Below are 50,640 nucleotides of genomic sequence, written 5' to 3'. Positions count from 1 at the left end.
CGAAAACAGTTAAATAAATTGACTGATGATGATCAGTTAAGCTAATTTAAAAACGGCTCTACAAAATGATAAATCAGGTGATCAAAGCTGATGAGAATCGGTGATCAAAGTCATGAGAATACGCAGCTGTCGCATTGTTGGTTATTTTAGGAGTGAGAAAGGGGGAGCTAATAGCACTGAGGTGGGATGAGTTTAATGGAGACAATACCATATGGCGGCTTACAGAGGAACGAGCTAAAAACGGTGTAGCTATTGATATTCCGATACCCCAGCAAGCCCAAATATGGCTCAACGAATTGAAACTCAGAGCTAGTAACTCACCATATGTATTTCCATCTCGCCGAAAGAGTAAGCGCCGAGGATATATATCCGATGACACTCTAAACCATGCTTTAACCAACTTATTCGGTAAAAAAACAGGTAGATTAAAAAGTAGCACAGGTGATGTTTTAGGTGCCGCAGGCGTAGGATATTTTGTTATTCACGACTTACGGCGAACAACAAGGACATTGATGTCAAAAAACAAAGTCCGCTCTGAGGTTGCTGAAAAATGTATTAATCATGTCAAAAAAGGTGTTGAAGGAATTTATAATAGGGATGCTTTTTTTGAAGAACGAGTTAAAGCTCATCAGCTATTAGCTGACCAAATTGCTCTATTAGTTTAGGATTTTATTACAAATTAGGAGTCAATCCAGCCTTCACAAGTCTTGCAAATGAAAATTGAATTATCAACTACTAAGGCTTTTACACCTTTTCGATACAAAGCCATTTTTAAACTACTAGGAAAAAATGAGCTATCCAAACTTGATAGCTCCTCATTAGAGACTTGAATCATGGAAATATTTTGATAGTGCCTAGATTCTATTTCTTTATCAACCACATTGTCCTCTATTGAGTCTTTAGTCAATTCAAACCATCTGAAGCTAGGTGTTTTAAAGTAATCATTACTGTCTTTGGGAACAAGGCTATGAACAGTGACCGACTTATTACTTTTCATCTTAGTTGCAAAAATAGAATCCAACTGAGTAATTTGCTCAGTTAGGTTTCTCATACAATCGAGTGGCTGAATACTATGCTGAGGGGCCGCAAGCATAATCTCTGATGTAGTACCATTTCCTACTGTTAATACCCCATCATAACCAAGAGATTTCAAAGCTTCGGAAAGTGTAGTGTTCCACTTTGAGCCAAACAAGTTTGGACACTGTAATATGTGGCTTTCCCAGTCGTGATTTACATATAAAACATTTACTTCAGCGAAAAGATTAAACTTAGTTTCAACCCCATACTCTGAATCACACCATCGAGAGTAGTGCTCTGCATTTCGAGACCTTGATAGCCATATTGGCTTATCAAGAACATCAATAAAAGAAATGAACCTTCCTCTATGAACAAGAATTTCGCCTGCTCTAAGCTCTAAACCTTCAATTCTATCAATAGCTTGTTTTTTAAGTAAAGCTGATGTTTTTTCAACATCAGCTTTACTGACAACAACGCCATTAATTTCATATAAATCTGTATCTGGTTGAAGCGTATTTTGTGAAGTGCTTTCTTCACTCTTTATCGATGAGGCTTTGAAAAACTTAAACATATAACTTCCGTGTAAACATTTATTTTTCTTATTATATCACAATTTTGATAAGGCGAGAGCAAGAGGTTTTGAGATAAAAATTCAAATATCAATGATTAACTATGCATAACTAGCCATTTGACTAACTTAGTATCGTTAAGCTGCCTCGAGCCGTTTGCTATTTGACTCCTCATACCTTCACGTTTTTTGGCTGATAGAGGGTATGAGGGGTCTAGTTCAGTCAAGATTTCATTTGCTAGATGTTGATAACGATTAAATGCCTCTTCAGGGGAAGAAATACTGGATGCAGCTTTCATCATATATACCATAGCATTAAGCGTTCCTCGGAGATAATGCTCAAGGTTTACGACCAACATATCCAGTCTATCTTGTGCCGAAGCATTATGTACAATAGCATTCCTAACACGATACAACCGATGTATCTGCAGCTCTACCTTGCTTTGGTGTTTTTGTATTTTTATACCAAGCTTATACGGGCAAGCACACTGCAAAATAAATTTTTCAAAACGATATTTTGCATATGGGTAGTCATTAAGTCTGATATATAAATCATTGACCAGATTTTGATCTTTTATTGCTTCGTAGATCTCACCGAGGTTAGCTGTTTTAAAATCTATATCTGATTGCCCAAAAGTGAACGGCTGCCAACGCAACTCTTTAGAAACACCTCTTAAAGCAAATAATTGTTTTACGGGATAATCCAAACCTATACATGGGAGAACCGATAATATTACATGCTCATCGTGACCAAGTGACTCATCATGTACTCCTAAAGTTAAAGATTCAAGAGCAGACCAGTAAGCTGTAAATCTACTTTCTTGAGTGCTATCAGTAACACCATTTTGATAAAACCTAAATGCTGAGTTTACTTTGTGTATAGTTTTTTTATCGGCAATATCTTGCAAATGAGAAACTGTACTTATAAATAAATTAAACTCACTAAAGCTTAAACGATCAGAACCATTAACAATCGGTTGAGTTAAATCATTTAGATGCTTTATATCTATGGGCTGACCTTCCGCCCCAAATGAACAGGCACTGTATTTTCTTTCAATTTGGATGTCTGCTCTATTCATCATGTAAGCAATAATATCCAATGCATTATTAAGATCAGTATCAGCAATTGCCCTAGCTGAACTATAGGAAGCTGCCTCTACTACAATATTGACCGCTACTGTATTTCTATTTGGGTGCTCAATTAAAACGAACTCACAATTTTGAAACTTCACTGTATTGGCTGAGCTTTCAATTAATGAATAAAGTCTTTGGCTAATAAGCTTTAATGAAACCCGAACTTGTTCTTTTTCGTTATTAATTTTTTCAACAAAAAGATTAAAGCTATCCTCAAAATTAATATCTTGCTGCAATCCACCCGCAGCTAACGTTCGTCGCTTCATCAAATAGTGTTTGTATAATAAATAGCATTCTGACAGTGGCATTCCTGTGTTCAAAAGAGAACTTAGGAGCATATTTGTTACCTGATAAATTTTGTCATAAACAGTCTCACCAAATTGTTCATTAGCAATTAAAAGCAGTCTTAATTTTTCAATAGAGACATTAATATATTGTCTTTCAACTAAGCTTCGTAACTGGGTAAGAAAGCTAATTATTAACTTTCTTCTATCCTCTAGGGCCTTAAAATCAATTATGCCTGATTCATTTGACTTGAAAAGACTAGATATTTGCTCTGGAATATCTTCAAAGACTTCAGATTTTAGAACCGGATCATTATCGAACATTTCTAGTAACTCAGTCATTATGTGGCGACGTTTAGCTGAAGCTCTATATTTTTCACCTAAAGTGTATAACTCTAAGAGCTCATTTATGCCATTGAGTGGGTTGTTATAAGTTACTCTGTCACTATCAATATTATTACGGCTTGATAGACTCGACCAACATTCTATGAAGAAAAGCTGTTGTGGTAGCAGTCCTTGCCGATTTAAGCTCTTATCTATTCGCATCTTGCCTCTATCTGAAATCCTGTTATAATTATCAACATATTAACTAATTTTAATCAAAGATTCACTTTAAGTCTTTGATTCAGAAAAAGACGGTCTCCCCTTTTGACTGAGGCAATGTCCCGGAGAGGATCGAGACCAATTCATTAAAAAGAGGTGCCTTATGCACCTCTTTTGCTTTCTAAATTACAAACTCAGCCCTGCTCCATTCTTTCTTAGCCACTCTTTACGCTCACGATAATCAGGCATGACTTTGTCAACTTCATTCCAAAAAGCGTTTGAATGGTTTCGATGGTGCATATGACATAGCTCGTGGACGATGATGTAGTCAATGATCTTTGCTGGTGCCATCATGCATTTCCAATGGAAATTAAGGGCACCTGATTTGCTGCAACTAGCCCAACGGAAGCTCATGTCTTTGACGTTGATTGAGGAAGCTGTAACGCCAATTTTGGGGGCGTAATATTTAACCCGTTCAGAAATCCGTTGAAAGCCTTTATCTGCATAATAAACCTCAAACGCTTTCTTCGCTGCTGATGAACCGCCTGTATCAACTAACTGCCGTTTTAAACAAAATCTACCTTCAATTAGTTTAAGTGGCTCAGCTTGTTCGTTTATGAGTGCTAGACGATAAGCACGCCCCAAATAAAGAAAGGTTTCACCATTTACCCATTCGCGCACAACTGCCGTGGAGTTCAAATCGCGCCATTCGGCTAAGTTGCGATAAATCCACATACGTTTGCTCTTAACCACTGCATCAACTTGTTCTGGCGTATAATTTGATGGCGGCCGTACTGCAATAATTCCATTCCGTTCTATAACAATATCTGTTGTTTTACGATCTGCACCTGGCAATAACTGGTATTCAATATCCAGTACTTTTCTAGCATTCATCAGTTAACACCATCATTATTCTGAACAAGTGCATCATGCCTGTTTTTGGCCAACTTCATAATTTCAATTGCTACTCTTTCTCTGTATTGTTTTAACTCGACAATACCCGTTAAAGTTAACGCTGTTTTTATTTCACTACGTATTTTTTTCTGCTTATTGGGGTTGTTCCAAAAGTCGATACTGCCAATACTTGCCTGCAACGTTTCGACAATAGCCTCCATTAACACCTTCATTTTGGCTTTAGAGTCAGCAGGTACTTTTCCACCTTCAAAAGCTTGGCTAGCAATATGCTCGTAAAAAGTAGTCGCTTCTTTGCTCATGCCCTCTTCGCCTTGCTTACGCCCTTCTTTTGCTTCTGTACGAAGCTTGTCTAGTTCTTCAGCAAGTTTTTCCCATTGATCTTGATATTGCGTGATCAACTTTTCGACTTTTTCAGATAGGCTCTTATAGAAAGCGGGGTCTTCATCATGGTGAACAGTGCAATGCTTTCGAATAGCATGTTCCATTTCACTGGCTTTCGCTTCTGCATTATCGCCTGCATTTTTGTTGAGATTTTCGATAAAATGTTCAGACAATAATTCAACAGGATCAACTTTAGGGTTAATGCCTAAATTGACTAAATGTTCATTTATCAAGTCTTTAACCTTCGCCCCAGCATCACCCAAATTCAAACTGGTGTCTTTGTAGCGCTCTTTGGTTACTCGTAAAATATAACCCAATCGTTTAGCAGGAACACGATACTTGTGTGCGGCCTGATGCGGCAAAATAATATCTAAACTCATTAAGAATTTTTTCAGGTAAACATCAAAGTCGGCGCGTATTTTTTCATCTTTTAACAATTTAACCGCTTCATGCACAACCGCAGCATCTGCCTCAATATTGGGTAATTCGCCTTCAACAAACTCACGTACTTTTAGTATTTTGTGTTGGGCAAACAACTGTAATATGCGTTGATAACGCTCTTCTAACACTGGCATTTCTGAGGTTATGCTTTTAAAGCCATTCACTAACTCTTGTTGTTCGTCTGCGGCAGCATATAAGGTTAAGGCGTCAGTCAAATTTTCTGTCAAACCAATGTAGTCAATAACATAACCACGGTTTTTGCCTTTCTTCACTCGATTGGTTCGAGCAATCGCTTGCAACAAAGTGTGTTCACTGAGCTTTTTATCAATGTACATCACTTGCTCTATTGGTGCGTCAAAGCCTGTAAGCAGCATGTCGCACACAATTAAAAAAGCAATGCCGCTGTATACCTTGTCTGGGTCATCTAAATCGAACGATCGACAAAAATTATCAACCGCGTTCCACTCTTTTGCTTGTTTTCGCGCTTTGGTTATATAAGCCGCTTCATTGGTGCCGTCACCTGAAATAACCACAGCCGCCTTTAAAAACTCGATACGTTTAATTTGTGCCAGGTCAGGATTAGCTTCAGCCTTTAATACTTCAACATGCTCCCTCAATGCGGAATGAATTGCAGTTTGATAACGCACAGCAGCAAGTTTAGAAAAACACACAACCTGAGCTTTAAACTGATTCGGATAAATGTGTTCTAGATAATGTTTAACAATGTCTTTGCCTATGGCATTGATACGGTTTTCAGCTTCTTGTATATCGCCAGTTGCGCCATACTTTTTCTTAATGGCCAATATTTCTTCGTCACTGCGCCCTTTAAACAAGTTTTCAAAACTAGTTTCAAACCCATGTTTATCATTAAGGGCATCATCTGAGGTGCGACCTTCATACAAAATCTGCAAAGTGGTACCGTCTTTTACTGCGTCCATTAGCTTATATTCGTCAATGTAGGTACCAAAGCGCTTATGGGTTTTCTTTGCTCCATGACGTTCAGTAATTAACGGCGTACCCGTGAATGCAATTCGGGCAGCATTAGGAAAGGCTTCAAAAATGTTATCACCTAAGTCCGAACCTTGAGTTCGATGCGCTTCATCAATCATTAACACTATACGTGAAGAATTGTTCACTATGCCAAACGTTTGCTTGGTTGGCATAGCTTGGTATGTGCCTAAGGCCTCTGCAACAGTGTTAGGCAAGGTTTCATCACGAAGCTGAAACTTATGTACCATTACCATATTAATGTCGGAGCTGTCCGTTGAGAGATGCTCACGCAAGTCTTTGCGGCTTTCAATGGTATTTACCCGCCCACCAATAATGGTTGCTGTGGTAGCTAGTTGATCTTCAAGATCAACTCGGTCATTAATAAGCAGTATTTTGTAATCATTGAGATCACGAGATGACCGCAGCATTCTCGCCACAAACACCATAGTTAAACTTTTGCCCGAACCTTGGGTATGCCATACCACACCGCTTTTATCTTGTACCGTTTTGCCATCACGCAAACGGGCAATTATCTTGTTCGCTGCTCTAAATTGCTGATAACGGCATACCACTTTAATGCGGGGTCCACTGTCGGTGTCCATGAATACCGAACAGGTTCTAAGCATATTAAGCAGGTTGGTTTTATTTAACATGCCATTGACAAGTTGCTGTTGTTGGTTCCAGCCCTCAGTAATATCGTCTTTTTGCGGCCATTGGGTTTTCCATGGGTAAAAATGTTCTTCACCAGACGTGATAGTGCCGTAGTCCGCTTCAACACCACTTGAACGAATTAACATCATTGAGGTATGGAATAACCTAGGCTCACCTTCTTTTAACCCATGCTCTTGGGTAGCCTTACGCCTATTCATATAGCGTTGTAGTTGTTCAAAAGCCTCTGCCATTGGATTAGCGCAGGTAGGTCCGCCTTTTTTGCACTCCACAACTATTAACGGGATACCGTTTATGAACAATACAATGTCGGGAATGATGAACTGCTTTATACAGCCTGGAGTATCAATACGAAACTGATTAATGGCATGAAAAACGTTGTTCTCAGGGTTTGCAAAATCAATCAGTTTAACAACCGGATCTTGTTCACCCGTTAGCTCATTAACATCAACCTGAGATTTAAACAGCAGTTTTTGAATGGCTTCGTTGGCTTCAAGTAGGGTTCTGTTTGGTTGCCGTGATATATTATCTTGTAAATCTTGTAACTGTTTATCAGTTAACCAAGGCTTACCATCAGTGGTGGTATTAATAGTTGCAACGGCTTTTGCAAATACCTCAGGCAACAACCACTGACGGAAGTTAAAGCGTAGGCTTTTTATGGGATCTTGAGGTATACCTTCACCTTGATCGATACTGCTCCAATTAAGCTCAGCTAATTGCTGAAGAAATGGTTGTTCAACTTCCGTGTATTCAGACACAAACAGCCTCATCATCTTGTGTTGAAACAGCATTTTTTCCTGTGAGTAAATCGTCCATTAACCCTACTTTGATTTTGTTATATTTATTCAGCTTATTTTGCTCACTTACAATTTTATTAGTTATCGCCGCATAGCGTTTTAATATCTCGTTTTGCTCATCAATGGGCGGAAATGGCAATTTCAATTTTTTAAGGGTCTTTGATTGGATCGCGTCCATAATTCCTCCCTGAGTTTCTCGTCGAAACCATGACTTTACCCAAGAGGCATAATTTAACTGCCAACATATCAATTCTGGAATCACCTTGTCTGCGTCTAGGGTCATAGTCCAAAGATGCTTGGACGATAATGCTTTTTCAATATTATCAGGGATCACTGCGCTCCTTCCAACAGTCCCCATAATCGTTATCACTACATCTTTAGGTCTTACAGCATACTTATTGAGTTCATTAAACTTTCGTTCGGAAACAAATCTTTTGTAATTGGGAACAAATTTCTCAATATGAATATTATCAATACCAAGAAAAGGGATTCCATCTTCGACTAGCTCAGATTTCAACAAAGCACTCCCAAATGGACCACTTCTCATATTATTTGGGACAGTCGCCAAAACATTTTCTAAAGTATCGCATCTCCATCCAATTGGTAACCAACCTAAGTCAGAATCATGGTATAGGTTTGGCGCTTGTTCACGAGGTGGCCGTAGTTTGCCATCTGAGCCAATGCCTTGGGTAAACAAGTCTTGCATCAAACCTATTTTTATTTGCTGATACTTTTCAATTAGCAATTCTATTTTTTCTATTGTTTCATCAATGACAGCAAGGACATGCGCGATTTTTTGTTGAATTTTCAAATCAATATTGGGAAGCGAATATAGCTTCTTAATTACACTTGGATGTGCTTTGCTTGTGTAATCAAAAGTCATGTACTTATGTTGATTAGATAAACAATAGTAAATGAATTGGGCGTCTAAATATGAAGCTTTTACTCGCATAAATCCACATACATTAGTCACTGAAAACTTATGTTTAGGCCTATAAAATAGACTGCCACCACCATCAACGGACCACGTAACTAGCTCTTCATTAAACATAAATTTAGCATATTCACCAAACTTACCGTTGTTATGTGCAGATGATGAATAAATTGGGTATGGGCCAGGGTGAGCATCTATATCATCTTTTGAGATAATGTTTCCCCTACCTAAAATAATTTCTCCATCAGCAATGTATTCATCTAATCTGCGAATTTGCCAATCACTCATATCCTAACTCCACCATAAAGGATTGAAGTTGTTGAGAAGCTGCGTCACGTTCCCGCTCAATGGTCTTAGCGGTCACCGCATATTTTAACGATAAATTTTCAATGGCTTTGATACATGCTCGCTGATCTGCTTTCAGGTATGCTTTATAAGTATTCATCAGAGTCAAACGTAAACGCTCGATAATAACTATGCGAGCTTCATCGTTGGAGATTTTTTCTCGGGCGCTTTGTACTAAGTCATCTCGTTTATCTTCAATACCCTTGATATTGGCTTTAATAGCTTTTACTTCGTCTTCCAATACTTTGTGACGTTCAAGGGTTGTAGTGATTGATAAGCTGCGCTCATATGCTAATTGTCCTTGTGTAACTGCCTGTTGAAGAGGTTGCAGGTATTCTGAGTGATGGTTTTGTTGTTTAGCTAGTTCGAAAATACGCAGGCCGTTAGCAAATTCAGGTGCTTGTTGACCTAACCCTTCAGTACAATAAAAGGCTTTTTTGGCACCTTTTGGCAGTAAACTAGCAGCCTGAAGCTCGATGAAAATATTTGCGCATAATGCTTTTAGCTCTTTTAGCTGTGCCTTCCATTCTGCGTTGACCGCCTTTAAATCGGTATTCTTAGTTTTAACGTCTGTAGATGGCATGACACCACTGTCTTCTGTATCTTCAAAGTCTTCTTCATCGGAGGCAGCAAACAATGATTGTAATTCGGCCAAACGGGATTGAGAGTTTTCTAGCTCTTGCAATACTCCAGGAAATTGGCTTTGTAATATATCTTGGTCAGGAATTAATTCTGGCCCCCAACCGCTGGCTGCAATCGATTTAAAATCGGCTTTTAGTCCATCAACATACTTAGCAAAGGCTCCCCGCACTTGAGAGTTGGTTAGCAAGTTTTGTTCAGCTAATTCTTTTTCGATACTGGCAAGCAGTTGGCTGCGCATGACGTAAACATTATTACCGCGCTTATCGTGTTGGTTTTCGGGGTCAGGCGCTAGTGCTTCAACAATAGGTAAGTTTAATTGCCACCACGCTTCGAGCTGCTGCATTATTTGCTGGTGTCTTGAGGTAACACTTTGATGAGTTGATACAAAGTCAGCGATGTCGCGTTTGTCTTTAATCACCGGCGCTAGATCAACATAAGATTGATCTTTTGGTACAAAGGCATCATCGCGAAGTTGAGGATAGTTTGCCCAAAAGTGCTCTAAGCTGTCGACCTCAGAAATTGGCACACCACCGTGTAAATGTGCACGCACATCATGTGGCTCTGGCGCAGGAGCATTGTCAACATAACGACGAATATTGCAGTTATAGTTTTCTTCAGCAATCTCAGTGTTAGGGACTAGTCGTGCATAGGCTGGAATATTTCCGCCTGAACGATAGGCATGGATGATTTTATCGATATCCTCTGCTCGTAGATGATTTTGTGCCTTGCCTTCGCGATATTCGCGATCGGCATTAATAAACAACACATGAGCACGATTGGCAGCACCCACTTTATTCATGACTAAAATACAGGCTGGAATGCCTGTGCCATAAAATAAATTACTGGGTAAACCGATAACCGCTTCAAGATAACCGTTAGTAATAAAGTGTTTACGTGCGTCGCGCTCTTCACCACCACGGAACAACACTCCATGAGGCATGACAGTGGCTAAGCGTCCATCATGTTTGAGCACCGCAAGCATATGCTGTACAAACATTAAGTCCGCTTTTTTGCCTTTTTCCGGCAACATAACCGAGAAACGCCCAGGGAATTTAAGATCTTTTTTAATGTAGTTTTGGCTAAAAGGTGGGTTAGCAACTACTCGGTCAAAGCGCTTAAGCTCGTTGTTGTCGTCTAAATGCTGAGGTTCGCGCAGTGTATCTTCTTGGCGAATATCAGCATGAGAAATACCATGTAATAACATGTTCATTTTGCAAATAGACCACGTAGTGCCGATTTTTTCCTGACCATTTAAGGTCATTTCGTCGGCACTACCACCATTTTCACGTAAATAGTCGCGCATTTGGATCAACATACCGCCAGACCCAACTGTTGGATCGTATATGCTCATGCCTTCTTGTGGGTCACAAATTTCCACACAAAGACGAACAACTTCAGCAGGGGTATAGAATTCTCCCGCCTTTTTTCCGGCTGAGTCAGCAAAGTATTTAATTAGCCATTCATAGGCTGCACCAAGTAGATCAGGAAACTCAAAGTCTTCATCTTTTAATGGAATTTTTTCGAAGTTTTGTACGAAATCAGCCAGGGTGTCATCGTCTAGAGTACGCGAGCCAATTTTGCGGTTGAAGTTAATACTTTTTAGTACATCTTGTAATGCCTCTGGATTAGCATCTTCGATAGCTTCCAAGGCTTTGTTTAAGGTTGTCCCCACGTTTTCTTTAACGTGCTTTAATGCAGGACGCCTAACAGTTTCCTTAGATGGATTACCATTTTGGTCTAAGACAATGTTGCCAGCTTGGTCTTTTATAACAATTTCTTCATCCCAACCCTCATTCCATCGCGCTCTTGGGGGAACAAAAAAATATTTACCCGCGTAATTATCAGCATCTGCTAATTCAATCTCGATATCGGCATCAGACATGCCTTGTTTTTTATATTCAGCTTTAAGTTCAACTCGACGTTGATCAAATAAGTCGCTAGCTCGCTTTAAGAACAACATGCCAAAAATATATTCTTTATATTCACTTGCATCCATGCTGCCACGTAAGTCATCACAGGCCGTCATAAGGAGGCTTTCAAGACGTGATAAGGTCAGTTTTAATTTCATTTGATAAGTCTCTGATTATTGTTCTTTTGAGCTTCAATCCAAGCTTCAAGGTCTTCGCGTTTGAAACGCCATGCACCGCCAACTTTAAAGCCAGGCAATTTGCCTTCAGCCGCTAAGCGGTATGCTGTTTTTTCAGTTAATTTTAAATACTCCGCAACTTCTTGGAGTGTCAGAATTTGATCAGACATAAGATAAGCTCTAAATATGATTAATAAAGCTTATGAGAAAATTAGGTAATAAACAAGAATAAAAGGATTGAGACTTGTTAGATGGTGAATTGCTGCTCGTTAACTTTTATCTCTTGATTGAGGGTAGTAGCAAGTTCCTCTTCAGATAAATGCTCAACGGCTAATTTAGGGCGATTATTACGTGACATATTTTTTGCTAGAGCCTCCCGTAGACCTCGCTCACGAGGAGCATGTTGAAAGTTGTCAGGTATATCCTCTTCTAGCTCTTGAGCGTTAACGAAAATATGAGCCTGGTCTTTATGGCGGGAACAAGCAACATATGAATGAGCACGATCCATAAATTGTGTGTAGTAGACGAATACATCGCCATCTATGGTTAGCCCCTGTGAGCTATAAACAGTTTGTGCGTATGCTTGTGTGATGTATATGCGTCCGTTTTTATTTGCATATGAAGATGACATAAATTGAGTTTCACGCCCAGAGTCTAGTTTAACGCGAATCCATATGTCTCCATCATCCATTACTTTAACTTTGGTTACTGTCCCCAGGTCGCCGTTGGTATAGTTTCTGTTATAGTCGTTTTTTGTAAACCTGACACGTTCACCTAATGATATGTGTACATCAATATCTCGCTCACTTACAACACCTTTAACCAATACGTTTTCGTTACCCACCATGCCTTCTGACTGAAGCTGAGATCTCATCTCATTATTTAGCTCCACAACATCCGCCCAGCTTTGTGCAATAACCATTGAACGCTTTGATGGTTGTTTGTGACGGAAGGAAGTCCATTCACTAATTAACTTTTCTTTTGCTTTAGCATCGCTCGTTTCAAAATAAAGTTGTCCACGCTTATGATATTGAGCTAATGCTTGATTAGCATATCCATCACGAAAATCAGCAACAGCCTGTCTATCCCAGCTGTTATTCTGTCGACGAATAGTTTCAACTCTTGTGGTTCCTATAACATCAGGGCTCGATAGATAGCGTAAAACGCCGCCATGTTCGATCGCATCTAATTGCTTATCTTCACCAACAAGAATGATCTTAAAATTCAACTCTTTCGCAAACTTCATTAATTGCTCAAGCTGGAAGGTGCCAACTTGTCCTGCTTCATCGATGATCAGCACACCACCTTCTGAAATAGGTGGCTTATCTGTATCTAACCATGCTATAAGTCGTGCAATGGTGAATGACTTAATATTTGCCTCATCCTCAAGGTTATTAGCAGCCGCTCTAGCCACAGATGCGCCAACAACCTGTTTTCCCATTGATTCGTAAATGTCTTTTACACATCGCATTGAAGCAGATTTCCCCGAACCTGCTGAACCCTGCAGAATCGCAAGGTGTGATTCTGTACAAACATTATGAACTGCAAACTTCTGCTCATCACTCAATTGAATTGATTGATTGTTGATATGATGCTCAATTACATTCAATGAGGTTTCAGCCCAATTACGTCCGCCCAAATACTTAGCGGAATTGATTAGAGATTGTTCTTTCTCTAATACATCGTTGGTGGTAAAAAGCTCGTTATGTTTCCAGTCATTGCCAAGTTCAATGGTTGATTCACTGTCCGTTAGGTTTTTGATTACTGCGCGCAGTGATTGGACAGGTTGGCCATACTCTAGGGTTTTAATACCTCCAGCGAAAAAGGCTTGTTGTTTCGTGAAGACGGAAGATTTTTCAGTAAGAATGTTGGCAATCATTTCTTGGTCGATAACCTCCTTAGATAACAAGCTTTCATTATTTATAGCCTCATCTCGAAGTTTCTGAACATTTAACTGAGATAGGCCAAGAGCAGATAACTCTGCTTGCCATTGTTGAAACAAATCTGCTCGGTTGATTTCACCTTTTGCATCACGTGTACTTAGTGATGCAAGATCTCCCGAAACGGAAGAACGATTTTTAATACCACGTTCTTTAAGTGCATCTACAATTTGTGCAGAACGCTTTGAAAAGTGTTGGCATATCGATTTTGATATGCCAATGACACTGAAGGCATCACCATCTAACTCTGTTTCAAATCCTAAGCTTCGAATGGAATCAGCAAGGCTCACCTTGTAAACCATTCCAGCTGCTTTTTGCCACAACATAATAGTTCGTGAATCTATCGTCCCCCAGCTTCCGTCTATTCTGGGGGCTATGTTTGCAACAATTGCGTGCGAGTGTAGGTGAGGATCAAGAGCACGGCTAGTGCTGTGCTCAAACACAGCTGTTATTAACCCTGCTACGTTTTCTCTTTCTCCACCTGCTTCACCTCTGCGGGTAACTGCTGCATACTCTTCAATAACTGCGATAGCTTCTTTCACTGCTTTTAGCTGAGCAGACTGTATCTTTTGACGCAATTCAGAGTTAGCGGCAGCCCATAAAACTGAAACTGATTTTGGGGCGTTGAATGTAAGGTCCCAACCAGGAGTATGATTAGAACCTGCATTCTGACACAAAGCTGCTTTGCCACAAGGTGAGAAGCCTTTCAACAAGTTGCTTAAATCATCAGATGCAACAGCACCCTTAAGTTTCAGCAATGACGCTCCTGAACCACACCATATTCCGTCTGGCTCACCGCCCTTCAAGTAATAATCCTCAGCGGCTAAATCCAAGTAATATTTACCGTCTCGAATCTTTGCGAATGACATCATTAGGTTATTCTTCTATTTAAACGGTTCTTATTCTTTGCTGGAGGAACACACTCGCGAGACGGCTTTTTGATGACAGCTTCAGCCACCTTCCTATATTCACCTATTGGCCAATTCAGTTTATAGACGGCATTAGAGCCACCGACCAATAGGTACCCATCTATGCCCCGCTTAATAGTTGGTTGAGGCAAGTGAATAAGGTCTTCAGGTGTTACAAGAGCTATAGACTCTTGCTGAAACGAACATGACTTTTCACCTTTCTCATTTGTCGAAACAGCAGGGTATTCAACTCGCCTTTCACCGAATGATGCAGAAGCCTTGGAAGCAGATTCACCATTTGGTCCAAGTTTGAAAGCAACGACATTGCTGAACAGGCCCAAAATTGTGTTGCAGTCATCTTGCCCGTATATTGAATTAAGTTGAGACAATAGCTGCGTACCTGCAATTGTTCTGCAACCTTTGCTGCGTCCTAGAGCAAGCCATCTCTCAAAGCTCTTGGACTTGTTCAAGGTCGCCAATTCATCTAAGACAAGCCACGTTTTTTGTTCTTCGTTGTCTGGACCTGCTAATAAATGGCTACTCAAAACACTCATTAGGGCAGTGATCAAAGCTGAGCTCATTAGTGGAGAAGCTAAGTCACCTTGTACTATTAGAGTCGTTTTGTCGTCCCTGGCTAACCAATCAGAAATTGAAAAATCAGGAGGTGTACTTGAAACGTAGCTTGTCATATTATTCAACCAAGCTAATTTCGTCGCGATCATTGATCGTATTGAAGCTGTAGTCTTACTCTCAGGCTCAATAAGTGTTGCTGCTGGCTTGTGATGTTTATTCAACCAATTCGACAATTCTTTATCACTACCAAAGAGTCTTTGCTCAAGAGCATACCAAGACCAAGGTTTGCGTTCCTTCGTTAACCCAACTATGACACCTACTAAGACAATCCTAGCGGAATCAACCCAAAAAGACTCAGAAGCGGACTCAGCTGGAATAAGCGCTTCTGCAAAAGCTTCAGCAAGTCCAATTGTCGATAAGTCTTTACCAATGTTCCAGTTGATGCTGCTAGAGTCTCTAGGGCTAAGCAACAAGCAATCTTCATTCAAAAATGCTTAAGTATATTCGCCCTTTATATCATACAAAACTGTTCGCTCGCTTTGAGCTAATAACTGCTTAACCAACCACTTTATAAAGTTGGATTTACCAGCACCTTGCATGCCCCAAGCTAAAATATTTCCGGCTTCGCGAATATTCGGTATACGTATCTTAGGATGCAGTGATAGACCCTTTGAACCTTCTTTTTTTACACTTTTTCGAAAATGCTTTGCGGCGGTATTGCTCCTTAAAAGACGAGGGCCTTCAATATGCTTATACTGTGAGTAATCGAAGTCCCTTATGCGGTAATACCATATTATAAGAGTACTAACAATAACTGAAGCTACACATATGGCACCAGTCCCATACGCTAATGCATTGGAGACTTTAGGTAACGTAAGGTTCTCTGCACTAGAAAACCCAATTGATGTAAGCATTGAATCGATAAACCAGTCTATTACCGATACAACTGAAAACCAATGGTTGAAGTAGCTAATAAAAACTACCTCAATCAAAATGAACATTATGAGTGAAAAGTACATAGTCACCATGACATGTTCAAAGCCATGTGATTTCATAGAACGCATCATTTTATCCTCCTTTTTAATTGCTTCTCGATTTCGAGTTGTACAGCTTCCTTTTCATCTGGATCTAGACCCGCTACGGTGGAAGTGATCACAAACGAGTGCTTTGTTAAGTGGTTCAGAAGGCTTGTTAGCAGATCTTTAATTTCTATTTGCTTTTCAGCTAGCTGAATACGTTGTCGAGCAATATCGGCAACAGTAGTGCCTTTATTTTCGGCATCAAGCACAAGACGCTCATGATCTCGTGCTGGCAAACGAATGCTAATTTGTTGGGTTGGGGTGCGCATTTTCATAGTGTATTCTCCTTAATACCGATGAAACCGTCATATTTATAATGAGTTGGCGGTTGTTCTAATACTGAATTGGTGTCGCTACACAATCCAACTGTAGGGTTTGAAAATTCTGAACCGAAGTCGAATTCAGGTTGCTCAACAAAGGCACCGCAGGTGCATGGGGTGTAAGAAAGTTCTGAAGATGAATTGTCAACAGCATGGGTTGCATTTAAATGAGAATGATTGAATTTTATATTGCTCATGATTGACCTCGCTGATGACTTATTAACCACTCATTTAGGACATCATTCGGCCAGCCAATAAAGCGATGACCAAAAGTGATTGGCTCTGGCAGTATGCGAGAGCGACGCCAATTCGAAATAGTGACGACACTGACTCCGAGTGCTGCTGCTAATTCAGCTGGACGTACGATAGGTTGTTTAAAATACATATGAACTCCGTCTCAGTTTTAAGATTTAGTATGAATACATGTGACTCATACATAAGATACTATCCCACTATCTCTGATCATCAGATGAAAATCACACAACCCTATTAATTACCTTGAATTAGGTATATTCTTATTGTTAATTAACTAATTATTTAAAGAGTAAAGTTTGATAAGTAAGTTTTGTGTTTTCTGTTGGCGAGCGGTGAGTGGCTATTCAAAGCAGCCTAAACGGAGTAATTTCTTTTGTGCGAAGCATAAGGCCAATGCTGAAACAAGAATAACTCACCAAAAACATAAGAGACGACTTATTAAAGCTCTTGAAAAAAAGAATATCCATGTCGCTGATGACCAAAAAAAAGAGGACTATTACTCCTGTCTGTCATTGCAGGTCCTTAAATTAAAAGGGTTACCTGATGATGAATTAATCAGAAAAGCATGTGACCAGAAAGGCTTTTGTAATCTAATTGAAATAATTTTTGGTATATCAAAGAAGTCTTACAAACAGACGTATAACAAGATAAAAGTATTACGTGTTCTTAAGTTATCAAACAAAAAGCACTTTACAAAAGCGATAATGATGATATTGGATAAGGAAGCCAATCACGATCTTGTATCAAATATTCCTTTTGAATTAGATAATAAAAAAGCTTGGTTAACAGGGCTTTTTGAAATGCTGGCAAGGCACGAAGTATATATGACCGTAATTGAAGAAAAAGTTAAGTCTGGCCCGGAAAAGGGGGAAGGTGAAAACAAGGAACTCCGAGATAAATTAGCCATACGAATAAATGAAATGAAGCAAGAAAAACTAAAGCACATCAATAAACGATTGGCGAGTGAGTTCAGCTTATCTGAGGCGCGTATTAGTGTCTTACATCGACAGCTAATTGAGAACCACAAGGTATGACATAAAGCAATACATAAAATTTAAAATACATAAGGTTAAATTTTATGTATTTGATTTTAATAACTAATTTTATAAATTAATTATTAAGATCCAGAATATAGAATAACAAAATTAAAAAAGGCCGTAATTTAAACTCATTACGGCCTTTTTTAATCTGTTGTTATTTATGCGCACTACAGCGAGTTTAAAGATGCTTTTAGAGTCTCAAACTTAATTGGTTTGGTCAGTACTTTATTTATGCCGACTTTAAAGCACGATGCTTTATCGTCGGTTGCGGCATTGGCGGTGAGTGCGTAAATAGGAATATCGCTTAATAATTCATTACGTATGTATTGTGTAGCAGTTAACCCATCCATCGTTGGCATCATAATATCCATTAAAATTAAATCAAACTTTTTGAGCTTCATAAATTCAATCGCTTCGGCGCCATCATTAGCTATTGTCACTTTATGATTTAATTTTTGTAAGAACGCTTTAATTAATACCTGATTGGTTTTGTTGTCTTCAGCAACGAGGATCGATAAAACAGGATGCTCTGCAGATAGTTCAGGCTTCATTTCACTAATAGGTGCTTCTGCAAATGGAATTAAAATAGTAAAAGTACTGCCAAGCCCAAGTTGCGTATCAACAGTAATTGAGCCCCCCATTAACTCAATTAGGTTTTTTGAAATACTTAACCCAAGACCAACTCCTTCATTCTTTCTGTTAATGCCATCGTTAACTTGCCTGAAAGGCTGAAATATAAAAACCAAATCTTTTTTTGCGATACCAACACCAGAGTCTTGGACAGTAAAGTTAAGCTTTCCATCAACAATACTTACGCATAGTAAAATACGTCCAGAGCGCGTAAATTTGAATGCATTTCCAATAATATTAAAGAGTATTTGCCCTAATCTAAACTCATCTCCCATTATTAAGGTAGGTATGTCGTCACTTATTGATACTGAGAAGATAATATCGTCACTGTCTTCTATTATGTGTAACTGCCCTACTATATTTTCTATTAATAATTTTACATTAAGAGGTTTGTTAACCAATAAAATTGTTCCTGATTCGATTTTTGAAAAATCAAGCACATCAGTGATTAGGCCATATAGAATATCAGCGCTTGAATTAGCATAGTCCAGCCACTGTCGTTGTTCTTTAGTGAGCTCAGTATCCAGTAATAACTCTATCATCCCCATAATCGCATTCATTGGAGTACGGATCTCGTGTGACATGATCGTTAAAAACTTTGACTTGGTTTGACTGGCCTCTTCAGCTTTTAATTTTTCACTTTCAAGTGCGGCCTCTCGCTCTTTTGAAAAAGTAATATCTTTGGCAATCCCTAAATAACCAATAAAATTTCCCTGATCGTCAAACTGCGATTTGCCATTAAGAGATACCCAAAGGGGCTTAACTGCATAAACTTCAAATTCAAAACCACTAAAATCGTCATACTCTGCAAGTAAAGCTGAGAATTGCTGCCATTTCAGTGTGTTTTTTCGCTCATTAATAGTGAGTAAATTATCAATTTTTTTATTAATAAAAAGTTGAGCGTAAGTGTTATTTTCGCTTTCAATATTATTAACGCTAATAAACGTCATATTAAGATCTGTGCGCCAAAACCACTCACTAGCAAGCTCTTTAAATAAACTAGAGAGTTGAGAAAATTTATCAAGCAGTAAAATAGATTGGTGAGTTTGAGCGTGTAACTTCATTAAGTTCAAAAAAGCATAGAACGCCTGTTGAAAAAACAGCTTTATAAGATCTGAACCTACAACGTCACTGACCCCATTTATGTCTACATTAGTAAAAATAAATATGCCTTGCTCATTGGAGGTGCTAACACTTATCAATAAAGACGCTTTAAGTGCAGTTTTGGCATTGCCCTCTAAAAAATTAAATTCGAGATCTTCTGACGGATTGTTACAAAATGCATAGCTATTTTTTAATACCTGTAAAAACAATCTGCAATGCGGCCATTTCTGATCATAAAAATCAATATTGCTAGTGCCTATAGTTTGATAATGCTTATCAATTTTTTGTAGGATTATACAATCTTGATAATGAAGCAACGGCTGCAAAAAAGCGGAGATAGTCGCTAAAATATCAATTTCATCATTACATTGAGATAATGACTCTAACTGACTTTGTAATTCACTAACAGTAATTAAATCACTATTTTGCATACCGGTTTCCCCACTTAAAATGCATCGCGTTTTGCAAAAAAAACTTAAGCCGATGACATGACTATTTAATATAGAACAAAATTCAATATAAATCATTGAGTTATTTTTTTTGCTAGAGTGGAATGATTTCTGCTTAATTAATGTAAATAACAAACACCAAGGCAAAACGATGAAAATAGTTTGCATAGGCGGTGGGCACGGATTGGCACAAGTTTTAAGCGCAATAAAACCTTTGTGTAATAACTTAACAGCAATCGTTGCAACCACCGATAATGGCGGCAGGACGGGTAGGATTAGAGAAGCACAAAATTGCATCGCCCTTGGTGATATTCGCCGTTGCTGTGTTCAACTAGCGGGTGAAGGTTCAATTGCTCATTCTGTGTATGAACACAGATTTACGAGCGGCGATATTGAAGGTCACAGCTTAGGTAATTTAACTCTTTTAGGTTTGACTCAAGTTATGGCCTCTCCTACTCAGGCTATTGCATGCTTTAATAAACTACTTGGTAATTGTGAAACCGTTTTACCCATGTCTGATATACCAACAGACTTAGTCGCTGAGCTTGATAACGGTGAAAAAGTGTTTGGTGAGTGTGCGATAGATGCCTTAAATTTACTACCTGAGAAAGTATATTTATCTAAAAAAGTACCTGCATCACCAGGCGCTGTTGAAGCTATTTTAAATGCTGACTTAGTGATTATTGGCCCTGGCAGTATCATAACCAGTATTATGCCCGCTTTTTTAATCGACGATATTGCACTCGCTATTCAAAAAACCTCTGCGTGTCGTGTATTTATTGAAAATACAGCGCAAGAGAACAGTGTAATGCAATACACTCATAGTGCAGGTATTGATTGGTTACAAAAAAAGCTCGGCGCTAAAATATACGATTTAAGTATTTCTCCTCCAGCGATTATGGAAATTTTGCAACACGGGAATAAATGCAATAAAACGGGTAAACATTTACATAATATCGATGAGTTAAATAATGTATTTTCAGAATTATTAAAAAGCTCTTTTAATGCAGAAAAACACGCTTAAGCGTTATTAACTAATTGATTAATTTGTTGAAAAGTTTTTTTACTTTGCGAGTCAGCTAATTTTAACAAAGTCCTAACCTCTGGGTTTAAGCCATTGGTCTTAACTTTTTGCTCAATCAGCTGACATGTTTGTGCTAGATGTATTGCACCAAAGCTATAGCTACTGCTTTTTAAGCTATGTGCATGAAGCTCTATATCATTAGTGTTGGTTGAGTTAAGCATTTGTTCTACTAATTTTTTAGACTCGTCAACAAACACTTTGAGTAACTCAATAGCCATGCTGTCGCCAACATCATATTTTAGCTGTTCTATTACAGATATATCTATCATATTTTTCTTTTGAGGTTCGTTATGAATTGCCAGATTATTTTGTTTGTTGACTCTTCCATGATCGGTGGTATTGAAACCCACATCGTGGAACTACACAAACTACTCAGTAAAAATAACGTTTCTTGCTCTGTTTTATTTTATAAAAATCATGGCAATAATGATTTTTATACGTTACTTGATAAGCAAAGCATACGCTATGATTTTCTGCAAGGCACACCTTCGAGTTTAATTAAGCAATTGCGCCGCTACGATGACAATACAGTTATTCATACCCATGGTTATAAAGCGGGTATTTTAGGCCGTTTAGCCTGTAAACTTACTCATAAACATTGTATAAGCACTTACCACGCAGGTGATGCTGGGACAGGTAAAATGTGGCTATATAACAAACTAGACCTGTGGCTTTCATGTTTATCAACCAACTTTGCAGTCTCAGAGCAAATCAGCAAAACAATTAAGAATGCCACATTACTAGAAAACTTTATTGATATCAAAGAACCACCTACGGTTAACTTTTCCTCATCCCCTCTTAGAATTGGATTTGTTGGCCGGTTATCGTATGAAAAAGCTCCTGATATTTTTTATACCTTAGCCGAAAGTATGCAAAACAGTAACAATGTGATGTTTCACCTTTTTGGCGACGGTCCGATGCGCAATACCATCCCGCAACTGGAAAACTTACACTATCATGGTTTAACCAATCGCGACGATATTTGGCATCAAATCGATGTGTTGCTTATCTGCTCAAGAGAGGAAGGTTTACCCATGACATTACTTGAGAGCATGGCGCACCATAAAATCGTAATTAGCAGTCCTGTTGGCGCCATCCCAAGTATCATAAAAAATAATACGAATGGCTTATTAATGAAAACAGGTGATGCACAAGAGTGTCAAAATTGTATTAACGCACTTTTAATACAGTCTCCTGATCAAAAAAGCGCTATGGCACAAGCCGCTTACGTCATGCTTAAAGAAAGGTTTTCTGGTAAAAACCAATTTTTGTTATTACAAAATGCGTACAGCGCAAAATCACGCTTACGCTTATAAGTTTTCTTCCCAGCTTTTAATTTTTCTATAAAGGGTAGAAGGGCTAACTTCAAGTAATGCTGCTGCTTTGGGAATATTTGTTGAACATATTTTTATAACACGTTCTATATAGTCTTTTTCTGCTAACCAAAGTGCTTTTATATCACTTTCAATTTGCGGTAACTCTTCAAATTCTTGTATTTTAGTATGAGTAAAGCTTTCGTTTGGCTTGTAATTTGGTATTTCTTTCTGAGAGCTTTGTGGCAAGCTGGGCAACATATTTACATCAATCCACTCTTGGGCATTGAGCACTAAAATATTGCGGATCACATTTTCTAACTGTCTCACGTTACCAGGCCAATCATATTGAGCCAGTAAGCGCTTTACATCCTCTGTAATGCCTTTGTACGGATGTTGCTCTTCGCGAGCTATTTTGATAAACAAAGCTTCTGCTATCTCAATAATGTCTGTACTGCGTTCCCTTAATGGTGGCAACTCAATAGGGATCACATGCAATCTATAATATAAGTCTTCTCGAAACCGTCCGGCTTCGACCTCAACAAGTGGATCTCTGTTGGTTGCACACACAAATCGTACATCAACTTTAACAACTTTTTCACTGCCTACTTGCTGATAAGTGCCGGTTTGAATAAAACGCAACAGCTTACTTTGTAAGTTGACGTCCATTTCGCATAGCTCATCTAAAAATAAGGTACCGCCATCAGCTTGACCCGCAGCCCCGAGACGATTCGCAATAGCTCCTGTAAATGCGCCCTTTAAGTGACCAAAAATTTCACTTTCAATTAAATCTTTAGGGATCGCAGCACAATTTAACGCAACAAAAGGCTTATCAGCGCGATTCGATGCTTGATGTACCGCTCGTGCACAGAGCTCTTTTCCTGTGCCACTTTCACCGGTAATGAACACCGTAGCTTTACTTACCGATGCCGAGCTAATTATTTGATAGACAGATTGCATCTGCTTTGAACTACCAATCAAATCAAAATATCGACCATTTTCGTAGGTATTTTTATATTTCGTGACGGTTTGTTTTAGGTCTTTTATTTTTAGCGCATTGTTTATTGTAATACGAAAGCGCTCTGCCTCAACGGGCTTTTCTAAAAAGTCACTGGCACCGAGCTTGATCGCTTGAATGGCCATTTCTTTTGTCGCATGACCAGTTAAAACAACAACCTGAGGAGAATTATCAGGAGCTAACTTGGCTAAAATATCTAAACCATTCATGTCTGGTAACATGACATCTAATACGATTAGATCAGGCTTTATTTTATCAATAATCGCTAAAGCACTTGCACCATCATTTGCCACCAGAGTATTAACACCTGTAGGAACTAGATAAGATTGATACAACATAGCGAGCGACTGGGTGTCTTCTACAATGAGTATTGTTGGTGGCATAATCCCTTTCCTTTTAGCAGCCCGCTAAGAATTATTTAGATAAAAAATATTAACTTATGAATGTTAAGTTAACTATAGTTACCTCATTAAATCAAATTCAATTAATTATTATTAGTGATGCATCATCAATTTCTTTGGAGAGTGTCACTTGCGAGTTTTTCCATAATGAGTGGGCAAAGTCCTCAGCAGAGTTGCTCTGTGTTGGGATTATTGTTTTTAACTCAGCCATTTCATCTTTGTCAGTAAAGCGATTATCGGTCCAACCATCCGTATAAAGTAAAATATGTTCAATATTTTCTAATTCAGCTTCATAAAGGGTGTATTGATGATCATTAGAAAGGCCTAACAATGGACCGGTTCCCTTTAATTGAGATATTTTTCCATCTTTATCAATAATAACTGGCGGTGGATGTCCGGCATTAAGCCAATACAATTTATTATTTTCTAAAAAACAAATTACCAGTGTAACTAAACTCGATTTGCATAGTTGCTGCTTATAAAGCGCATTATTAAGCGCCACCAGCATGTCTTGATATGCCAATCCAGTTGCTAAAAAGCCACTGATAAAGCCTTTAATCGCAAAGCTTTCTTTAAGTGCTTGCAAGCCGTGCCCCATCATATCACCGAGGATAAAAGCAGTCCCTTCATCATTAATCGGCATAAAAAAGTCACCACCGTTACCGACCGCAATTGAACCAAAAATATGCGCTGTTTTATTATTAGCTAATAACACTTTTGATGGTGTTAAGCCAAATGTGCTCTGATACGATAAGTAAGCGAACCGGTGCGTTACCCTTTCAATACTTTGCAAAAGCTTATTTTTTTTCACTGGTTTAATTAAGTAATCATCGACTCCTAAGCGATTAATTTTACTGATCACTTCTTCGCTGTCATCACCGGTTAACATCACTACCGATAATTGTGATTTGAGATTAGATTTATTTAGTTTTTCTAATAATGGCTCACAAGTGCCTTTTTTTAGTTGGTGATCAAGTAATAAAATACTGGCATCAGAGGTTAAAATAGCCTGCCAACCCGCCTCAATATTTTCGCAGGTGATCACTTGAAACTTGTCTTGAAGATAGGCGCTCATTAATGCAAGCTGGACAACATCATCATCAACATAAATAATACTTGGCCTTTTATCTATGTTAATCAAAGGAAAGGAAAAATAATTTTTAGAGGCTATTGTTTCATACGTTGCATCTGCAAAGTAATGACGAATTAACTCAACCCCCATTCCACCTTCAACTAATTCATGCGATTCGATTGTCCAAGATGAGTCATTTTTTTTGAATAAATTATAAGGCTTCAATTCATCTACAAACGTTAAATGATATGTGTCAGTATTCGTTTGGCTGATGCGCAACATAATAACGTGCTCATCCCCCTGATTATGCCTAATCAAATTAGTGAGGTACTCCGTTGCAACTAAACCGGCAGCATCCGCTTCATCCCGTTTTACTGATAATGCACCCAACACATGTTTTAACACTTGGCGTATCTCGGTTAACGTTGGCCATAACAATTCAAAGCGTCGTTCAAATAATATATCCATAAAGACCTCAATAATGCTTAAACAGCCACTTTTGCCTGTTGATTTTGTTTGTTAAAAACGTACATACTCTTGGCCATTGAGGTCTATATCTTTGTAAAAGTAATAGCATTCGTTCACCCAAAGGTGCAAAACTATATTGGCTCACTAATAATTTAATATTGCTATGGCCAGCTTGTTTAAGCTCTGCAACGCCGTTACACAAAGACTCTTCATCATTAACACCTAAACCAACTGTTACTAAAGTCAGTTCGCTACATAAACTTAAAGAGTGTAGCGGAATATTATTGCGATTGAGCTTTAACGCAGGAGACATATCAAGTAACACATAATCATATTCTTGTTTTAAACGGATCACAGCCTCATTGAGTACATGTTTATTTTTAGCCGAATCAATGGACTCTAAATTATGTATGCTCAAAATATCTATCCCCTGATAAGGTAATACACTTAACTGGCAAGAAATATCATCAAATCGCCATAGCTTAGTTAAGCTAGATAACTGCTTATCTAAGCGAAACGAACTAATGGGGTTAAGATCAATCACCAATACTGACTTATGTTGACTAACTAATCGCTGGGCAACACTGCTACACGCCGTTGATGAACCTTCGCCACCATACAGCGAAATAAATGTAACGCATCGTGCATCACTATCAACGAGGGTATTACAAATCGTTTCTAGCTCATGATACTGCTCTGGAATTAACTTCATAAACTCACCACTAAAGCAATTATTGTTATAAAATCTAAGAAATTATCTTTAAATTGACTTAATAGATCTTGCCCCTTATCTGGTACATATAAAGTATCGCCAGCCCTTAATACCGGAATATTTGCCGAGTTTGGTGATTTTATAAATGCTTCAAGATTGAATACTCGAGACTGCTCTTTACAACAAGAATGATTAACCACAACAATTTTATCAATGAGTGCGGAACTTGATGGCCCACCCGCTTCAGCTAATACATCTAAAATAGACATAGTGTCATCAAAGTTATAGCGACCCGGCTTTTGCACTGCCCCCATAATACGAACCACTCTCTCTTTAGGTGTACGTAACCAGTCTTTATCTTTTTCAGGAATAAAAATAGTGTCTCCGGGCAACACATGTGGAAAGAGAGTTTCATCTCCGGTTTCAAAATACAGAGCTAAATCAAGCTTGCTAACCTTGGCACTATTACCATTACGGTGCGTTACTCTTATGTTGCGAATATCAGCATTGCCATTAGGGCCATCTGCAGCGGCTAAAATATCAATAAAATGCATATTATCATTAAACGCGTAGCGCCCAGGAGAGCCCACTTGACCCATAATATAAATAGACTTACTCGACGCTTGGCGTATCCATTGTGATTTATTATCGCCAGGGTCAACTGGCAACTCCTCTACAATCACTGTATCGCCTGCGATCAAATTTGGTAGCGCTGTTTTTCCATCAGTAATAGTGTACTTTTCGAGGTCGAAACGCTGAGTGACATCACCATTACGTAATATTTTAATATCATTAATATTGGCCCCTTTGGTTGGCCCGCCCGCATGAGCTAATAAATCGGTAAAATCCATTTCATCACTCCATTCATAACGTCCGGGAGATTGAATGGCACCAATAATTTTAATCGCACGTTTAGTCGGAATTTTTAACCAGCTTTTTTCGTTTACATCTGTTTTTTCGGGCACGAAAATAACATCACCAGGATTTAAATCAGGTACTTTTGTCGTAATGCTACCTTCACTGTAACCTTGTAAATCAAATAAAATACTTTCACCTTGCGGGGTTAATATTTTTATCTGTCGCGTTTCTGCAAAGCGTGTTGGCCCCCCTGCATTAGCTAAAATATCTAGAAAATTGGTACTATCTGCAGCCTCGTAAGCTCCAGGCTTTTGCACTTCCCCCATGATATAAACAGTCCGAGAAGTGGTGTTTACATCATCGACCATTATTGGCACATATATGGTTGAACCAGCTTTGAGAAGCGGCATATTCTTATCAGTGGGTTTATCTAAATATGCTTTTAAATCAAATATCACTGGGGACTTATCGACAATGACTCTAATTTTAGTCACATCAGCATAGCGTGTTACTCCCTCGGCACGCATTAATGCATCTAAGATGGTCATATTTTCTTTAAACGAAAAGCTACCAGGATTATGTACTTCGCCCAAAATTGTAATAGCGCTATTGTCACTGGCATCTCCCGTTGCGCTAAGTGTTTGTGCATCAAAGTCTATTTGTACATTACCAAGTAAAGGAGATACCGGTACAAACACCGTATCTTCACTTTTAAGGGTTGGAAGTAAGCTAATATTACCTGTATCTAAATAGGCTTTGTAATTAAACTCAATCACCTCATCGCCTCGTCTTATTTGCAAACGATCGAGCTGAGCGCCAGGCTTTAAACCATTCGCTTTAGCTATTACCATTTGAATATTACCATCATCAGGAATACTGACTTGGGAAGGCGTAATGACATAACCCATCACATTAATAAATATATCTCGGCTGCGGATCTCCACATAAAAGTCATCTATCGCAACAAACAACTCAGCCAAAACCGGTTTTAACTCAAGTTCGATTTGCGCCACTGTTTTATTGGCAACATTAAATTGCCCTACTTCAGGTATGTTGATCTGGCCTTTTTTATCTACTTCAAACGTGCCATCAAATTCAACCTCGCCAGGCACATATAAAAAGAGTTTATTACCCGCTTGCACAATTGAGTTATCCGCTTCATTTGCCGCAAAGCTGTTGGTCGCTAAAAAAAACAAAACAAATATTGTGAAAAAATATTTCATTATTTTACTCCTTTTTGCTTTGTATTATTTTAGTCCAGTTCATCAGCGCTTTAGCTTTATTGCTTTCTAAGCCTTGCGTGTTTGCGTCTAGAATTATTGCTTCAACTCTGCGGTCTGAATGACGTGTACTCTCAGTTTCTGCGGCATCACTGTAAGACTGCAAACTTCCTTGCGTTAGGGTTGTAATATTTTGCTGTGGCACGCCATAAACGCCAAGCCAATGCTTCACCGTATCGGCACGCTTAAGTGCCAACTCATAATTACTCCCTGAATCTCCAACCGCGTCAGTGTGACCCACAAGTAAAATATTAATACTGCCTAGTTGCTTCGCTAAATCTGCAGCTTGAGCAACTCGTACGGCATATTTAGGGGTTATTTCAAACGCATTAAATGCAAATTGATTATCGCTATTCAATAGCTGTGCAATTTGTTTTTTGATACTAAATGACGCAGGTTGCTCATTAGTCGTAGAGGCACAATCCGTAACTTTTCTAACCGTATCAAAGTGATTCGTTAACTGATTAAGCCCATGATAATGAATCAGTAAATCATGCTCAGCATCTTCCCACATTTGTCCAGCGATTAATCTACGAATACGATTTTCATAAATTTGTGCTTTTAATAGTTGCGCAGGCATACAAGCTTTAATATCTTGCGATTTTAATAACTCAAGTTTAAGTACAAGGTGTTCAAATTCACTCTTAACAACGTCCTCGGGCTGAGTGAAGTTTTCATCGTACTGCTCATCGGCTAATGGATAGTTTTGATACTTTTCAGCTAAGCCACCTTGGCCGTCATCAGGCCAAGAAGCACAGCCGCCTAAAAACATTATAATAACAATTACTATGCGTGCCTTCATTGTACTCTCCCTGATACCTTTTATATTGAGTCAATAAATGGAATGGTTTTATCGACTCTTAATAAGTTCATTAGCTTAAACGGCTGCCCCGTTACATTAAGTAAAGATAGCTTATTACTTTGTTTTTCAATTCTTTTGTATAGAAAAACAATAGCACCTATTCCTGAAGAGTCGATAAATTCGGTCTTAGTAAAATCGAGAATCACGAAGTGTGTGCCTTGCTCGACTAGCTGTTCAAACTGATCTTTTAACTCATCGACAGCAAAGCCGGAGAAATCATTAGGAAGTACGACAACTGTTTGTTCTACTTTATTGGCTAAATTTTTCATCTGAATCACCTATTAAAATATAAATACAAATAGACTATTACAAGAAGAATGCCAGAATTAACAAACTGATATTTAAGGGTTTTAAATTATTTGATACTATTTTTTAGAGGAGGGATGCATAATGCAATTGCTTTTTGAGTGCACAATTGCATTATGCGAAACAACGTTACTGACCTTTACCAGTGAATATAACAGCCAACGTTTTAAAGAAAATAGTAAACTCCATATAACACCAACTGCGTGCAGATGAAGTACTTAGCATATAGGCGTAATCCCAGCCTATTTTGTTGCGCGCATCGTCAATGCTCTCATCGTAACCATTCATTACCTGCGCGAGTCCCGATATACCGGGCTTGATCCCATAAGTACGCTGACAAAAGTACGGGATGTCTTTCTCAAGCTTTGAATAAAACACTGGTCGCTCAGGCCGTGGGCCAATAAGAGACATTTCACCGATCAATACATTCCAAAGTTGTGGTAATTCGTCCAAGCGTGTTTTGCGAATAAATCGTCCAACTGCAGTTATACGAGGATCATCTTTACTTGCCCACACCGCGCCATTTTTTGCTTCTGCATCAACAACCATAGAGCGAAATTTTAAAACATTGAATAAAGCGACAAAATCATCATCACTTTGTCCCACTCTCAGCTGTTTAAATAACACAGGGCCCTTTGAAGTCAGTTTAATCACTAATGCAACAGCTAACATAACTGGTGAAAGTAATATTAATCCAACCGCAGAGCCAACTACATCAATAGTGCGCTTAATGGTTTTGATGAATATTTTGTTTGATTCTTGGGTTTGATGAACGCGCTGCCAATGCTGGTTATAATCACCACGCTCAAACTTAACAATCCCCCACAGAGCCATAAAATAAGCGCTGATAATATAATTTACACTATCCACAATTGGTAACTTAGCCCTGATATTAAAAGCTTTTTTTGCTACTCCTAAGCCATGAGTACAGACTATCGCAACACATACCACTTTAGGTATTAACAAGCTTGAAGATAGTGCAAGTGAAAAAAGTAACGCGTAAATCAGCAGCAGAATAATTGGCATGACCCCACGCAATACTTTATGTGAAAAATAGTTAAAACTTACCCAGCCTAATTTCGGATTTAATAATTCAAACAACATTTTTATTTGCTGCCAGTTACCCGCACCTAATCTTACTCTTCTGGCATAATCATGACTTTGTTCATCACATTCACGCTCAACGATATTTATTTCACTGTTTACAACGGCTTTCCCACCTTGGTTTAACGCTTTCATAGAGATAATAAAATCGTCATTTATGGTGTTTTCATCTAATAAAGCCGCATGAGCTGAGCGTATAGCAAACATAGCACCTGGCACGCCAATAACAGCCCCTAAAGACGACTCCATACTCTTTACTTTGTTTTGATATTGCCAGTACTGTTGCTGCTCAGCAGTGGCTAAATCATCTAAAATATATACGCCGGTGATAACATTAATATTAGGATCTTTAAAATCGGCATCAATTTTATTGAGCACATCAATACTCAGTAGCGCACTAACATCGGTAAAGAGTAAAACATCATAATTTGGCTTACTCAGCTTTATCAGTTCATTGATGCCAAATGATTTGCCTTTATTCACTTTACTAAAATGCAAATGACAAACTACATTTTGCTTTGCAAGATGCGACTGCGCTAGCATCGCTTCGTCATAAGTTTTATCGGTGCAGCCATCAAGATAAACATGAATGGTGTATAGCTCAGTGCTATATAACATTGAGCCTAAGTTATAAAGCTTCTCTGCTATGTGTTCTTGTTCGTTATAAGCACACATTAAAATACCAAAGTGAGTACTGGGTTGAGTATTTTCAGTCATCTCAATCGGTTTACTGTTACTAAATAGCTTTAATAACAGTAAGTAACCAACATGATGATATAAAGCCAGTGTAATTAAAACAGCCAATGTGATCAGTAGAAAAGTCATTGCATTCCCCTTATGAAGCTAAGCCATTATAGAAGTGGTCATACGCTTCACTCATTTTGTTTGCATCTGCAATTGAGAGAATATGCTCTCGAATACACAGCCCATATTTCATGCCTAATGCTTTCAATAGCGCAATTTTTAGGCCAAAAGAGTCATTTGGCTTGACTAATATGCCTTGCTCTTCTGTAACGACCTCGCTGATACCGCCAACATCAGTCGCCACAATTACTTTGCCACACGCCATTGACTCTAAAATTGATAAGGGCAGTCCTTCTCTTTGTGAATAAAGACACATAACGTTAATAGCTGAGTAAAATAGCTGCATATGCTGTACATTTCCTAAAAAATGCACTCGTTCTACCACCCCAAGCGATACTGCCGCACTGAGTAACGAAAAGCGTAAGCTACCATTACCAGCAAACACTAATTCGATGTCTTTAGGCAGCAAAGGCAGTAGTTTAATGAGATCCAAATGCCCTTTCCCCGGCTCTAATCGTGCAGAGCAACCAATTAACTTTTTATCAGCAGGAAGATCAAGTTTGAGCCTTGCGGTTGCTTCATTGATGTGATTAAACTGCTGTAAGTCGATACCGTTCAGAATGGTTTTATCTGCCGTGATCGCTGTTTCATTATAAAATTCATTCGCGACCACTTGTGCATCTGCAACCCAGTGAATTTTAGTTAACTTATTAAGTGTTTTGGTAATTAAACGCTGTTTAAAGCTCTTTAAATACCAAGCATCATGAATAGTTGAGACATGCTTTACCTGAGTATTTGTAAGACAAGCTAGACTCGCGTACAACATGGGACCAATGTGATGACTATGAATCACTTTAATCTCGTGTGTTTTAATTATTTCAGTGAGCTTTTTGATAATACTTAGATCAAACCTAGGCGCTTTATCTAAGCTAATCAGTTTTTGTTCAAATAAAGCTAAAGCAGGCCACTCACTAACTGCTTCTTGCTCATTGCCCTCTAGCGAAACAATAATACTGGTGCTTGCGAATTGGCTTTTTTGCATTAAGGTCACAGCCATTTTTTCAAGGCCACCTATTTTAAAGTGCTGAACTAAATGTAGGACGTTCATGCTAACTCCCCTTATTAATAAAGTGCATTGATGGGCTAGCAGGAACATGTAATGAACCTTTGCCAACAATAGGTAAAATAGTAACTACTTCCAAAGCAGATAGTTTTTCAATGGTTTGAATATCTTTTAAGTGACTATCAAATAATGTCGCTACAAATACACAGGTGGTGCTTGTAAATATGCCTAAAACAATCCCCAAAATAATCGCCACTACTAAAGAGGTATTGATTGGCTGGGTTGGGCTGTAAGCTCGTTCTATGGTTTTTACTTTGTCAGGCCCTTCATATTTAACTAATTTACCCGTTACTTTTGCCATTTCGTAACGTCCCAGCATATCTTTATAAAGTGATTGCTTAACGTCGTAATCCCGCTCTAGCTTTCTTAATTGTTTCTCTATATCGCTTGTAACTAATAACCTTTCACTCACCGTATTAACTTGCTGCTCCAACATGGCAAACTCTTGTTGATGTTGGAGCACAGTGTTTTTTGCTTCTTCTAATGCAAGTATCTGTGAAACAAGCACATTACTTTCATTGTCTTTGCCATCAGGAAGTGTATTGGCCATTTGCCAAAGTTGATCTATGTTTGTTGCATCTAGATTTTTGCCACTTTCTATTAAAGCCTGTTGGCGAGCTCGAATACTCAGCAGTTCACGTTTTTTCGACACGACTTTACTGTGCTTTTCGGTATAACGGGTTTTTAAAAAGCTCAACTGTGATTCGGCATTAATGATTTTTTCTTCTATGCGTCCTAAAATTGGGTTTGCTTGGCCCATTTTTGTTGTTAGCGCTTCAAGCTTGGCTTTTGCACCTGATAAGACGATAGACTTTTGTTGTTGATCACTCAGTAACTTATCGAACGTTTGTCTATTGCTATGTAAAACAGCAGGTAAAGTGTTGCTATTTTTAGCTTTAAAATTAGCTAGCGACTCTTCAGAAACCTCGAGTTCTTCTCGTAAACTGACTAACTGTTGATAAAAAAATTGCTCAGACGTATCAAGCGAGGCCTTGGTTGGTGCTAATAAACTCTCTATAAATTTCTCAACCACTTTTTCTAAAACTGCTTTCATTTGAGTTTGGTCATGCCAAGTAAAGTTAACTCGCACCAATTCATCACCAACCAGTGATAAAGAAAGCGCTTGTGAGAGTTCTTGATGAATTTTTTCAATAGCAGCAGGGCTTGCATCTTTAGCAACTAAGTTTGTTTCTTTAGCAACAGCTATCAACACTTTTCGACTTATTACAAGCGTGCGTAATGCAGCCATACGATTTGATAAATCAAACGAAAAAGACAAGTCATCTAAATATGGGTTTAGTAATGCAGATTCTTCTATTAAGATTGTTGCATGGTTTGTGTACCGCTTTTGCGCAGTTGCAGCGAGTAAAATAACCACAACAGGTACGATGAACAGAGGCAAAACAAATAGTTTCGCCCTTGTATAAACTGCATACAAAGCTAAATAAAGTAACCTTTTTATTTGCTCTCTAACTAACATAATCTCTACCTATTAATTTGCATATTGCAATGCGAAATTTAACGGCTATTTGCATAATAAAAATTTACACTGTAAATAGCCTAGTTTAATAAGGTAGTTGCACAGGGCGCGCCAAGATTACATTTTAATGCTCAATGTGGAGGATTTAGTCGCAGCAGGTCTTCGTTAACAATAAGCGCCTTTGCCTGCCAGCTGTGCGCTTTTGCTAGATTCTTTTGTACGCTGTTTAATAATGTTAATTGTGGCTGAGTTAACGAAAGCGCCTCATCGACCTTGTTAATAAAATCATGACTAGAGTGAGCAATAAAAATATGCGGCGTATAATTACTAACTGCAGGAAAATCAGTTGCGACAATCGGTTTACCTGTCGCTAAATATTCTTTAAGTTTTAGCGGATCGCACGCTCTGATTTGCTCATTATTCACAAAAGGTAAAATCGACACATCCCAATGAGCAGAAAACGATACTAAACGGTCGTGGCTAACTGCGCCAATATGCGTAACATTTTTAAACTGCAATAGCTGTGTAACAGGAGTCACAATATCTCCGATAAGCACGAGTTGATAATGCGGCCTTGCAGCCACCAAGGCGGTTAATAACGCAATATCTAACCAAGCATTAATACTGCCGTAAAAGCCAATAATAGGTTCTTTTATAGTTTGTATTTCATCGGCTTTTTCAACGTCGCTTGTAAATAGCTCATAACTTACGCCGTGGGTCAGCATTTTTGTTTTTGTAGCGGGCATCTTTGCCAGCAATAACTCACTGATCACATAGATAAGATCTGCGCTATTAATAAGCTGCTGCTCAAAGGGGGCAACGAGTTTAGCATCAACCCCTGCCAACGCAGAAAAATCATCGCCGCAATAATAAATTAATTTATCAGTGGTTTTTTTATCAAATAAATAGTGTGCAGTTGGCACACTTAACCAATACATAATCGGCTCACTACAAGTTGAGGGTGCAAGGTAACGAGAAAAAACCCAGCGGTTAAAACATCGAATGAGTCTATTATCGTGCCAAGGTAATACAGGCAGCTTATAAATAGTCATATTGTTGGGTGTGGCTATTGCAGCAGTTTTAGACTGTCGAAATAACTGCTTTAACTTGCTGAGCATACGTTTAATATCATGAAATTTAGCGCTTGGTTTTCGCATACCAATGGAGTTTATCCAATGTACTTCATGCTGCTTAGCAAGCTCTGAAAATAAATGTTGAGTACTGCTTGGATGACTCGCCCAGTCTTCACCAAATACAATAAATTTCATACACTTACTCCTTAATTTTTTTAACTACTTTGGCAGGGTTTCCCGCAGCAATAGTAAAATCAGGAATATCTTTAGTAACCACACTTCCCGCACCAATTATCGCTCCCTCACCGATTGTGACACCGCCCAGTACAGTCACTCCAGTGCCCAGCCAAGCACCGCGTTTTATTATAATGTCACCAATTTGAGATTCATCATCGCTTTCAGAGTTAGCGCGGCGATCACAGTCAATTGGATGCCCAGGAAAACCGGCTAAAAAAACTCGTCCTGCCAGCCTGACATCGTCTTCAAGAATAATGGTGCGCCCTACAGAAAAAGCATTTTGCCAACCAATGTCAACATTATTGCCAATACTTAGTAGCGGCTCTCGCTCATTACTCACCCGCCCACATAAGGTGCTGATCCCTGAAATTCTCACATCGTCTTTGCATTCAATTTTTAACTTGCCAAGTATTTGCGGCATACCTGAATATAAATATAAGCGCTTTTTACTGCCCTTAATTTGGCTTTTAAATAAAGGTGTATAATAAAAAATCCGAACTAGCTCATGGCATAACTCTTTTATAAAATAATGCAAATAGTAAAGTGAAGCATGTAGCACAGGGATTACGATGATTTGCGGATTGCGAAGCGACTTTGCAAATTGAAACAACCATGTCGCTAATGGATTATTACTATTTTTTAGCCAAAGTTTAAGCTGTATCAACATATTGTTATTCCTTATTACTTTCTATAGTAAGCTTTTCTAGTGCAATAGTCAGAGCCAGAATAATATACAGTGGCCATGTAAAAGCTTGAGTTAAAAAAGTGCCAGCAACCATAAAGCCAATTAAACCGGCCTTTAATGCGTTAGCGTTCACCATCACTTCAGGATTAAAACTACGTTTATTAATACAATAAACCCGCGACAGACTTCGATAAATACTGGCTATCACGAGTAAAAAAATACAAAAGCCAACAAAGCCAGTTTCACCTAACACCTGAAACCATGTGCTATGTACTGCATGATTCTTGCCATCCCAATGAGGACTGTAAAAATAGTAATTTACAAAAAAATTATTAACTCCAACGCCAGTTAATGGATTAGACAACGCCATATTGATTGCAGCCTGCCAAGCATAGAGCCTACCCATAGCTGATTCATCGACACCTCCTTCTGCCGCACCACCACTTTGTCGGTCAGAAATACCAGCAAAAATCATCATGGCAAGCATAGCGACACCACCGCACATAGCCACTACGAAGGGATTTTTGACTTTTTGATATAAAAAGAAACTTAAAATAGCGGCTATTCCTAATAAACCACCACGACTTTGAGTGGCAATAACACCGGAAATAGCCAAGATCAAACCAACTCCGGCAAAAGTACGTCGATACTTATTACTATTTGTATCAAAAAGTTCAGCTGCTAAAAATGAAACAGGAAACATCAACACCAAAGATAAATCATTGGGATCACCTAATTGCGAGCGATATTCCCGTGAAATAGTCACTCTAGTTCCTTCAACTAACCCCACACCATTTATTTTGTTATTCAACGCCACTAAAGCGATAGTGACACCTGAGATCATAATACCCAGCCTAATGTAACTAAAATGCGAAAACCGCGTTAACCACCAGCTAATAGCAAATACCATAATAAATACTTTAACCAACACACCAGACCAATACTCAATAGCAACGCCTCTATTTGAAGCTGAAAATACGCATACCGTGAGCCAAGCGAACCAAATTACAAAAATAAGATGCGTAGAGCTCCAATGTGGTTTTAAAGTTTTAGATACAAATAAATGCCATGCAATGGCCAGTAAAGATGCTAAAGCAAGTAATTTAGGAATTTTAAGCGGCATTAGAAAAACAAACGCCTCGTGGATTCTAAAATAGCTAAACAAAATAAATAATATAATAAACACGGTGCTAATACGTATCGCCAAAAAACCCGCAAACGGTAATAGCAACAAGGCAAAAGCGGCTATGGGGCCAAATAGCGAATACAAACCTAAAATGAGCACAGTAATCACCAAGCCATTTATTAAATGGCAATGCGCTTTATACCAATTAACCATGTGCTTTCCTTGTTACATACTGATTCAGTATTGCCATTATTCTGTTTTGATACTTATTAAATAAAACGCCTATTAGGCAAACTAAAGCCGCGATTTGCCAAATTACATAATGAGTAATTTCACTTACGCTCAGGGCAAAAACACTAATAAAACAGAGCCAGCTAGGTACTAATCGCTGAATACTAAATGCCAGATTTTCGAGCTTTTGGCTAACAACAACAAACAACACTGTTTTAAGAGTTTGTGCAAATACTAAGCTGACCACTGCACCAAGCACTCCCCATTTAGGCACTAGAATACCCAATGCTATTAGTACGCAAGCTGCACTAACAGCATTAATAATAGTGACAAATAGTGCGTTAAAATGAATATAACAACCAATATTGAGTAGATCGCTGTGATGCCTAAGTACAACAATAAATATTAAACTGGGTAAAAGCCAAGAATTTAGTAAGTAACCTTGTGGTAAAACCAAGATAAATAAATGAGGCGCAACAATAAGCATTACTGCACACAACGCAATTGCGATTTCTAAACTTAGCTCACATAAAGAAACATAACGAGTGCGACAAGAAGTTAATTCATTAAAACGACGAGAAAACCACCACATTCTGATCGGTTCAAAGGTAAACGAAGTCATAACTGCAAATTGCATTGCCACATAATATTGGGCAAGCTTTTCTTTTCCGACACTGGCTGCAATAAACCAGTTTTCAGCGCCATTATTTGCATACACAAACAGCGATGAAGCAATAATACTTAATAAAAAAAAACTATTTTTATAACTTATATTCCAAGGAACATAGTTAAAACTAATCGTAATTGTGCGGCCAATGACGCATAACGAAATCATCAGCACAATAAAGCTCGACACAGCACCCGACACCATAACCCCCGTTACTCCATAGCCAAGGTAAAGTAATATAATGGTGAGTAGCGTTTGCCCCACTCCTTGTAAAATAGCTAAAAAGCAGAACTGCTTAGCCATTTCGTAATATCTTAAAAAGCAAAACACAATGGACAGCACAGCAGAAAATGCTAAATTAACCGCTAATAACTGCAGATCAAGTTTATTAATGGAGATGGGTAATAACACACTAAATGAGCTGGTAAATAACACCATGATAACAACAAACAACGCACTCAAAACGCTACATAAAATAATCGCGTCTCTAAACAAAGCTTGTTTATAAACCGCATTTTTCATTTGTTGCTTGAACAATAATTCGGGTAACCCTAAACACAACAACAAAGACATAATAGCGGAAATAGAAACTAAAAAGTTTAGTTCACCAAATTGAGCTTGGCTTAAAAGACGAGTAGATATAGGCAACAAAGCAAAGCCAAGCCCCTTAAGTAACAAGGTTGATAGTCCAAAATAGGCGATTTGCTTTAATCCATTCATCTTTATTCCTTAAGAGTTTTGCACCCAAGATGACAATTTTTTAGCTTGTGAGCTGGCGTTAAACTTATTTGCAACTAAGCGTTTGGCGTTAATTCCTTTGGCGTATCTCTCATAGGGATTTAATTCACAAAACTCCGTTAAAATTTTCTCCAACCCTGAAATACTCGACGGCTCACACTTAAAGCCCACCGAGTCATTAACAATTTCTTTGGCTCCCATTAATTGAGTTGTGAGCACTGGAATACCACTAGCCATAGCCTCTTTTAAAACCACCGGACCAGTATCTCTATCTCCGTTACTTGAAATGCAAAATGGCGCAACTAACGCAGAGTAATTACTGGTGTTTTTTGATAGCCACAGTGGCGTTTGCTTGCCTAAAAATCTAACTTCTTTTTCAATGCCTAACTTTTCACATAAAAACTTTAGGTCGTTCATCAAAGGGCCTTCACCAACAACATCTAAAAATATTGAGTATTTTTTATTTAATTTTTTTATTGCGGGTAGTAAAAATTGTAGTCCCTTTTTTTCAACTAAACGGCCAATAAATAATAGTTTCACAGACTCATTAAGTCGGTTAGGCGTTGCGTTAAATAAACTTAGATCAACTCCACAATGCAGCAACTCAACTTTACCCGCTTTGTATTTACCTAACTTTTCAGCCATATCTTTGCACACGGCCACGGAGAAATTACACAATGAGAGTTTCAGCCTAAGATCAGTATCATTAACGTATACGTCATGCCCGTGGCCAATCGAGGAGATACTAATGCCTGCAATTTTGCTGGCTATAATTGAGTACGCCAGAGGCGCATGCATAAAGTGGCAGTGTATGTGGGAAATACCATGTTGTTTGATTATGTCAGCAATATTTAATCCGTAGCCAAGCAGTGAAGTGACCGAGATTGAGGTAAACCTTGTTGCTGTTAATGCCGCTTTAAATGCTGCCAGCGGTTTTTTCATGGCAAACTTGGCCGCATATAACAACGATTTTTCAATAGTAATGACGTTTACACTGCTATCAAGATTGGTACAACTATTTAAATTTGCAAAGGTGATAACACTGACCTTGTGCCCAGCTCTTACTAATGCGTTTATCTCAGTTACCACAAAGGTTTCTGAGGGGATATGGAAACTCGGTACCACAATGCCAATATGTTTCATGCTCAACACTCCAAATATAACTTATGGTTATTTCGCAAGAAGCATGCCCAGTTAAAACACACCAAAAACATGATTAAAAAGTCAATTTGCGAACATCTGTTGCAAAATGCAAAGCATTAGACAAAAACCCCCTCGCAAACCTATTAAAATAATTGGCGCTGAACTTGCGTAGTACTTAGTTAGTTAATTTATAAAACTAGGATGCGGATCATGAGTATAGAAATAAGCGTTATTATCCCTAACTACAATTGTAAACAATATTTAGCCAAAGCCATTAGTAGTGTTGTTAAACAAAAAAACGTGAATTTAGAAATTATTGTGGTTGATGATGGTTCAACAGATGGTAGTGTTGAGTGGTTAAAAACCGCCCAAACAACAATTCCCCAGTTAATTGTTATAGAGCAAGAAAACACTGGCGTTGTCAATGTAAGAAATCGCGCTATTGCCGCAGCAAAAGGTGATTACATTGCTTTTTTAGACGCTGATGATTACTGGAGTGATGATAAGTTATACGAACAATTAAGCTATATGAAAGAGCACTCAGAGTGCGTTTTAAGTTTCACAAACTATATGCATATTAACGAAGAATATGAACCCATTGTCGATTGTTTTTCTTTTTGGCCTGAATTTTCAAAATTTGTTGATAAAAATAATATGGGTTATCAAAATTTAAAATGCCCAATGGATTTACTGATTTTTGCTAATGTAATTGGCACATCTTCGGTTGTGGTTAAGCGTTCAGCGATTAATTATATTGGCCGATTTGATAACCAATTAAATAGCGCTAGCGACTGGGATTGCTGGTTAAAACTTGCAAGGATCGGTGATGTTGCGTTTTCACCGCGTATCGCAATGGATTACTTGATGAGAGCGGGTTCTATTACTGCAAACCGTAAAAACAGACTCAATGCAATGAAAGAAATTGTCTCGCGTTGTAAACATGATGCTGGCGTTATGGCAAAAATAAAAGCACAAGCACGCATTTTAGAATGCTATGGTGAGTACTATCGAGAAATAGGTTCTAAATTTAAAGCCCTATCGATTGCAACTGCTGCATTCACACTTTTTCCACATAAGCGAAACCTACGTCATTTACTACATGACTTAAAAATGACCTTTGCCATTACAGTAAAATAAATCCGCATTGGTTTATTTAATCAAATAGCATGTGGTTAATCCTGCATGCTATTTTTATTAACTAACTAAGCTGAACTTTGGTTAATCATGAAGGCTCAAACTGTAACTAAGCATCTTATGATCACTTCCTGCAAAATTACTCACTATTAAGCTGTTTAACGTAAATTGCTCGTCAAAAACACAGTGATCTATGGGTAACCCGGTTAGCAGTGTCGGCTTAATATTTAAGGGCATAAAACTGCTATAAGGATTTGCTCCATAACAACTTTGTGTACTTTGCCAACTAAAATAACGTGACCAAGGGACAATATTTAAATCACCTGCAATTAGCCATAGTGTTTGCTCTTGTATTGTTGCTGCATGCAGCGCCGCGAGTAAAATATTTCTATTTTCCCAGTGCTGCTTGGTTCTTGGTGATGGTGGGTGGGCAATATACGTAGTGATAACTTCATTATTAAATAACAAGCGCAGTTTAATGTAACCTAACCTATCCCCTTGAAGTTTTACTTGTTGTCTATAAATTATAGGGAAACGCGAAATAACAACGATGCCGTAAGGGATCCCCTCTACTTCACGATAACCAAATAAACTAGCCTTGGTTAAAAAACGAGAGAGCAAATGCCGATTTAAATCACTAAACTCTTGCAGAATTAATACATCCCAAGATTGTTTTTGTAAGCTAACTAAGTGCGATTCAATAAACGGGTTACTATAATTTAAGTTTATTTGTTTTATCAAAATCGCATTTTTGGTTTGCTCACTTGGTAACGAATGCAATGGTAATAATGAACTCAAACTTATCAAGCATATAATTGATAGCGCCCCACCTAAATATGTTGCTTTTATAATTAAAAGCAACATGGCAAAGCATAAGGCAATAACTAGTAATGGCATACGCAATGATACTAAAAGATCAGCGTAATAATATTGCGAAGGATTATAGGCAATCGCAATTAGCATAAACGCAGCTGCTGCGACAAAAAATTTTACTAGCCTCTTTTTTTGCAAAAGATCGCCATTGTTATCATTAAGAAACTTCAACATAAATCACTACCCTAACTAGTATAAAGAATATACCTAGGTGTATTCTTTAGCTTGATCACTTTACCGTTACTGCTTGCCTTTGACTTTTACTACCTTATTTCAAACATCTGATGTTCTGCTTGTGTATCAAACTGCCATGCAAATGAAAGGGGTTGAGTGCTGGTATCGTAAAACCAAATTTCTGCAATCAGTTCGATATCTTGTCTACTCATTGCAAGCGTAGTTTTTATAGAGCCTTGCGACAAAGGAGCTCTAACTAAGCAGTTTCCATAATCAGCACGTAGGCTATTGGCCTTTTTTTGGCAAATATTTAAGTAAGCTCTTACGTCACCTATAGAGAGATCTACATCAATCTTTAGTTTAAATTTCGTTGATAAATCAAAACGATCATCTATCACTAAACTGGCCATTCCGGCTGAGTCGGTGGTGATAGGAACGACACTCGATGGTAGTGATTCAACAGCTGCAGGTACTGCCGCAGTACTTTCGCTTTCACCACCACCACACGCAACTAAAAATGATGATAAGCATAAAATTACAGTTAATTTTTTCATTACTGTTCCCCTCTAACTGCCACATTATTGCTGTTGTAGCGATTGAACCATTGTGGATTTTGCTTTCCTGACGACTGAGCAAAATTAGCAAAGCTATCGTAGGCATCGGTTATATCTACACCTTCAAGTGGATGTAACCATTGCACTCCTACTTCAATCGCCCATGGTAGGCCGTTTTCAGTTAAGAAAAACAAACCACTTTCTTGCTGGCTCACATCATCTGCACCACTGAGATCAAACAAAGTCGCGTCAAATACTTCTGTGGGCGCTTGATTTTTCATGTGTACTTCCCAGCTGCGCGCATTTTTACCAACTAAAAAATCGCCATGATAAAAGCCCTCTGTAGCAAAAATAAAAGGGTCTAATAATGTTCCGGGGGATAATATTTTCGCTTTAGGGACTTTTAATGGGATAGTCATACTAAAAGTTACTTTGCTGTTAACGTCGCAATTGCTTTCCGTTCTAAAATACTCGCACCCTGATTGCTTATTCACATGCAGCCAAGTGTCTTGCATAAAAATTAAAATAGCCTGCTCTGTGTTTGCTTCCAAAAATGAGCCTGTTTGTAGTTCGCCATTAATCACAAACCGAATATTATCGGCATCGACTTCTCTACTTAAAATTGAGTAAGTTGTATTATTTACCGTCTCTTTAAGGCTTACCGCAAAGCCATTATGATAGGTTGCTCCTACACCAATTAACTGGCCATCAATTTTATAACCAACAACATTAGTGCCCTCAATGAGCTGAGTAGTACGGTAATTTACGACCACGTCATTAAAGTCATAATCACCTGCAAACGGCCATTTATCTTCATAAGCAAGTGTCACCCAATCGTTTTCTCCTGGGTATACAGCACTAGCAAATGTTGTTATTTCATAATCTTCCACCTCACCACCTAAAACACCGCCAGTGGCAGTAATAAGCGAAGCTTCCGAGCCATCAGTTACCCTAAAACGAGCCCATGTCTGCCCAGCTTTAACATTACTAGGTACATTAATTAAAATACTGTTATCGCCTTGATTAAGTTGATATTTAGTTATTATGCGCTCACTTTCACTAAAGCCGCCATTTTGATCCCAATCAAACCATGCATATAAAAAGCTACTCGCAGAGGCGTTTACAATAATTTGGCTATCTTGACCCGCCGATATTGCCGTCACAAAGCTCACCCCATCATCTGATGCATCAACTGGGTTGTTGATTAAGTCGGCATCAGTATTGATATTTTCACCATCGACTGTATCGCCTAAATAAATCAGGTTACTGCCAGTGCTGTTAGGATCGAATAAATGCCTGGCTCCGCTTTGCTCTAAACTGGTGTTATAAGGTAGAGGAGCATCACCAAAATCAATCGAACTATCTGTTACCTCAACTTCGGCAATAGCACAACGAGCCCCATCGTTCTGACTTGACTTAGGGCCCGATGTAAACACATTCGCAACAGGCGTATAACCAACAACAGGACTAATACTTAAATCAACTTTGTGAATTTTTCCGCTTTTATTATTACTAAAATAAAACTGACCATTGATATCAAAATAGGCAGCACCAAATGCGCCCGTATCATCACCAATATCAACTTGAGTAATAAACTTGGTAGTATTTTCTGCAACGTTAATTTCATGCAAATCACCATTTGATTCAACTGCGTATAACAGATTACTTTGCGGATGAAATGCAAAATCAAATATACCTAAGTTCCATGTCTCGGTTGCAGGTAGTAGCCGAGCAGTTATGGGGGCATCTAGATCACCCTCTAGATTGATTTCATATAAACCAAAATTGGGAGTATATACATAATACATCGCACTTTGATTTGCTTGCTCACCAGTCACTTGAATATCACCTACATAAAAATTAGTATCGGGTAGGCCAGTAACATTTAACCGCTTCATTTCGTAGTTGCTACCAATTTGCACCACGCTTTTAGGCGATTGTCGGCTAAAACCGTATAAGTATTGGTCTTTGTAATTAAAACCGACGGCATTCACACTTTCATTATTTGCCTCGCTAGCAAACGTCAAAGCCGATGATAAAATCGTAGGTTTAGCCGACACTAAATCTATACCGTAAAGCTGTGCCTTTGCATCCTGCATCAAAAATGCCTGACTAGGGCAATTATCGAATGGCTGGCTAAATACAGCACAAGGAAGTGAAACTAAACACGCTATGGCTAAATGGGTTAATCTCATTAGTAAGCCCTCAATCATTAAGTAACTGTACCAATGCAGGCATCATTCCAAAAAATAAAGCATTGAAATAAAACAAAATAAAATAAAGTTGAAGATGAAAGATGCAACTTGCAACGACCATTTTTGCATTATGCAACTAAGTACAAATAATCGTTAAAATGCGGGAGTTTTTTAAACAGTCATCATTGCCGTAACAAAAATACGGTTATTAATACGTTAAAATTTAATCACCTCACTAGGATACTTTCGGCAGTTGAGTAAACTTCACTAAATAAAGTACAATACCAAAATTAAGGCGGAGCTTATTAGCAGCTCTAGTCGGTTTATTTTAGGTAAAAACCCATGGCACACTCTCGCGGAAACTTATTTATTTTATCGGCACCATCTGGTGCGGGTAAATCCAGCTTAATCAATGCATTGTTAACTAAGTATAATGATATGAAAGTATCTGTATCGCATACTACTCGCTCGCCTCGTCCGGGCGAAGCAAATGGCGTGCATTACCACTTTGTAAATGTTGATGAATTCAAATCATTAATTGAAAAGAATGATTTTTTTGAATGGGCGCAAGTGTTCGGTAATTACTACGGTACATCAAAGCAAGCAATTGAAGAGCAGCTTGCAGCAGGTATTGATGTATTTTTAGATATTGATTGGCAAGGTGCACGTCAAGTTCGTGATCTGGTCGCTGATGTTGAAACCATTTTTATCCTACCACCGTCAAAATTTGAGCTTGAAGCGCGCTTAAATAATCGCGGCCAAGATTCACAAGAAATCATTGCTGGTCGCATGGCAAAAGCACAATCTGAAACGTCTCATTACAATGAATATGACTATGTCGTGGTTAACGATGATTTTGCAACTGCGCTGAAGGAAATTGAGACGATCGTATTGGCAAAACGCTTATCGCTACAAAGCCAAGCTATTCGCCATCAAGATTTACTCGTAGACTTACTGCGTTAAATCCTAATTTGGGTTCAGTAAGTATTTTATTTGTTTAAATTAACCACAAGCTATTGGCGAATCTGACTCGGTGCAGTAAACTACGTCTTTGCTTAAAAATTTATTTGGAGTGCTAAGATGGCTCGCGTAACTGTTGAAGATGCAGTAGATGCAATTGGTAATCGTTTTGATTTAATTTTAGTTGCGGCCCGTCGTGCCCGTCAAATCGCGGTCGGTGGTAAAAAGCCACTGGTTGATCCTGAAAACGATAAACCAACGGTTGTTGCTTTACGTGAAATTGAACTTGGTTTAGTAGATAGCTCATCAATGGATCTTATTGATCGTGAAGAGCAACAACATCAAGAGGCGGCTGAAATGGCTGCAGTTGCAGCTATTGTAGGCGGCAACCAATAATCTGACTTCCTTGTCTGATTTAGCCAACGGTATAGTATTTCTATTCTAGCCGTTGGCAATCCCTTCTTTTCATCGTATATTCTTAACATACCGTTACCTATTTGCTTCACGAGAACATTGGAGTGTGAATGTATCTTTTTGAAGGTCTAAAAAAGAAAATATCAGAATACTTACCTGCTGCTGATGTAGAGCTGGTACAAAAAGCCTATGTGGTAGCCCGAGAGGCCCATGAGGGTCAAACTCGCTCAAGTGGCGAACCTTACATTACTCACCCTGTTGAAGTAAGCCAAATTCTGGCTGGTATGCATTTAGATCACGAAACGTTAATGGCTGCATTAATGCATGATGTGATTGAAGACACCGACTTTAGCCAACAAGATTTAGCCGAAATTTTTGGCGAGACAGTCGCAGAATTAGTTGAGGGCGTAAGCAAACTTGATAAGCTCAGCTTTAAAGATAAAAAAGAATTCCAAGCTGAAAACTATCGAAAAATGATTATGGCAATGACACAAGATATTCGTGTTATTTTAATCAAACTTGCTGATCGTACTCATAATATGCGCACTCTTGGAGCATTACGTCCTGACAAACGTCGACGTATTGCCCGCGAAACGTTAGAGATTTATGCGCCGATTGCTAATCGTTTAGGTATTCACGATATTAAAAATGAGTTAGAGGATTTAGGTTTTCAAGCCCTCTACCCGATGCGTCATCGCGCTTTAAAGTCAGAAGTTGCCAAAGCGCGCGGCAATCGCAAAGAAGTCATTTCAAATATCCAAACCGAGATAACAGCACGCCTTGAAGAAGCTGGCATTACAGCCACTGTTTCTGGGCGCGAAAAACATTTATATAGTATTTATAAAAAAATGCTTAATAAAGAGTTACTGTTTAATGAAGTCATGGATATCTACGCATTTAGAATTGCAGTTGATTCAATGGATATCTGCTATCGGGTACTTGGCGTTGCCCATAATTTATATAAACCAATCGAAACTCGCTTTAAAGATTATATAGCAGTACCTAAAACTAATGGTTATCAATCGTTGCATACCTCATTAGTTGGTCCTCATGGGATCCCTGTTGAGATCCAGATCCGTACTCACGATATGGATCACATGGCAGATAAAGGAGTTGCTGCTCATTGGATGTATAAAAAATCCGGTGATAACGCAGGCCACACTGCACAACAACGGGCACGTCAGTGGATGCAAAGTTTGTTGGAATTACAACAAAGCGCAGGCTCATCATTTGAATTTGTTGAAAACGTTAAAACAGAGCTATTCCCAGAAGAAATTTACGTGTTCACTCCTGATGGTCGCATAGTCGAGTTACCTATGGGTGCAACCGCCGTTGATTTTGCATACGCGGTCCATACCGATGTTGGTAATACCTGTGTGGGTGCACGCGTTAACCGTAAACCTCATCCGTTAAGTAAAGCATTAGATACGGGTCAAACAGTTGAAGTGATTACCAGCTCAGGTGCGCACCCTAACGCAACGTGGTTAAACTTTATTGTTACCGGTAAAGCACGTTTAGGAATTCGCAATTACCTGAGGAGCCAACATCATGAAGAAGCTTTATTACTTGGCCGTCGCTTACTCGACTCTGCTTTAGGTGAAACGAAGTTCGATGATCTGCCTGACGAAAATATTAGTCGCGTATTAGCAGAACATGAACTCAATACTGTATTAGAGCTATTAGTTGAAATTGGCTGCGGTAATTTAATGAGCATGCTGATCGCACGCCGCTTACTGCAAAATGACAATGATGATTTAGGCGATATGACTAAAAATGCTAAAGCGACCATTATTGGTACTGAAGGCATGCTAGTTAATTATTCTAAATGTTGTCGACCAGTGCCAGGGGATGCTATCACCGCACATATAAGCCAAGGTAAAGGCATCACGGTTCACCGCCAAGAATGTAAAAATATTCGTGGCTGGGAAACTGAACGCTCCAAGTACTTGGTTGTTAAATGGGATGATAATCCAGAAAAAGAATATATTGCAGCACTGCGTGTAGAAATCATAAACCACCAAGGCGCACTCGCAAAACTAACCAATGTAATTGCTACAACCCAAGCAAACATAGTGGAAATTGCCACAGATGAAAAAGAAAGTAATTTATACGTGATAGATTTAGGGATCACCGTGAAAAACCGTGTCCATGTTGCAAATATCATGCGCCGCATTCGCGTAATGCCTGATGTGCAAAAAGTCTATCGTAAAAAATAACATAGGATAATCATGAATAAAGCATTTATTTCTACGGATCTAGCACCTGCTGCCATCGGCACTTATAGCCAAGCAGTAAAAGTTGGTACAGCAGTTTACTTATCGGGTCAAATTCCATTAGTTCCCGCAACGATGGAAGTGATCTCTGAAGATTTCGCAGAACAAACACATCAAGTATTTAAAAATATTAGTGCGGTATGTGAAGAAGCCGGTGGCAACATCCAAGACTTGGTAAAAGTTAATATCTATTTAACTGATCTATCTAACTTTGCGACGGTAAATGAAGTAATGAGCCAATACTTCAAAGCACCTTATCCTGCCCGAGCAGCAATTGGCGTGCGCGCATTACCAAAAAACGTGCAAGTTGAAATTGACGGTATTATGGAATTGCCTTCAACAAATTAAGCTTACAGCAATACACCTAAGTATTTATACTTAGGTGTATTAACTCATCAGTCCCCTTTTCCTCGATCTTCTTGACAGTTATTCAAATCTCTAGCACTCTATCTTTATATAATTATAAAAACCTTTAACTTAAGTGTTGTAAAAGGATGATCCGTGTTTAAGCTTGCTCATAACGGTAATGTACTACTCGATGTTATAGAACATTCGCCGCCTAGTGCCGCTTTTGTTATTGAGGCTCTAGAAAAATCAACATTCTGTGAATGTCGCATAGACTATGATGCTATCAATGCTTTTTTTAAAGAGCCTAGTAGCGAACGTAGTTTAGTGGTTGCCAGTAAGCATGACGCCACACTAACTGTTACACTCAGTGATGATAAAATGTTAGCAACAGGCGAACTCACACTCGCACAAGGTGGCAAAGTTTTGGCCCTTGATCAAGCGAAACAGCAGCTGATCAAAGCTGGGGTTGCTCGGGGCTACAAACAAGCATTTTTAGAGCAGCTGCTACAAAAACAATTTGAATTACCCGCTGGCACTACCGTTAAAGGTATCCTCGCTAAAGGTCGCTTACCAGAAGACGGCAAATCATCAAAATTACTCCCTCAAGTATTAACTTTAAAAGAGCGTTTGCATACCCCGAAACTGCGCGAAGATGGCACTGTCGATATGCGCGACTTTGGCAAGTTAGCAAGTGTTGAACCCGGTACATTATTAGTTCGACAGCAACCCGCAACCCCTGGTAAAGAAGGTTTTACCGTAAAAGGCGATGTCCTTCCGGCAAAAGCAGGAGAAAGTAGCCCGCTAGTTGCTGGTGAGGGCAGTGAAATATCAAAAACTAATCCTCTTGAATTAATCTCAAGTATTGCGGGCGTACCAGTCGAAATTCAAAATGGTATGCGCGTTGATGATATTTTTACGATTGGCGATGTCACAGTTAAAAGCGGCCATATAAACTTTGATGGCAGCATTATTGTCACTCATAATATAGAGCCAGGCATGAAAGTAACCGCGAAAGGCGATATAACTGTGATGGGCACGGTTGAATCCGGAGAGCTGACAGCGCAAGGTAATATCACCATTAAACAAGGTGTGATTGGCCACCAGCTAGATGATAAAACGCTTTCGTGCAAAATTATTTGTAACGGTGATATTCATTTATCTCACTCCCAATATAGCTACCTTGAAGGTAATAATATTTTTATTGAGCGCCAAGCTAGCCACTGCGCAATGAAAGCGACTAAGCTTTTACAGATAGGCCAAGCAGACAATCCACAAGGGAAGTTATTTGGTGGCGAGATCCTGGATGCCGGAATGATTATCGCTGGTGAAATTGGTAATGAATCTGGCGCTAAAATGCTCATAAACATGGTTGCCTCAGGAAAGTCTGTTACTACTGAAACCGATGAATGCCTTAAAGAATTAGCTAAAACCGATGAGCAATTAGACACCCTGCAAGCAACGCTAGAAAAGGCCGATTTAGTAAAAGATTTAGATAAGAAAAAACTATTGCTCGCTAAAATAGGAGCTACTCAGCAACATTATTGCCAACAAGCAGAGCAGCTAGAAAAACGCCTAACAACGCTAGAACAAAGTCTATATGAACTACTTGATAATGCTAATTTAGCGGTCAATAAAAAATTGCATTCTGGGGTAGAAATCCACATTTTCGATAAAGTATTAAGAACAAATCGCAGCTACCCTCCTTGTAACGTAAAACTGCAAGAAGGAAAAATAGAGATTGAATTTAAAACCAGTTGATCGCCCCCTGTGTCAGGATAGTTGTCGTCTCTAACTTTTAATAGAGGCAGATAAAAATGAGACGTCGATTTACACAAGAATTTAAAGTTCAAGCGGTTGAAAAAGCATTATCTCAATGTGATGATGTT

At 38.6% G+C, this 50,640-nt stretch carries 39 protein-coding genes and 2 pseudogenes; 10 read left to right on the top strand and 31 right to left on the bottom strand.

The window, feature by feature from the left end; genetic code table 11:
- Positions 1-131: 131 nt before the first annotated feature.
- Positions 132-665 (top strand): annotated as a pseudogene (locus H5201_RS15785) (site-specific integrase); the annotation flags it as partial.
- 14 nt (positions 666-679) lie between these two features.
- On the opposite strand, the gene H5201_RS15780 reads toward H5201_RS15785, so the two are convergent.
- The 12 genes and pseudogenes from H5201_RS15780 to H5201_RS15720 form a co-directional block, all read right to left on the bottom strand.
- Positions 680-1,588, bottom strand: a complete 909-nt coding sequence (locus H5201_RS15780; RefSeq protein WP_182785059.1) for a hypothetical protein — start codon at positions 1,586-1,588, stop codon at positions 680-682.
- A 95-nt stretch (positions 1,589-1,683) separates the two neighbouring features.
- The gene (locus H5201_RS15775; RefSeq protein WP_182785058.1) at positions 1,684-3,549 is read right to left on the bottom strand and encodes a hypothetical protein; all 1,866 of its coding nucleotides are present in this window, start codon (positions 3,547-3,549) and stop codon (positions 1,684-1,686) included.
- A 183-nt stretch (positions 3,550-3,732) separates the two neighbouring features.
- On the bottom strand, positions 3,733-4,440 hold the full coding sequence (locus tag H5201_RS15770) for a M48 family metallopeptidase (RefSeq protein WP_182785057.1): 708 nt from the start codon (positions 4,438-4,440) through the stop codon (positions 3,733-3,735).
- Positions 4,440-7,700: a type I restriction endonuclease subunit R gene (locus H5201_RS15765; protein WP_182785056.1), complete on the bottom strand. Its 3,261-nt coding sequence runs from the start codon at positions 7,698-7,700 to the stop codon at positions 4,440-4,442. Before H5201_RS15765 ends, H5201_RS15770 begins: the two co-directional genes overlap by 1 nt.
- Positions 7,693-8,961, bottom strand: coding sequence for a restriction endonuclease subunit S (locus H5201_RS15760; protein WP_182785055.1), 1,269 nt, complete (start codon positions 8,959-8,961; stop codon positions 7,693-7,695). Before H5201_RS15760 ends, H5201_RS15765 begins: the two co-directional genes overlap by 8 nt.
- Entirely contained in the window at positions 8,954-11,728 is a 2,775-nt protein-coding gene (locus H5201_RS15755) for a class I SAM-dependent DNA methyltransferase (protein WP_182785054.1), read from the bottom strand. The genes H5201_RS15760 and H5201_RS15755 overlap by 8 nt, the downstream gene beginning before the upstream one ends.
- Entirely contained in the window at positions 11,725-11,916 is a 192-nt protein-coding gene (locus H5201_RS15750; protein ID WP_182785053.1) for a methylation-associated defense system helix-turn-helix domain-containing protein MAD1, read from the bottom strand. The genes H5201_RS15755 and H5201_RS15750 overlap by 4 nt, the downstream gene beginning before the upstream one ends.
- A 77-nt stretch (positions 11,917-11,993) precedes the next feature.
- Positions 11,994-14,558 (bottom strand): MobF family relaxase, encoded by a 2,565-nt coding sequence (mobF, locus tag H5201_RS15745; protein WP_182785052.1) that lies wholly within the window; start codon positions 14,556-14,558, stop codon positions 11,994-11,996.
- Positions 14,558-16,081, bottom strand: a pseudogene (locus H5201_RS15740) (type IV secretion system DNA-binding domain-containing protein). The gene mobF and the pseudogene H5201_RS15740 overlap by 1 nt, the downstream one beginning before the upstream one ends.
- A 149-nt stretch (positions 16,082-16,230) precedes the next feature.
- On the bottom strand, positions 16,231-16,521 hold the full coding sequence (locus H5201_RS15730; protein ID WP_182785049.1) for a hypothetical protein: 291 nt from the start codon (positions 16,519-16,521) through the stop codon (positions 16,231-16,233).
- Positions 16,518-16,763 carry a hypothetical protein gene (locus H5201_RS15725; RefSeq protein ID WP_182785048.1) on the bottom strand — a complete coding sequence of 82 codons (246 nt, stop codon included), beginning with the start codon at positions 16,761-16,763 and terminating at the stop codon, positions 16,518-16,520. The genes H5201_RS15730 and H5201_RS15725 overlap by 4 nt, the downstream gene beginning before the upstream one ends.
- Positions 16,760-16,951 (bottom strand): AlpA family transcriptional regulator, encoded by a 192-nt coding sequence (locus tag H5201_RS15720; protein ID WP_182785047.1) that lies wholly within the window; start codon positions 16,949-16,951, stop codon positions 16,760-16,762. The genes H5201_RS15725 and H5201_RS15720 overlap by 4 nt, the downstream gene beginning before the upstream one ends.
- A 166-nt stretch (positions 16,952-17,117) precedes the next feature.
- Between H5201_RS15720 and H5201_RS15715 the strand changes: the two genes are divergently transcribed.
- Positions 17,118-17,855, top strand: coding sequence for a hypothetical protein (locus H5201_RS15715; RefSeq protein WP_182785046.1), 738 nt, complete (start codon positions 17,118-17,120; stop codon positions 17,853-17,855).
- Positions 17,856-18,028: 173 nt separating this feature from the next.
- Here the strand turns inward: H5201_RS15715 and H5201_RS15710 are convergent, their stop codons facing one another.
- Positions 18,029-20,026: a response regulator gene (locus H5201_RS15710; protein ID WP_182718102.1), complete on the bottom strand. Its 1,998-nt coding sequence runs from the start codon at positions 20,024-20,026 to the stop codon at positions 18,029-18,031.
- A gap of 169 nt (positions 20,027-20,195) precedes the next feature.
- On the opposite strand from H5201_RS15710, the gene yvcK reads away from it, so the two are divergent.
- Positions 20,196-21,068: a uridine diphosphate-N-acetylglucosamine-binding protein YvcK gene (gene yvcK, locus H5201_RS15705; protein WP_182739713.1), complete on the top strand. Its 873-nt coding sequence runs from the start codon at positions 20,196-20,198 to the stop codon at positions 21,066-21,068.
- Here yvcK and H5201_RS15700 read toward each other — a convergent pair.
- Complete coding sequence (locus H5201_RS15700; RefSeq protein ID WP_149980674.1) at positions 21,065-21,397, bottom strand: Hpt domain-containing protein; 333 nt, start codon at positions 21,395-21,397, stop codon at positions 21,065-21,067. The two genes, yvcK and H5201_RS15700, sit on opposite strands and share 4 nt — an antisense overlap.
- Before the next feature lie 21 nt (positions 21,398-21,418).
- On the opposite strand from H5201_RS15700, the gene H5201_RS15695 reads away from it, so the two are divergent.
- Complete coding sequence (locus H5201_RS15695; RefSeq protein ID WP_182785045.1) at positions 21,419-22,444, top strand: glycosyltransferase family 4 protein; 1,026 nt, start codon at positions 21,419-21,421, stop codon at positions 22,442-22,444.
- Here the strand turns inward: H5201_RS15695 and H5201_RS15690 are convergent.
- From H5201_RS15690 to H5201_RS15625, 14 genes are all read right to left on the bottom strand, one after another.
- Positions 22,439-23,842, bottom strand: a complete 1,404-nt coding sequence (locus H5201_RS15690) for a sigma-54 dependent transcriptional regulator (protein WP_182739711.1) — start codon at positions 23,840-23,842, stop codon at positions 22,439-22,441. The two genes, H5201_RS15695 and H5201_RS15690, sit on opposite strands and share 6 nt — an antisense overlap.
- A 97-nt stretch (positions 23,843-23,939) precedes the next feature.
- Entirely contained in the window at positions 23,940-25,400 is a 1,461-nt protein-coding gene (locus H5201_RS15685; protein WP_149980671.1) for a SpoIIE family protein phosphatase, read from the bottom strand.
- A 7-nt stretch (positions 25,401-25,407) separates the two neighbouring features.
- The gene (locus tag H5201_RS15680; protein WP_182732256.1) at positions 25,408-26,112 is read right to left on the bottom strand and encodes an AAA family ATPase; all 705 of its coding nucleotides are present in this window, start codon (positions 26,110-26,112) and stop codon (positions 25,408-25,410) included.
- On the bottom strand, positions 26,109-28,193 hold the full coding sequence (locus H5201_RS15675) for an SLBB domain-containing protein (protein WP_182718096.1): 2,085 nt from the start codon (positions 28,191-28,193) through the stop codon (positions 26,109-26,111). Before H5201_RS15675 ends, H5201_RS15680 begins: the two co-directional genes overlap by 4 nt.
- A 4-nt stretch (positions 28,194-28,197) precedes the next feature.
- Positions 28,198-29,052, bottom strand: a complete 855-nt coding sequence (locus tag H5201_RS15670) for an OmpA family protein (RefSeq protein ID WP_182718095.1) — start codon at positions 29,050-29,052, stop codon at positions 28,198-28,200.
- 20 nt (positions 29,053-29,072) lie between these two features.
- On the bottom strand, positions 29,073-29,381 hold the full coding sequence (locus H5201_RS15665) for an STAS domain-containing protein (protein ID WP_149980667.1): 309 nt from the start codon (positions 29,379-29,381) through the stop codon (positions 29,073-29,075).
- 166 nt (positions 29,382-29,547) lie between these two features.
- Positions 29,548-31,347 carry a sugar transferase gene (locus tag H5201_RS15660; protein WP_182718094.1) on the bottom strand — a complete coding sequence of 600 codons (1,800 nt, stop codon included), beginning with the start codon at positions 31,345-31,347 and terminating at the stop codon, positions 29,548-29,550.
- A gap of 10 nt (positions 31,348-31,357) precedes the next feature.
- Entirely contained in the window at positions 31,358-32,434 is a 1,077-nt protein-coding gene (locus H5201_RS15655) for a glycosyltransferase (RefSeq protein WP_182761492.1), read from the bottom strand.
- 1 nt (position 32,435) lies between these two features.
- Positions 32,436-33,929: a GNVR domain-containing protein gene (locus tag H5201_RS15650; RefSeq protein ID WP_182785044.1), complete on the bottom strand. Its 1,494-nt coding sequence runs from the start codon at positions 33,927-33,929 to the stop codon at positions 32,436-32,438.
- A 131-nt stretch (positions 33,930-34,060) separates the two neighbouring features.
- A complete protein-coding gene (locus tag H5201_RS15645) occupies positions 34,061-35,197 on the bottom strand; it encodes a glycosyltransferase (RefSeq protein ID WP_182718091.1) in 1,137 nt (378 codons plus the stop codon).
- 4 nt (positions 35,198-35,201) lie between these two features.
- The gene (locus H5201_RS15640; protein ID WP_182718090.1) at positions 35,202-35,906 is read right to left on the bottom strand and encodes an acyltransferase; all 705 of its coding nucleotides are present in this window, start codon (positions 35,904-35,906) and stop codon (positions 35,202-35,204) included.
- A gap of 4 nt (positions 35,907-35,910) precedes the next feature.
- Entirely contained in the window at positions 35,911-37,263 is a 1,353-nt protein-coding gene (locus H5201_RS15635) for an O-antigen ligase (RefSeq protein ID WP_182718089.1), read from the bottom strand.
- Complete coding sequence (locus tag H5201_RS15630) at positions 37,256-38,668, bottom strand: lipopolysaccharide biosynthesis protein (protein WP_182785043.1); 1,413 nt, start codon at positions 38,666-38,668, stop codon at positions 37,256-37,258. The genes H5201_RS15635 and H5201_RS15630 overlap by 8 nt, the downstream gene beginning before the upstream one ends.
- Before the next feature lie 9 nt (positions 38,669-38,677).
- Positions 38,678-39,829, bottom strand: coding sequence for a glycosyltransferase (locus H5201_RS15625; protein ID WP_149980659.1), 1,152 nt, complete (start codon positions 39,827-39,829; stop codon positions 38,678-38,680).
- Positions 39,830-40,039: 210 nt separating this feature from the next.
- On the opposite strand from H5201_RS15625, the gene H5201_RS15620 reads away from it, so the two are divergent.
- Positions 40,040-40,966 carry a glycosyltransferase family 2 protein gene (locus tag H5201_RS15620; RefSeq protein ID WP_182761494.1) on the top strand — a complete coding sequence of 309 codons (927 nt, stop codon included), beginning with the start codon at positions 40,040-40,042 and terminating at the stop codon, positions 40,964-40,966.
- An 81-nt stretch (positions 40,967-41,047) separates the two neighbouring features.
- Here H5201_RS15620 and H5201_RS15615 read toward each other — a convergent pair whose 3' ends face one another.
- The 3 genes from H5201_RS15615 to H5201_RS15605 all read right to left on the bottom strand — a co-directional run bounded on the left by H5201_RS15615 (position 41,048) and on the right by H5201_RS15605 (position 44,759).
- The gene (locus H5201_RS15615; RefSeq protein WP_259398782.1) at positions 41,048-42,010 is read right to left on the bottom strand and encodes an endonuclease/exonuclease/phosphatase family protein; all 963 of its coding nucleotides are present in this window, start codon (positions 42,008-42,010) and stop codon (positions 41,048-41,050) included.
- 89 nt (positions 42,011-42,099) lie between these two features.
- The gene (locus H5201_RS15610) at positions 42,100-42,564 is read right to left on the bottom strand and encodes a hypothetical protein (RefSeq protein WP_182739705.1); all 465 of its coding nucleotides are present in this window, start codon (positions 42,562-42,564) and stop codon (positions 42,100-42,102) included.
- On the bottom strand, positions 42,564-44,759 hold the full coding sequence (locus H5201_RS15605; RefSeq protein WP_182761495.1) for an LruC domain-containing protein: 2,196 nt from the start codon (positions 44,757-44,759) through the stop codon (positions 42,564-42,566). Before H5201_RS15605 ends, H5201_RS15610 begins: the two co-directional genes overlap by 1 nt.
- A 342-nt stretch (positions 44,760-45,101) precedes the next feature.
- Here H5201_RS15605 and gmk point away from each other — a divergent pair, with 342 nt between their 5' ends.
- The 5 genes from gmk (at position 45,102) to H5201_RS15580 (ending at position 50,512) form a co-directional block, all read left to right on the top strand.
- Positions 45,102-45,722, top strand: coding sequence for a guanylate kinase (gene gmk, locus H5201_RS15600; protein WP_182785042.1), 621 nt, complete (start codon positions 45,102-45,104; stop codon positions 45,720-45,722).
- A 117-nt stretch (positions 45,723-45,839) separates the two neighbouring features.
- On the top strand, positions 45,840-46,115 hold the full coding sequence (gene rpoZ, locus H5201_RS15595; RefSeq protein ID WP_064667923.1) for a DNA-directed RNA polymerase subunit omega: 276 nt from the start codon (positions 45,840-45,842) through the stop codon (positions 46,113-46,115).
- A 128-nt stretch (positions 46,116-46,243) separates the two neighbouring features.
- Positions 46,244-48,349 (top strand): bifunctional GTP diphosphokinase/guanosine-3',5'-bis pyrophosphate 3'-pyrophosphohydrolase, encoded by a 2,106-nt coding sequence (gene spoT / locus H5201_RS15590; protein WP_182718083.1) that lies wholly within the window; start codon positions 46,244-46,246, stop codon positions 48,347-48,349.
- Positions 48,350-48,361: 12 nt separating this feature from the next.
- On the top strand, positions 48,362-48,754 hold the full coding sequence (locus H5201_RS15585) for a RidA family protein (protein WP_145237101.1): 393 nt from the start codon (positions 48,362-48,364) through the stop codon (positions 48,752-48,754).
- Positions 48,755-48,907: 153 nt separating this feature from the next.
- A complete protein-coding gene (locus H5201_RS15580; protein WP_149980653.1) occupies positions 48,908-50,512 on the top strand; it encodes a DUF342 domain-containing protein in 1,605 nt (534 codons plus the stop codon).
- Positions 50,513-50,640: the final 128 nt, after the last annotated feature.

Origin of the sequence: Pseudoalteromonas sp. SG43-6 (assembly GCF_014164365.1) — a bacterium.
GTDB lineage: Bacteria > Pseudomonadota > Gammaproteobacteria > Enterobacterales > Alteromonadaceae > Pseudoalteromonas > Pseudoalteromonas rhizosphaerae.
The sequence above is the reverse complement of the archived record's forward strand: the minus strand, read 5'-3'. Positions and strand labels throughout refer to the sequence as shown.

Excerpts from the sequence above, each read along its gene's own strand:
- H5201_RS15780 (WP_182785059.1), bottom strand. The coding sequence starts at position 1,588 with ATGTTTAAGTTTTTCAAAGCCTCATCGATAAAGAGTGAAGAAAGCACT.
- H5201_RS15775 (WP_182785058.1), bottom strand. The coding sequence starts at position 3,549 with ATGCGAATAGATAAGAGCTTAAATCGGCAAGGACTGCTACCACAACAG.
- H5201_RS15770 (WP_182785057.1), bottom strand. The coding sequence starts at position 4,440 with ATGAATGCTAGAAAAGTACTGGATATTGAATACCAGTTATTGCCAGGT.
- H5201_RS15760 (WP_182785055.1), bottom strand. The coding sequence starts at position 8,961 with ATGAGTGATTGGCAAATTCGCAGATTAGATGAATACATTGCTGATGGA.
- H5201_RS15755 (WP_182785054.1), bottom strand. The coding sequence starts at position 11,728 with ATGAAATTAAAACTGACCTTATCACGTCTTGAAAGCCTCCTTATGACG.
- H5201_RS15750 (WP_182785053.1), bottom strand. The coding sequence starts at position 11,916 with ATGTCTGATCAAATTCTGACACTCCAAGAAGTTGCGGAGTATTTAAAA.
- mobF (WP_182785052.1), bottom strand. The coding sequence starts at position 14,558 with ATGATGTCATTCGCAAAGATTCGAGACGGTAAATATTACTTGGATTTA.
- H5201_RS15730 (WP_182785049.1), bottom strand. The coding sequence starts at position 16,521 with ATGAAAATGCGCACCCCAACCCAACAAATTAGCATTCGTTTGCCAGCA.
- H5201_RS15725 (WP_182785048.1), bottom strand. The coding sequence starts at position 16,763 with ATGAGCAATATAAAATTCAATCATTCTCATTTAAATGCAACCCATGCT.
- H5201_RS15720 (WP_182785047.1), bottom strand. The coding sequence starts at position 16,951 with ATGTATTTTAAACAACCTATCGTACGTCCAGCTGAATTAGCAGCAGCA.
- H5201_RS15710 (WP_182718102.1), bottom strand. The coding sequence starts at position 20,026 with ATGCAAAATAGTGATTTAATTACTGTTAGTGAATTACAAAGTCAGTTA.
- yvcK (WP_182739713.1), top strand. The coding sequence starts at position 20,196 with ATGAAAATAGTTTGCATAGGCGGTGGGCACGGATTGGCACAAGTTTTA.
- H5201_RS15700 (WP_149980674.1), bottom strand. The coding sequence starts at position 21,397 with ATGATAGATATATCTGTAATAGAACAGCTAAAATATGATGTTGGCGAC.
- H5201_RS15695 (WP_182785045.1), top strand. The coding sequence starts at position 21,419 with ATGAATTGCCAGATTATTTTGTTTGTTGACTCTTCCATGATCGGTGGT.
- H5201_RS15690 (WP_182739711.1), bottom strand. The coding sequence starts at position 23,842 with ATGCCACCAACAATACTCATTGTAGAAGACACCCAGTCGCTCGCTATG.
- H5201_RS15685 (WP_149980671.1), bottom strand. The coding sequence starts at position 25,400 with ATGGATATATTATTTGAACGACGCTTTGAATTGTTATGGCCAACGTTA.
- H5201_RS15680 (WP_182732256.1), bottom strand. The coding sequence starts at position 26,112 with ATGAAGTTAATTCCAGAGCAGTATCATGAGCTAGAAACGATTTGTAAT.
- H5201_RS15675 (WP_182718096.1), bottom strand. The coding sequence starts at position 28,193 with ATGAAATATTTTTTCACAATATTTGTTTTGTTTTTTTTAGCGACCAAC.
- H5201_RS15670 (WP_182718095.1), bottom strand. The coding sequence starts at position 29,052 with ATGAAGGCACGCATAGTAATTGTTATTATAATGTTTTTAGGCGGCTGT.
- H5201_RS15665 (WP_149980667.1), bottom strand. The coding sequence starts at position 29,381 with ATGAAAAATTTAGCCAATAAAGTAGAACAAACAGTTGTCGTACTTCCT.
- H5201_RS15660 (WP_182718094.1), bottom strand. The coding sequence starts at position 31,347 with ATGACTTTTCTACTGATCACATTGGCTGTTTTAATTACACTGGCTTTA.
- H5201_RS15655 (WP_182761492.1), bottom strand. The coding sequence starts at position 32,434 with ATGAACGTCCTACATTTAGTTCAGCACTTTAAAATAGGTGGCCTTGAA.
- H5201_RS15650 (WP_182785044.1), bottom strand. The coding sequence starts at position 33,929 with ATGTTAGTTAGAGAGCAAATAAAAAGGTTACTTTATTTAGCTTTGTAT.
- H5201_RS15645 (WP_182718091.1), bottom strand. The coding sequence starts at position 35,197 with ATGAAATTTATTGTATTTGGTGAAGACTGGGCGAGTCATCCAAGCAGT.
- H5201_RS15640 (WP_182718090.1), bottom strand. The coding sequence starts at position 35,906 with ATGTTGATACAGCTTAAACTTTGGCTAAAAAATAGTAATAATCCATTA.
- H5201_RS15635 (WP_182718089.1), bottom strand. The coding sequence starts at position 37,263 with ATGGTTAATTGGTATAAAGCGCATTGCCATTTAATAAATGGCTTGGTG.
- H5201_RS15630 (WP_182785043.1), bottom strand. The coding sequence starts at position 38,668 with ATGAATGGATTAAAGCAAATCGCCTATTTTGGACTATCAACCTTGTTA.
- H5201_RS15625 (WP_149980659.1), bottom strand. The coding sequence starts at position 39,829 with ATGAAACATATTGGCATTGTGGTACCGAGTTTCCATATCCCCTCAGAA.
- H5201_RS15620 (WP_182761494.1), top strand. The coding sequence starts at position 40,040 with ATGAGTATAGAAATAAGCGTTATTATCCCTAACTACAATTGTAAACAA.
- H5201_RS15615 (WP_259398782.1), bottom strand. The coding sequence starts at position 42,010 with ATGTTGAAGTTTCTTAATGATAACAATGGCGATCTTTTGCAAAAAAAG.
- H5201_RS15610 (WP_182739705.1), bottom strand. The coding sequence starts at position 42,564 with ATGAAAAAATTAACTGTAATTTTATGCTTATCATCATTTTTAGTTGCG.
- H5201_RS15605 (WP_182761495.1), bottom strand. The coding sequence starts at position 44,759 with ATGAGATTAACCCATTTAGCCATAGCGTGTTTAGTTTCACTTCCTTGT.
- gmk (WP_182785042.1), top strand. The coding sequence starts at position 45,102 with ATGGCACACTCTCGCGGAAACTTATTTATTTTATCGGCACCATCTGGT.
- rpoZ (WP_064667923.1), top strand. The coding sequence starts at position 45,840 with ATGGCTCGCGTAACTGTTGAAGATGCAGTAGATGCAATTGGTAATCGT.
- spoT (WP_182718083.1), top strand. The coding sequence starts at position 46,244 with ATGTATCTTTTTGAAGGTCTAAAAAAGAAAATATCAGAATACTTACCT.
- H5201_RS15585 (WP_145237101.1), top strand. The coding sequence starts at position 48,362 with ATGAATAAAGCATTTATTTCTACGGATCTAGCACCTGCTGCCATCGGC.